Origin of the sequence: Bradyrhizobium genosp. SA-3 (genome assembly GCF_004212635.1) — a bacterium.
Classification (GTDB): domain Bacteria; phylum Pseudomonadota; class Alphaproteobacteria; order Rhizobiales; family Xanthobacteraceae; genus Bradyrhizobium.
On record NZ_PSRT01000064.1, the window covers coordinates 1 to 48,412 of the forward strand.

The following is a 48,412-nucleotide window of genomic DNA, read 5'->3' on the forward strand; positions in this document are numbered from 1 at the left end:
CGTCACGCTCAACATGCTCGGTCGCGCCAAGAAGGTGATGATCGACAAGGAGAACACCACGATCGTCAACGGCGCCGGCAAGAAGGCCGACATCGAGGCGCGCGTGGCCCAGATCAAGGCGCAGATCGAGGAGACCACCTCGGACTACGACCGTGAGAAGCTCCAGGAGCGTCTGGCCAAGCTCGCCGGCGGCGTCGCGGTGATCCGCGTCGGCGGCGCGACCGAGGTCGAGGTGAGGGAGCGCAAGGATCGCGTTGATGACGCGATGCACGCGACCCGCGCGGCTGTCGAGGAAGGCATCGTCCCGGGCGGCGGCGTCGCCCTGCTCCGTGCCGCCGACGCGCTCAAGGGCCTGCGCACCAAGAACGACGACCAGAAGACCGGCGTCGAGATCGTACGCAAGGCGTTGTCCTGGCCGGCCCGTCAGATCGCGCTCAACGCCGGTGAAGACGGCTCGGTCGTGGTCGGCAAAGTCTTGGAGAAGGATCAGTACTCTTACGGCTTCGATGCGCAGACAGGCGAATACAGCAACCTGGTCTCCAAGGGCATCATCGACCCGACCAAGGTCGTGCGCACCGCAGTCCAGAACGCCTCCTCGGTGGCGGCGCTGCTGATCACAACGGAAGCGATGGTTGCCGAGCTGCCGAAGAAGAACGCCGGCGGCCCTGCGATGCCTCCTGGCGGCGGCATGGGCGGCATGGGTGGCATGGACTTCTGATCCAGCCGCATCACGCGGACCACCAAACGCGAGAACCCCGGCAGCAATGCCGGGGTTTTTGTTTGCTCTTGCAATCTTTCTACCACGTTATTCTGGGCTCGCATTACGCGCGGCCCCGGCACCCCGGATCGTTGATAGGCCTATCTAGTTGCCAAGTATCGAATGGATCCATTGGCGTCAGATGCCGGACGGGCCCCCGCGCAGTGCTTCGGTCTTAAGGTCTACAATTCACCACCAGCAGCCAGATTTCATTGGTGGGCGAGCCGACGTTCCGCAGCAGCCACTACGAGAGGCCGCGTGGCCTGAGAACGGCTCCGCTAGGCACGGCACCGAACAACAGACTTACGCCACCGTCACCCGCAAGTATTTTTACTCCGCTTTGCTTAGCAAATCTGCTCCCGACTACGCGCCTGATCGCCAGGAATGCCCTCACGCGCGCTGCGACACTTGAAGAATTTCATTTTCATTCGATGCCGCGGAAGTCAGGATGAGGGAAGCGCTGCGAGCAATCACTGCGGCTTGGCTGTGGCGCAGCGCGGAAATTTACGTTAGCTTCTGCTGGCGAGTTTGCAAATGCGTACCCGCATCCGATCGCTCCGAGAACAACGGGCGATCATTCGAGCGCTTGACCCCTCCCATCCTCAGAGCTGGGATAATCCCGACAATGAGGAAATCTGGTTTGAGCTGGCGCGCGCCATCGGACGCCAGATCGCACGGGATGAAAATGACGGCTCGGCAGCAGCCGATAGAGGACCGGCATGACGACAAGGTCATCCAAGAAAACGGCCGTACTATACGCCCGCTATTCCAGCGACATGCAAAAGGCGACCTCGATTGACGGTCAGCTATTGCTCTGCCGGAAGGTCGCATTGCGCAACAGCCTCGATATTATCGGGGAGTTTGTGGATGCCGCAAAATCTGGCCTTACCGAAGGTGCACGGGACGGCTATCAGCGCTTGCTCAACGGTGTGCGAAAACATGACTTTGACGTGGTCGTCGTAGAGCACTTTGACCGCTTGTCGCGCGATCCCGCAACTATCCAGCGTCTCAAGCAGGTTTTCGAGTTCAATGGCGTTGAGTTAATGGATCAGAAAGGCGTCTATGCGACAGCCACGGACATCAGCATCGCAAGTCTCTACAATACGATTTACAAGCCGCAGCTCGCCGAGAAGGTTCGGCGCGGCCATGACAACGCTGTTACTAACGGAAGAATTCCTGGCTCATACGCCTATGGGTATCGGCCGAAACCAGGCGCGCCCGGCGAGCGGACGATCGATGAGGACGAAGCGAAGGTTGTGCTCCGCATCTTCACCGAATATGCGGCTGGCCGCTCGACTCGAAGTATCGCCGCTGATCTCACCCGCGAAGGCGTGCCCTCACCAGGGGCAATTCGTCACAAGAACAAGGCGGGACGCACCACCTGGAATCATCAGTGCATCACGGGCGGTCGGCATGGTCGCGGCATTATCGGTAACGATCTATACATCGGCGAGATACATTGGAACGTTCGCTCGACGATTATCAACCCGGAAACGCAGAAGAAGCAGAAGCGCCGCAATCCAGAGGAACGGCACATCATAGTCAAAAAGCCCGAGCTGCGGATCGTTCCGCAAGTGCTCTGGGATCGAGCGCAGAAGGTTCGTAGCGTGCGCGCCGTGCACATGTTCGGGCCGACAGGCAAGCCGCGGCGTCGCATCGTGATCCCGCGTAATAACGAGCACCCGCTTGCCGGGGTGCTCCGGTGCGGGGTCTGCAATGGCCATATGCGAATCGCTCAATCCTCCCGTAACGGCGCACCTCGCGCTGCATGCGCGAACGCGCATCAGCGGGGCACCTGCGAGCATACCCGCAGCTTTGACATGGACGTTTTGCTCGAAGATGCCTCCGCCAAGATCGAAGTGAAATTGCTTTCGCCAAGAGCCATTGAAGAGGCAATGCATGCTTGGAAGGTGGAGCGCAAAAACGATCGGAACAAGAGCAGCGGATACGCCAAGCTAGATCGTCGGCGCCGCGTGTTGACTACCGAGATCGAACGTCTGTCATATGCCATCGCAAATAGCCGTCGGAAGCCGGATGAGTTGCTCAAGCGGATCGATGAGTGTGACTTGGAACGGGAAAGCGTAGAAGAGCGCATGCGGCTGCTGGGCGGTGGCGGCGAAAATGTCATCCCCTTCGACCACCCGAAATTCGGTGACCGATACCGTTTGGAGGTTAGAAGGCTTGTCACAGCGCTCAAAACCAATCCTAAGGCGATCGAAACTCGTGTCGCCTTCCGCAACTTGATTGACTGCATCGTGGTGCATCCGGTTCGCAAGCGAATGCCCTACGAATATACGCCCTACCTCAACAGCGTTGCCCTTTACGGCAAGAAGCTTTTCCCAGAAGGCCGCCGCACGGCGGAAGAAAGCAGTTCGTTTGCCTACTACGATAATGGCAAGTCAGAGAAATCCGTGTCCTCGTAATAGACACGGACCTGCATGTGGTGGCGGCCGTCGCGGATCTCGCCGTCGAGATGAGCTGTCACGTCGCGAGCCTCTTCGCTTGTCGGTAACCGGCCCGTTTTGCGCAAAAACAGGCGGTCGCGCAAGAGAGCTACGATACAACCGGCCGCCTCGTCCCACCCAGCGTCACCTCGACGATCTCGGGCGGCACGCCGACGCGGAGCGGCATGATGCTGCAACCGAGGCCGCCGGAAATGATGACGTCGCATTTCAGCCTGATATGGCCATAGGCGAGCCGGATGCCGTGCTGCGGAGGAACCGCCGGCGACCAGCCGAGCAGGCGGACCTGGCCGCCATGGGTGTGGCCGGACAGTTGCAGCGCGACGCGCGGGGGCACGCGCGGCGCGATGTTGGGCTCATGCGCGAGCAGGATGATCGGCGCGTCGTCTGTGACCTTGGCGAGCGTCGCGTTGAGGTCGTCGGCACCGAAATGCACCATGCTGCGGAAGCGTCGCGCCGGCAGGAAGGCGAGCTGATCGCCGAGACCGGCGAGCCAGAACGGTCGGCCGTCCTTGGTCAGGCGCACGACATCGTTCTCGTAGACGGGGATGCCGGCTGCTTCCAGTGCGCGATGCGCGATAGTCGGGCCAAGTCCGGCCCGCTGCACGGTCTTGTCATCCCAATAATCGTGGTTGCCCATGACGGCATGAACGCCGAGTGGCGCCTTGAGGCCGGCCAGCACTCTGGCCCATTCGCTCGACGGGATGATGCGCGTGACCTGGTGCAAGCCGGCGACATAGTCGCCGAGCAGCACGATGAGGTCGGCGTTCAGCGCGTTGGTGCGGTCGACGATGGCCTCGATCCGGTCCAGCGGCATCCACGGATCGCAGGCATGGATGTCGGCGATGACAGCGATCTTCAGCGGAAGATCCGCCGGCCACTGCCGCGGGGTCGGATGATAGCGGGTGACGCGGAGCCGCAGCATCGGCTCGACGCCGACACCATAGGCCGCAGTCGAGCCGCCGAGGGCGGACAGGGCGCCAATGGAACGGATGAGATGACGGCGAGTGATCATGGACGCTCGATGGTGATGCTGCTTCTCGATGCGACCCGATTGAAGCGGAATTGGGGTGCGTTCGTGCAGACCGTCTGCATCCTGGTGCAGACGCCTGCACAGAAATTACCAGCGGCTCTCGCCAATCAGCGCATCCAGCCGCGTCCTCACGTCGTCGGGCGCGCGGTAGTACCAGACGCCGCCGAGCAGATCGCGAAAACGTTCATTGACACGCGCCTCACGCTCGATGCGGTCGATCGTCGCGGCGCTGATCACGACTTCGAGGGGGCCCGCGGCCAGCAGAGACAGCAGCACCGGATTGGCTTCGATCTTCAAGATCTCCAGGATGAGGTCGATCATCTTGTCCGGATCGTCCTCGCGCAGGTCGCGCTCGAAATCCATGATCGCGAACAGATTGTCGTCCTGGTCGCGTTCGGATTTGGAATATTGCTCGACCCAGGCGCGGGCGAGTTCGACAACCGGCATGTTGGCGCAATCGAGCGGCTCGCGCGGCGTGCGCTGGGCCAGATGGTCGGCTTGCCAGGCCTCCCTATCGCCAAGTCTTGCAATACGCGCCATCAAGGGATCGTCGGGATCGACGTGCACGCCGCCGAGCAGCCAACGCAGCCGGTCGTTGTGTTCGGCCTCGTGCTCGATGCGCGCGATCACCTCGGGACCGTGCGCATAGAGCAGCGCGAGCAGGAATTTGTCATTGATCTGCATCACCGTCGGCTTGTCGGCCTCGGCCTTGAGCACCTCCAGCACGAGGTCGAGCGCTGCTTGCGGCCGGCGGTGCGGCAGATGATCGAAATAGAGTTTTAAGGCCCAGATGCTGCCGACCTGATCGCGCCGGCTGACGCGTTGAAGCGCGCACCACATCGACGCCAGCTCGTCGAGCGGCATCGGATCGAGGAACGTCTCGGTCTCGTCAGGCGTGAGCAGCTGCGGCGCGGCCGCGATGACCTCGAGCAATCCGGTGACGTTCGTCGGCCCCATTTCTTCCCACTCCAATCCGTGTGCGTGAGCGGCGATATCGTTCGCCGCGCGTTCGGATTAGTGATGGGATTGAACCCGTGGGTTCACCGTATGCGGCAGTCAGTCGTCTTCGGACTGGTCGGTGCCGAACAAGCCGAACTGGGCAGCGTCGCGCGTGGGCTCGGCGAGACCGAGATGGCGAAAGGCGTGCGAGGTGAGCAGGCGGCCGCGCGGGGTGCGCTGGAGATAGCCGCACTGGATCAGATAGGGCTCGATGATGTCCTCGATCGCATCGCGCGGCTCGGACAAAGCGGCAGCCATAGTCTCGACGCCGACCGGGCCGCCGCCATAGTTCATCGCGATGGTCGTGAGGTAGCGGCGATCCATCGCATCGAGGCCCGCGGCGTCGACTTCGAGCGCGCTGAGGGCGTGGTCGGCGATCTTGCGGTCGATCTTGTCGGCGTCGGCGGCCGAAGCAAAATCGCGCACGCGGCGGAGCAGACGGCCCGCGATACGCGGCGTGCCGCGGGCGCGGCGCGCGATCTCGTTGGCGCCGTCCGCGCTCATGCCGACATTGAGCACGCGCGCGCCGCGGCTCACGATGCTTTCCAATTCCTCGATCGTGTAGAAATTGAGCCGGACCGGAATGCCGAAGCGGTCGCGCAAGGGATTGGTGAGAAGGCCGGCGCGCGTGGTGGCGCCGACGAGGGTGAATTTCGACAGCTCGATCTTCACCGAGCGCGCCGCCGGACCTTCGCCGATGATGAGGTCGAGCTGAAAGTCCTCCATCGCGGGATAGAGCACCTCTTCCACCGCCGGACTGAGGCGATGGATTTCGTCGATGAAGAGCACGTCGCGCTCTTCGAGATTGGTGAGCAGCGCAGCGAGATCGCCGGCTTTGGCGATCACCGGCCCCGATGTGGCGCGAAAGCCGACGCCGAGCTCCTTGGCCACGATCTGCGCCAGCGTGGTCTTGCCGAGGCCGGGCGGGCCGACGAACAGCACATGATCCAGCGCCTCGCCGCGCTTGCGGGCGGCTTCGATGAAGATCGAGAGATTCTTGCGGGCCTGCTGCTGGCCGACGAAATCGGACAGCGACTGCGGGCGCAGCGCGGTGTCGCCGACATCATCGCTGCGGCGCTCGGGCGAGACCATGCGGCTGGCCTTGGGATCGCTCACTCAGCGAACTCCATCAGATCGTAGGGTGGGCAAAGGCGCCCTTCGCGCCGTGCCCACCATGTTTCCAATCGCTCCAAAGGTGGTGGGCACGCTGCGCTTTGCCCACCCTACGAGACTGACCATTGACGCGCTCACTTCGCCAGTTCCTTCAGGCCGAGGCGTATGAGCTGCGCCGTCTCGGCATTCTCACCCGCGCTACGCGAGGCCGACGCAATCGCCGCAGCCGCCTGCGGCTGGCCGTAGCCGAGATTGACCAGTGCCGAGATCGCATCCGCCACGGGGCGCGGCGCGCGCTGGTCGTCGACGGCGCCGGCGAGATGCACCACGGCCGGATCGACATTGGCAAAGGCCGGCGCTTTGTCCTTCAACTCGGTGACGATGCGCTCGGCGACCTTGGGGCCGACGCCCGGCGTGCGGGATACGGCGGCCTTGTCGCGCAGCGCGATGGCATTGGCGAGATCGGCCGGCGACAACGTGCCGAGCACCGCGAGCGCGACCTTGGCGCCGACACCCTGCACGGTCTGGAGCAGGCGAAACCATTCGCGCTCCTGGTCGGTGCGGAAGCCGAACAGTTTGATTTGGTCCTCCCGGACATAGGTCTCGATCGACAGCACGGCCGCTTCGCCCGGCGACGGCAGATGCTGCAATGTGCGCGACGAGCAGTGCACCTGATAGCCAACGCCGCCGACGTCGAGGATGACGAAATCCTCGCCGTAGGAATCGATCAGGCCCTTGAGCTTGCCGATCATATCGATCCCTCGGACGCGGCAGGCACTTCTCTCTCGTCATGGCCGGGCTTGTCCCGGCCATCCACGCCTTCGCCACCAGAAAAGAACGTGGATGCCCGGGACAAGCCCGGGCATGACGAGCGTGATGTGTGTTGGCCGATCATATGCCCACCACCTTCAGCCTGAGCGCGGTGCTCTGGCGGTGATGGGCGTGGGTGATGGCGATGGCGAGCGCGTCGGCGGCGTCCGCCGACGGCGGCTCGGCCTTGGGCAGCAAAATCTTGAGCATCATCGCGATCTGTTGCTTGTCGGCGTGACCGGCGCCGACCACTGTCTTCTTGACCTGGTTCGGCGCATATTCGGCGACGCTGATGCCGAACATCGCCGGCGCCAGCATGGCAACGCCGCGGGCCTGGCCGAGTTTTAGCGTCGCGACGCCGTCCTTGTTCACAAAAGTCTGCTCGACCGCGGCTTCCATCGGCTTGTGATCGGACAGAATGGCCGCAAGCCCTTCGTGAATTGCGAGCAGCCGGCTCGACAGCGGCAAATCGTCCGGCGGTTCCACCGAGCCGCAGGCGACATAGATCAAACGATTGCCCTCCGCCTCGATCACGCCCCAGCCGGTGCGGCGCAGGCCGGGGTCGATGCCGATGATGCGAACGGGGCCACGAATCGGGAGCGCAGTCATGCGCCAGTGATAGCGGCTGGCCGCGGGATGCGAAACAGAAACAGAACGGAAGTAACAGGGGAAGTGTGGTGCTGCTCTTCGCCTCTCCCCGCTTGCGGGGAGAGGCCGGAATGCGCGCGAAGCGCGGATTCCGGGGGACTCTCCGCGAGTCCAACTGCCACCGAATTCGTGGAGAGAGCCCCTCACCCCAACCCTCTCCCCGCAAGAGCGGGGCGAGGGAGCGCACCGCCCGAGCCGCTCCTACCCACCCATCTTCGCCATCAGCGCGTCGGACACCTCGAAATTGGCGTAGACGTTCTGGACGTCGTCGTGCTCGTTCAGCAGGTCCATCAGTTTCAAGAGCTTCTCGCCGGTCTCGTCGTCGACCGACACCGTGTTCTGCGGCTTCCAGATCAGTGCGGCCTTGCGCGGCTCGCCGAACTTGGCTTCCAGCGCCTTGGCGACATCGCGATAGCCTTCGGTCGAGGCGTAGATCTCGTGGCCGCTCTCGCTCGAGATCACGTCGTCTGCGCCCGCTTCGATTGCGGCGTCAAGCACGGCGTCGTCGGAGGCGACGCTGCGGTCGTATTCGATGATGCCGGTGCGGTCGAACATGAACGAGACCGAGCCGGTTTCGCCGAGATTGCCGCCGGACTTGGTGAAGAAGGAGCGGATGTCAGAAGCGGCGCGGTTGCGGTTGTCGGTCAGCGCTTCGACGATGACGGCGACGCCACCGGGGCCGTAGCCCTCGTAGCGGATTTCGTCATAGTTCTCGCCGTCGCTGCCGAGCGCCTTCTTGATGGCGCGCTCGATATTGTCCTTCGGCATGTTCTCCTGGCGCGCGGCGATCACGGCGGCGCGCAGGCGCGGGTTCATGGCGGGGTCAGGGGTGCCGAGCTTGGCCGCGACGGTGATTTCCCGCGCCAGCTTGCCGAACAGCTTCGACTTCTGGGCATCCTGCCGCCCCTTGCGGTGCATGATGTTCTTGAATTGGGAATGTCCGGCCATGCGTGGTCTCTTGAATGGTCTTAGGAATCGTTCGCCGATGGGGGTGGGAAGCGCGGCCTTATAGGCCGCCAACCCACCGGAATCAAAGGGCTCTGGTGCTTTAAGGTAGCACTGTAGAGGTAGCCACCGTAATGGTCCGTGCCTAGAGGTCGGGCATCGTTAACCCTGATTTCATTTCGGCCTGCGAAAATAGCGTCCGCCCGTTCCCCGACAAGAGAGACGTGATGGCGTTCGGACTATTTCGGAAGCGTCTGCCGGAAATGGCTGCGCCCGCGGCAGCTCCGCAGGCTGCGCAGCCGGTGGCCAATTCCGAGCCCGCCCCCGCCACTGAGGGCGATTCCGCCAGGGAGATCCTGGAATTGCTGGAACTCGAGCTGGGCGCCATGATCCGCCAGCTCGAGCGCGCCGCCAATTCGGTGGCCGGGGGCGCCGAGGCGACCGCCGCAACCCTTGCCGCCATTCGCGACCGCACCGACGCCCTGACCGGCCGGACCAACGCGGCGCAATCGACCGCCTCCACCTTCGCCCATGCCGCCGACAAGTTCACGCAGTCCGCGCTGGGAATCGGGGCGCAGGTCCGCGAGGCCGGCAAGCTCGCCGACGAGGCCAGCGCCGCGGCGCAGGAAGCGCGCGCCAACGTCGATCGCTTGCGCGAATCCTCCGCCGCCATCGGCAATGTCGTGAACCTGATCGCGCAGATCGCGCGGCAGACGACGCTGCTCGCGCTCAACTCGACCATCGAAGCCGCCCGTGCCGGCGCTGCGGGAAAAGGCTTCGCGGTCGTCGCCACCGAGGTCAAGGCCCTCGCGGTGCAGACCCAGAGCGCGACCGAAGAGATCACCCGGAAGATCGACGCGCTCCAGCGCGACGCCGCCGGCTCCGCGGATGCGGTGCATCGCATCTCGCAGGCGATCGAGGCGATCCGCCCGGTGTTCGCGACCGTCAACGGCGCGGTCGCCGAGCAGAACGCCACCACCAGCGAAGTCTCCGGCAATGCGACAAGCGCGTCGGAATTCATCGTCTCGGTCGGCGAGAGCGCGGCTGAGATCGATGCGGCGACCAAGGCGGCCGAGACCCATGGCGAGAACGTCGCCAGCGCCGGCCGCGCCGTCACCACCTTCGCGCAGAAGCTGAAATCGCGCTGCGCCGTGCTGCTCCGCCAGAGCGAGCACGACGACCGCCGCAAGACCGAGCGCTTGCCCTGCCATCTCAAGTTCGAGACCGCGCGCGGCGTGATGCCGGTCTATGAAATCGCGATGGAGGGTGTGCTGATCGGCGGCGCAGACGCAGGCCGGCTTGCGCCGCAAGCGCTGATCGAAGGCATCCTCGAACACGTCGGCGCCTGCCGCCTGCGCGTGGTCGAGCAATCCAAGGCCGGCGCCCGCGCGCAATTCGTCAATGTCAATGCCGAGCTCAAGGAGAAGATCGAAGACAGGCTCTGGTCGATCCATGAGGAGAACACGGAGTTCGTTACCCGCGCCATGGAAGCGGGCAACGCGCTGACCAGAATTTTCGAGCAGGCGGTCGCTCGCGGTGAGGTCAGGATCGACGACCTCTTCGACACCCATTATGTGGAAATTGCCGCGACCAATCCGCAGCAATATCGCACGAAGTATCTAGATTGGGCCGACCGCGCACTGCCGCCGTTCCAGGAAGCCTTTCTGGCGAAGGAGCCGCGCATGGCGTTCTGCGCCATGGTCGACCGCAACGGCTTCCTGCCGGTACACAACAAGATCTATTCGCATCCGCAGCGGCCGGGCGATGTCGCCTGGAACACCGCCAACAGCCGCAACCGGCGGATATTCAACGATCCGGCCGGATTGGCCGCGGCACGCAACCTGCGCTCGTACCTGGTCCAGAGCTATGCACGCGACATGGGCAACGGGAACACGATCATGATGCGGGAGATCGATGTCCCGATCCGCGTGCAAGATCGGCACTGGGGCGGATTCCGCACCGCTTACAAGCTCTAGGGCATGATCGGAAAAGTTGTGCAGCGGTCTTTCTACAAGACCATGCTCCAATCAAAGAATTAAAGCGAACTGGCCCTCGTGCACGCTCAGGCAAGACGGCGGCGGCGAATCATCCTTAAAGCCGAAATTGGAATGGGAATGCCGCCGTGAGCCGGCGAACGGCTCTGACTGGAGGATTCATCGAACATGTCCGTCGCACAAGTTGCAGTCATGGACACTGGCTCCAACCGGACACTGGCCGAACGACTGATCGACCAGCTCGCCGATCGCATTGGCGGCCTCGGCGTGGAGCTCGCCGACATCGCCGGCAACGTCCAGGAAGTCGCAAACCGCGTCGCGAACCAGTCGGAACGGTTCCACCACCTCCAGAAGACGGCCGAGACGATGGTCTCGGCCAATCACGACATCGCCAATGCATCACAGGCAGTGCAAACGACCACGTCTGCCGCAGTCGGCGAGATCGTGCAGTCGCGCAGCGCCGTCGACGCCGCGGTCAGCCACATCTCCGAGCTCGTCGCCGCGGTGGAGCGCATCGAGGCACGCTTGAGCGCGGTCGGCTCGGCGCTGGCGCAGGTCGCAAAGGTATCAGGCTCGATCGAGGCGATCGCGAAGCAGACCAATCTGCTCGCGCTGAACGCCACGATCGAAGCGGCGCGTGCCGGCAATGCCGGCCGCGGCTTCGCCGTGGTCGCGAGCGAAGTGAAGAACCTCGCGGAAGCCACCCGCCAAGCCACGCACCAGATCTCCGACACCGTGCGCGACCTCGACGGCCAGATCGAGGGCCTGATCGGCGAGAGCAGCGACGCCTCGCAGCGCGCGAAGACCGCAGGCGAAGGTGCCCAGCAGATTTCCGGCATCATCTCACGCGTGCAGCAGGGCTTTGCCTCCGTGGAAGCGGAGATCGACAACGTCACACGCGCGGCGACCTCCAATCTCGGACATTGCGACACCGTCATCAGCGAGCTCAACGAGCTCGCCAGGGGCGTCGATCTGTCCTCGCGCGATCTCAAGAACGCCGACGAGCGGGTCGCAAAGCTGCTCGACACTTCCGAAGGCCTGATCGCGCTGATCGCCGACAGCGGGGTGGAGACGTCGGACGCGCCGCTGATCCGCGTCGTCGTCGAGACCGCCAAGCGAATCTCCGCCGAGTTCGAAGCCGCGATCGATCGCGGCGATATCACGCTCGACCAGCTCATGGACGAGACGTACCGCGAAATTCCCGGCACCGATCCGAAACAATACCTCACCAAATACGTCGAGTTCAACGATCGCGTGCTGCCCGCGATCCAGGACCCGATTCAGAAATCCGATCCCCGCATCGTGTTCTGCGTCGCCTGGGCCAAGGGGGGCTATCTACCGACCCATAATCCGAACTACCGTCTGCCGCAGGGCAAGGACCCGGTCTGGAATAACGCCAATTGCCGCAATCGCCGCCTGTTCACCGATCGCGCGGTGAAGAAGGTCGCGGCCAACACCAAGCCGTTCCTGCTCCAGACCTACCGCCGCGACATGGGCGGCGGGCAGTTCGTGCTGATGAAGGATCTGTCCTCGCCGATCATCGTTCGCGGCAAGCACTGGGGCGCCTTCCGGATGGGTTTTCGCCAGAGCTGACGGCCCGAGAGGCGCCTTGCACGACGGCGCTCCGGTGCCCTCAAATCAAAGCTGAAAAACAACCCCATGCACAGTAGCCGGGACCAGCGAAATCAAAGGCTTACGCGGGCACGCCCGAAGAAGCCGCGACGCGGTTGACGCGTCGGGCAAAACAGGGGCATAATGCGATTATTCCGAAATGGCTGCTTGCTCAAGCGCAGTTCGGCTGCGAGTGAGTTGCGATCTCGCACGTCATTCTTAAGTGTCGTCCCGGCGAAGGCCGGGACCCATACCGCGTGATCTATCGATCGTGGACGCTGTCAGTCCCGAAACGACCAGTCTTCGCCAAGCTTCTCCCTGTGGTTATGGGTCCCGGCCTTCGCCGGGACGACACCGAATTTGAGACGCCGCCGTTCAACTCAACCAGAACTTCGGCGTGGTCGACTCGAGCCGGCCGCCGACACGCACCGGCGCGATCCGCAGCGCGAGGCCCGTCGCGTCATCCGTCTCCACCGCGACGGCGCTCAGCGTCGCCGTCCCCGCGGCCGGCTCGAAGCGACCCGACGGAATCCCCGAGGTGAACCGGCGCAGCGGTTCTTCCTTCTGCATGCCGATGATGGAATCGTAATCGCCGGTCATGCCGGCATCGGTCATGTAGGCGGTGCCGCCTGACAGGATCTGGTGGTCGGCGGTGGGCACGTGGGTGTGTGTGCCGACGACGAGGCTGGCGCGGCCGTCGCAGAAGAAGCCGATGCCCTGTTTCTCGCTGCTCGCCTCGCAATGGAAGTCGACGACGATGGCATCGGCCGCGACGCCGAGCGGGCAGGCGCCGAGTTCGCGCTCGAGCGCCGCGAACGGATCGTCGAACGGGGTCATGAAGACGCGCCCCAAAGCGTTGACGACGAGCGCATGCTTGCCATTCTTGGTCTCGATCAGCGCGGCGCCGCGGCCCGGCGTGCCGCGCGGATAGTTCGCCGGCCGCACCAGGCGTTCGGCCCGCTCGATGAAAACCAAGGCTTCACGTTGGTCCCAGGAATGATTGCCGAGTGTTACCGCATCGGCGCCGGCGTCGAGAAACTCCTGATAGATCGCTTCCGTGATGCCGAAGCCGCCGGCGGCATTCTCGCCGTTGACGACGACCAAATCGAGCGACCAGTCCTTGACCATGCCAGGCAGATGGTCCGCAATCGCCGTGCGTCCGGCACGGCCGACGACGTCACCCACGAAGAGAATGCGCAACTTCAGAACTCCGGAAATCGAACACGTCCGATTCCGTTAGCACATAATCCAGCGCGACGTCGTGCGATAGTGCCGGAACCGCCTCGATCTCCTGCGCTGCAAAGGCAAGCCCGATCCCGACGATGTGCTTGGTTTTGCGCAAATGCGCGAAGGTGAAATCGTAATGCCCAGCACCATAGCCGATGCGGTGGCCGAGACGGTCGAAGGCGGCGAGCGGCGTCAGCATGATGTCGGGGATGACTTCGCTTGCTGCCGGCGACGGCTCGGGAATACCGAGCGGGCCGAGCATCAGGCGATCGTTCGGTTGAAACAGACGGAAGATCAACGACTGGCCGCGCGCGGTGACGCAAGGCAGCGCCAGCTTTGCGCCTTCCTCGGCGAGCTTTCTCATCAGTGGCAGCGGATCGATCTCGCTGCGGATCGGCGAATAGCCGGAGACGATGCTGCCTGGCAGGAGCTTGAACGGCAGCCCGCGCTTGGCGAGCTTTGCAGCGGCGGTGCTGCGCTTCTTCTCGCTCAGCGCGTCGCGCGCCGCCAGCGCTTTGGCACGGAGTTCGGCTTTGGAGTTGGACATGCGCGTTTCCCCCCGAAGGCGAAGTCTTGCTCCGCCGTCATCGCCCGCGAAGGCGGGCGATCCAGTATTCCAGAGACGCTAATGCTTGAACCTCAACGCTGCGGCGTACTGGATGCCCCGCCTGCGCGGGGCATGACAATGAGAGTGAATTGACCGCCGGTTTGTCGGGGACGCAATTCGACAGACACGAACCAGAAGCAAATAGTGCGAAGCCGCGTACGCCGTTGAAGCACTCGATCCCGGAGTTCCCTACGAAAGTAGGTGGGCACCATATGTCCGGGCCCACGGGCCCGGCCAGGGACAGTTCCCTAAAGGATCGATAAGGCCCCGGGGATATATGGCTCCTGACGCACGTCGCAGCCTCGCTCGTGCAATCTAACAACGATACTGACGAATCGCCAGCCCGCCGAGAATGCCGAGCTTCGGCGTAATGAGGCGCCCCTGCGAGTCACGGCGGAGGTGCGCTCCCTCCCCCGCCTGCGGGGGAGGGCTGGGGAGAGGGTTTCTCCGCAACGGGACAATCCCCTAGAGGAGAGAGCCCTCACCCGGCGCTTTCGCGCCGACCTCTCCCGCAAGCGGGAGAGGTTGAGTCCGCGGCCCCATCGAGCACATCAATCGATCGAGTCCTTCGCGGCCCCTACCCGATCGCGATGCCGTTGCCGACGGTCCGGTTCAGGACCTGGGTCGACTTCTCGATGCGTTCGGCGGCGGCGTTCAGCGCGTTCACCACCGCCGTCTGCGTCATCCGGGCGCGCTCGACGGCGGCGTTGCGGAAATCCCTGAGCTCGGTCAACTCCTGCTCCAGGCTACGAACGCGGTTGCCGATGTCGACCAGCTCGTCGCACACGGTCAGCGCCGCCATCACGGTGAGGCGCGCATCGCCGATCTCGCCGAATTTTCCGCGCAGCGACTGGATGCGCGTCTCCAGGGTTTCGGCGAGCTTCAGCAGCCGCACCTCCTGGCCCTCCTCGCAGGCCATGCGGTATTGCCGGCCGTTGATGGTGACGTTGATGTGGCTCATCCGTCCTCTCCGGTATCGAGCACCGAACGTATCGTGACGATTGCGGAATCCAGCCGGTCGGAGATCTCGCGATTGGTGCGCTCGAGCTTGCGCGCCTTCACCAGCGCGCCGTCGAGCTCATCGGCAAGGCGCGAGCGATCCGCGCCGAGCGCCTGGATGCGCGCTGCAAGCTCGTTCTCGTCGCGATCGGCATCACGCCGTCGCTCCACCGCACTTTCGAGCGCGTCGAGCGCCGACATGAGCCTGCGGGTCGCAATCTCGATCTCGACGGCGGATGATTCCGTCATGGCAGAGCTGTTGGACACGCGATCGTTCATGCAGTCAGCGGCGGAACCTATGGCCTTTGCCCAGTGGCCTTATTCCTGGGGCTCGCCGTCCGGCAAAAGACTCGGTTCGGCAAGCGGTTAGAAGCAGAAATTTACGTGGCAAGCTAGCCCAGCGCAACGTCGCCGCGAAACTATGCACCGATAGATCGGGAGCAGGTCGTGCTGATCCGCCGGTTCCTTCCGGGCACGATCCCGACGGTAAGCCGCTCTCCACACAGGCAACTTTTACGGTCAAACCGGCGTTTGATTGCCTTGGACTCCCGAAACCGAGATGCTATCCAGCCCCAGCTCCCGTGGCCGCCAGGCTCGACCCCGCGCGGCGTGCACGGCCATCAAGCACCTCATTTCAGACGGATTTTCATCATGATGCAGTTCGATGCCACCCGTATGGCGAATACGCAGGTCGACCACACCCGTATGGCCAACGCGATCCGCGGGCTCTCGATGGACGCCGTCGAGAAGGCCAAATCGGGCCATCCGGGCCTGCCGATGGGTGCGGCCGACATCGCCACGGTGCTGTTCACGCAGTTCCTGAAATTCGACGCCGCCGCGCCCGCCTGGCCCGATCGCGACCGCTTCGTGCTCTCGGCCGGCCACGGCTCGATGCTGCTCTATTCGCTGCTGTACCTGACCGGCAATTCCGAGATGACGCTGGATCAGATCAAGCAGTTCCGCCAGGTCGACTCGCTCACCCCGGGACACCCCGAGAATTTCCGCACCAAGTGCATCGAGACCACCACCGGCCCGCTCGGCCAGGGCATCTCCACCGCGGTCGGCATGGCGCTTGCCGAGAAGATGCTGGCCGCCGAATTCGGCAAGAAGATCGTCGACCACCACACCTATGTGCTCGCCTCCGACGGCGACCTCATGGAGGGCGTGTCGCAGGAAGCGATCGCGATGGCCGGGCACTGGAAGCTCAACAAGTTGATCGTGCTCTACGACGACAACGGCATCTCGATCGACGGCCCGACCTCGCTCGCCGATTCTGTCGACCAGGTGAAACGCTTCAAGTCCGCGGGCTGGGCCGCCGAGAAGATCGACGGCCAAGACAAGGTTGCAATTGCTGATGCCATCACGCGCGCGAAGAAATCGAACAAGCCGACGCTGATCGCCTGCCGCACCACCATCGGTTTCGGCGCGCCGCATAAGGCCGGCACGTCGAAGGTGCACGGCGAGGCGCTCGGCGCCGACGAGCTCAAGGCCGCCAAGGAAAATCTCGGCATCTCGCTGGAGCCGTTCGCAGTCGCCGAGGACGCGCTGAAGGCGTGGCGCGCGGCCGGCCGCCGCGGCGCAGCGGCACGCCAGGAATGGGAAACACGGCTTGGCGAACTCGGCAGCCGCAAGCGCTCCGAGTTCGAGCGCCGCCTGCGTCATGAGCGTCCGGCATCGCTCGCGAAGGCGCTGCGTGCGCACAAGAAGGAACTGCTCGAGAAGCCGCTGACGGCCGCGACCCGCAAATCGTCGGAAGCGGCGATCGAGGCGATTGCAGCCGCGATGCCGATGGAATTCCTGGCTGGCTCCGCCGACCTCACCGGCTCCAACAACAACAAGGCGAAATCGGCGACCGCCTTCTCGGCCAAGACGCCGAAGGGCCGCTTCATCCATTACGGCATCCGCGAGCACGGCATGGCCGCCGCGATGAACGGCATCTTCCTGCACGGCGGCTTCGCGCCGAACGGCGCGACCTTCCTGGTGTTCACCGACTACGCCCGGCCCGCGATGCGCCTTGCCGCGCTGATGGGCGCCGGTGTCGTCTATGTGATGACGCACGATTCCATCGGTCTCGGCGAAGACGGTCCGACCCATCAGCCGGTCGAGCATCTCGCCGCACTTCGCGCCATTCCCAACATGCGCGTGTTCCGTCCCTGCGATGCCATCGAGGTCGCCGAGTGCTGGGAGCTCGCGCTCAACCGCATCGACGGCCCGACCGTGCTGGCGCTGACGCGCCAGAACCTGCCGCAGCTCCGCACCACCGCGCCGAATGACAATCCCTGCGCGGCCGGCGCCTATGAGCTGGTCGCAGCCCAGGGCGAAGCCAAGGTGACGCTGTTCGCCTCCGGCTCCGAGGTCGAGATCGCGGTCGCCGCCCAGAAGCAGCTCGCCGAGCGCGGCATCGCGTCACGGGTGGTCTCTGTTCCTTCGCTCGAGCTGTTGTTAGCGCAACCAGAGGCGAAACGCGCCGCAATCATCGGTAACGCACCGGTGAAGATTGCGATCGAGGCCGCCGTGCGTTGGGGCTGGGATGCCGTGATCGGCCAGGACGGCGAATTCATCGGCATGCATTCCTTCGGCGAAAGCGGTCCTGCCAAGGAGCTTTACAAGCATTTCGGCATTACTACCGAGGCCACGGTTAACGCTGTGCTGAAGCGCGTTTCCTGAGAGTTGAGCTTGCCGCAAAAAAGGACTACGTAATCTCTCATATGATCACGCACCGCCCGGCCGAACCGGGCGCCCGCCCCTAAAAAACCCTCGCAGGCGCGCAAAGCGCGTTGTGCGGGATGACAACGGTCATTGAAGGAGACGAAACATGGCAGTCCGCGTCGGAATTAACGGTTTTGGTCGCATTGGCCGCAACGTGCTGCGGGCTATCGCCGAGTCAGGCCGCAAGGACATCGTGGTCGTCGGCATCAACGACCTCGGCCCGGTCGAGACCAACGCCCATCTGCTCCGTTTCGATAGCGTCCATGGCCGTTTCCCCGGCACGGTCACCGTCGATGGTGACTCGATCAGCGTCGGCAACGGCAAGATCAAGGTGACCGCCGAGCGCGATCCCTCGAAGCTGCCGTGGAAGGATCTCGGCGTCGACGTCGCGCTGGAATGCACCGGCATCTTCACCTCGAAGGACAAGGCCTCCGCGCATCTGACCGCCGGCGCCAAGCGCGTGCTGGTCTCCGCGCCCGCCGACGGCGCCGATGCCACCATCGTCTACGGCGTCAACCACGACACGCTGACCAAGGACCATTTGGTCATCTCCAACGGCTCCTGCACCACCAACTGCCTCGCGCCGGTCGCCAAGGTGCTGAACGATCTCGTCGGCATCGAGACCGGCTTCATGACCACGATCCATGCCTATACCGGCGACCAGCCGACGCTGGACACGCTGCACAAGGATCTCTACCGCGGCCGTGCGGCTGCGATGTCGATGATCCCGACCTCGACCGGCGCCGCCAAGGCGATCGGTCTCGTGCTGCCCGAACTGAAGGGCAAGCTCGACGGCGTCGCGATCCGCGTGCCGACGCCGAACGTCTCGGTCGTCGACCTCAAGATCGTCGCCAAGCGCGCCACCGACGCCAAGGAAGTCAACGCGGCGATGAAGCGCGCCTCCGAGCAGCAGCTCAAGGGCATTCTCGGCTACACCACCGCGCCGAACGTCTCGATCGATTTCAACCACGACCCGCACTCCTCGACCTTCCACGAGGACCAGACCAAGGTGCAGAACGGCACGCTGGTGCGCGTGATGTCCTGGTACGACAACGAGTGGGGCTTCTCGAACCGCATGGCGGACACCGCCGTCGCGATCGCGAAGGTGATCTAAGGGGAGCGCAATGCTTCCTGCCTGAATTGGCATCCCTGGCGCCATATTGCTGATCGCGTTGATCGCGTACGGTATGCGCCAGGGAGGCAAGATAACGACCAGGCAGGAAGGCGATCCACCCGAGCGCGATGCGCCGTAGCGTCGCCAGCTAACGAGTGATTCAGGACATGGCCAAATTCCGCACCCTCGACGACGTCGACGTGAAGGGCAAACGCGTATTGCTGCGTGTCGACCTCAACGTACCCATGGAGAATGGGCGCGTCAGCGACGCAACGCGGCTTGAGCGCGTCGCACCGACCATCAGCGAGATCTCCGAGAAGGGCGGCAAGGTCATCCTGCTCGCGCATTTCGGCCGGCCGAAGGGCCGCGACGCCAAGGAATCGCTCAAGCCCGTCGCCGAAGCGCTGTCCAAGGTCGTGAAGAAGCCCGTTGCCTTCGCCGACGATTGCATCGGTGAGCCTGCGGCCACGGCCGTCGCCGGCTTGAAGGATGGCGACATCCTCTGCCTGGAGAACACCCGCTTCCACAAGGAAGAGGAAAAGAACGATCCGGCCTTCGTCGCGGAGCTGGCAAAGCTCGGCGACATCTGGGTCAATGACGCCTTCTCGGCCGCGCACCGCGCCCACGCTTCGACCGAAGGTCTCGGCCACAAGTTGCCGGCCTATGCCGGCCGCACCATGCAGGCCGAGCTCGACGCGCTGGAGAAGGCGCTGGGCTCGCCGACCAAACCGGTCATCGCGATCATCGGCGGCGCAAAAGTCTCGACCAAGATCGATCTGCTCGAAAACCTCGTGAACAAGGTCGACGCGCTCGTGATCGGCGGCGGCATGGCCAACACCTTCCTGCACGCCCAGGGCGTCGCGGTCGGCAAGTCGCTGGCCGAAAAGGATCTCGCCGCCACCGCGCTGCGCATCATGGAGAAGGCGAGCGCCGCCAATTGCGCGATCATCCTCCCCGTCGACGCCACCGTCGCCTACCATTTCGCCGCCAATGCGCCGTCGCATGCCTATGGGCTCGACGCGATCCCCGCCGACGGCATGATCCTCGACGTCGGCCCGCAATCGGTCGCGCGCGTCCACGCCGCGATCGACGACGCCGCGACGCTGGTCTGGAACGGACCGCTGGGCGCCTTCGAGATGCAGCCGTTCGACCGCGGCACGGTCGCGGCCGCCAGGCACGCCGCCGAGCGCACCAAGGACAAGAAGCTGATCTCGATCGCCGGTGGCGGCGACACCGTCGCCGCGCTCAACCAGGCCGGCGTCGCCGGCAGTTTCACCTATGTCTCGACCGCCGGTGGCGCGTTCCTTGAATGGATGGAAGGCAAGCCCTTGCCCGGCGTCGAGGTGCTGCGCGTCAGTTAAGCTTAAGTCGGCAAACATTGAGCGGCCTTGCAGGCCCAAACGGGAGAAAAAGACAGATGGCTCGGATCACGTTACGTCAATTGCTCGACCACGCGGCGGAGAACGATTACGGCGTACCGGCCTTCAACATCAATAACATGGAGCAGGCGCTGGCGATCATGGACGCGGCCAACCAGGTCGACGCGCCCGTCATCATCCAGGCCTCGCGCGGTGCGCGCTCCTACGCCAACGACGTCATGCTCAAGCACATGATGGATGCGGTGACCGAGATCTATCCGCACATTCCGGTCTGCGTGCATCTCGACCACGGCAACGAGCCGGCGACCTGCATGACCGCGATCCAGTCCGGCTTCACCTCGGTGATGATGGACGGCTCGCTCAAGGCCGACGGCAAGACCCCCGGCGACTGGGGCTACAATGTCGGCGTCACCAAGACCGTGACCGACATGGCCCATCTCGGCGGCATCTCGGTGGAAGGCGAACTCGGCGTGCTCGGCTCGCTCGAGACCGGCATGGGCGACAAGGAAGACGGCCACGGTGCCGAAGGCAAGCTCAGCCACGACCAGCTGCTGACCAATCCGGACGAGGCCGTGAAGTTCGTGCAAGAGACCAAGGTCGACGCGCTCGCGATCGCGATGGGGACTTCTCACGGTGCTTACAAATTTACCCGCAAGCCCGACGGCGACATCCTCGCCATGAACGTGATCGAGGAGATCCACCGCAAGCTGCCGAACACGCATCTCGTGATGCATGGTTCGTCCTCGGTGCCGCAGGACCTCCAGGACATCATCAATAGCTATGGCGGCAAGATGAAGCCGACCTGGGGCGTGCCGGTCGCCGAGATCCAGCGCGGCATCAAGAACGGCGTGCGCAAGATCAACATCGACACCGACAACCGCATGGCGATGACCGGCCAGATCCGGAAAGTGCTCAAGGACAATCCGGAAGAGTTCGATCCGCGCAAGTACCTGAAGCCGGCGATGGAGGCGATGACCAAGCTGTGCAAGCAGCGGCTCCAGGAGTTCAATACCGCCGGCCAGGCCTCGAAGATCAAGAAAGTCCTGACCACCGCCGAGATGGCCAAGCGCTATGCCAAGGGCGAGCTCGACCCCCGCGTCGCATAGCGATCCCCGCGTCGCGTAAGCGATCGCGCGGTGGCGTAAGGACCGCCGCAGGCACCTTCTCCCGTCATTCCGGGGCGCGCGGAGCGCGAGCCCGGAATCCATGGTGCCACCATCGGCGCGGATCAATGGAATCCGGGCTCGCGCCAAGGGGCGCGCCCCGGAATGACCGGTCCCCCCCTTTACCCTGCGACGAACGTTAACTCGGCAATTGCCCGAGAACGGTCTATTTTCACAGGCAAGGGCAGAATCGTTTTGGGAGGACCTCTCGATGAATCTGACTGAGCTCAACAGGGTCGCGACCGCCATGGTCGCAACCGGCAAGGGCATCCTTGCCGCCGACGAATCCTCCGGCACCATCAAGAAGCGTTTCGACGCGATCGGTGTCGAATCGACCGAAGCGAACCGCCGCGATTATCGCGAGATGCTGTTCCGCTCCAAGGAGGCCATGAGCCAGTACATCTCCGGGGTAATCCTCTACGACGAGACGATCTGGCAGGATGCCAAGGACGGCACGCCGCTGATCAGGCTGATCGAGGAGACCGGCGCCATTCCCGGCATCAAGGTCGACGAAGGCACCCAAGCCCTGCCGATGTGCCCGGGCGAGCTTGTGACCGTCGGGCTCGATAAGCTCGCCGAGCGCCTGAAGAAATATTACGAGCGCGGCGCGCGCTTCGCCAAATGGCGCGCGGTGATCGACATCGGTAGCGGCATCCCCTCGATGACGGCGATCAACGTCAACGCGCATGCGCTGGCGCGCTACGCGGCGCTGTGCCAGGCGGCACAGATCGTGCCGATCGTCGAGCCCGAGGTGCTGATGGATGGTGATCACGACATCGAGCGCTGCTATGAGGTGACGCAGCGCGTGCTCAACAAGACGTTCCAGGAATTGCGCGTGCAGCGCGTCGCGTTCGAAGGCATGGTGCTGAAGCCGAACATGGCGATCTCAGGCAAGAAGTGCGCGAAGCAGGCTTCCGTCGAGGAAGTCGCGGAGAAGACAATCCGGCTGCTGAAGGCCTGCGTGCCGGCGGCGGTGCCGGGCATCGCCTTCCTCTCCGGCGGCCAGTCCGACGAGGAGGCGACCGCGCATCTCAACGCCATGCACAAGCTCGGCCCGCTGCCCTGGGGCCTGACCTTCTCCTACGGCCGCGCGCTGCAGGCCGCGCCGCAGAAGGCCTGGTCCGGCAAGGCCGAGAACGTCGCGGCCGGGCAGCGTGCCTTCAGCCACCGCGCGCGGATGAACGGCCTCGCGTCCAAGGGCGAATGGCAAAGCAGCCTGGAAAAGAAGGCGGCCTAGATCTTGTCGAACAAATCGCCTCCGCCGCGCCCGGCGCCGCGTCTCTATCTCGCGACGCCTGTTGTCGATGATCCAGCATCGCTCGTCGCCGAGCTGCCTGCCCTGCTCGCCTCTGCCGATGTCGCGGCCGTGCTGCTGCGGCTGAAGGAGACCGACCAGCGCACGATGATCTCGCGCATCAAGGCCTTCGCGCCGCCGGTGCAGAAGGCGGGCGCCGCGCTGCTGATCGACGGCCATGCCGAACTGGTGGCGCGCGGCGGCGCCGATGGTGCGCATCTCACGGGCCTTGCCGCGCTGGAAGAGGCGGCGCCCTCACTCAAGCCGGATCGCATCGCCGGCGTCGGCGGGCTCGCCACGCGCCACGATTCCATGAGCGCGGGCGAGATGGGCGCCGACTACGTGCTGTTCGGCGAGCCCGACGCCAACGGCCAGCGGCCATCGTCGCAGGCGATCGCCGAGCGGCTGGACTGGTGGGCCGAGCTGTTCGAGCCGCCCTGCGTCGGCTTTGCCACCTCGTTGGAAGAGGCCTACGATTTCGCCGCCAGCGGCGCTGATTTCGTGCTGGCCGGCGAGTTCATCTGGGCCGATCCGCGCGGGCCCAAGGCCGCGCTGGTCGAGGCCGATGCTGCAATCAAGAAGGCCCATGCGACGGCGCCGGCTGGCCAGGAGCACGGCTAGCGCCCGACATGAAGCTCCCGCGCATCACCATTTTGGCCACGCTGCTGCTGACGGTGCCCGCGGCCGCGCAGCTCCAGATCACCCCGCCGGCCACGACGCCGAGCGCGGCACCTGAGAAACCGAAGCCGAAGCCGCACGCGCTCACCAACAAGAAGGAGGCCGCACCGGCACCGAAGCCTTCGGCCTCGCCCAAGCCGGCCCCCTCCTCCAAGCCGGCCCCGGCCGCGACCGTGATCCCCGCGCCGCCGACCGACAATTCCAACGTCGATCTGGTGTTCGGCGCCTATCAGCGCGGGCAGTACAAGACGGCGTTCGAGCTCGCCACCGCCCGCGCGCAAGGAGGCGATCCCAAGGCGATGACCATGCTCGGCGAGCTCTATTCCAATGCCATGGGCATTCGCCGCGACTACGCCAAGGCGCAGGAATGGTACAAGCGCGCCGCGGATGCCGGCGACCGCGAGGCGATGTTCGCGCTCGCCATGCTGCGTATGTCCGGCCGCGGCGGCCCGGTCGACAAGGGCGAAGCGGTGAAGCTGATGGCCTCTGCCGCCAAGCTCGGCGAGCCCAAGGCGGCCTATAACCTCGCTTTGCTGAATCTCGACGGCCAGACCCTGCCGCAGGACGTCAAGCGTTCCGCCGAGCTGTTGCGCCAGGCCGCCGATGCCGGCCTGCCCGAGGCGCAATACGCGCTTGCGACCTTCTACAAGGAGGGCACCGGCGTGCCAAAGGATCCCGAGCGATCGGTGCGGCTGCTCCAGGCCGCCACGCTGGCCGACAATGTCGATGCCGAGGTCGAATACGCCATCGCGCTGTTCAACGGCACCGGCACGCCGAAGAACCAGCCGGCGGCTGTCGCGTTGCTCCGCAAGGCATCGCGTCAGGGCAGCGCGATCGCGCAGAATCGGCTGGCCTGGGTGCTGATCAACGGCATGGGCACGGCCGTGGACAAGGTCGAGGGCTTCAAATGGCACCTGGTGGCCAAGACCGCCGGCAAGGGCGACCCGGAGCTCGACAAGCAATTGTCCGATCTGCCGGCCGAGGACCGGGCCAAGGCGGAAGCCGCCGCAAAGAAATGGCTCGGGACCAAATGACTTGACCTTGACGCCCTCGCAGGGCACCCCATCCCTCAAACAGGCGCGATTTCGCGCCATTTCCCCCGATCAAGACCAGAGCTCATGCTGTACTCCGCAACTATCAATGTCATGGTCAAGGCCGCGCGCCGCGCCGGCCGCAGCCTCAAGCGCGATCTCGGCGAGATCGAGCATCTCCAGGTCTCGCTAAAGGGCCCGGCGAATTTCGTCTCGCTCGCCGACAAGCGCGCTGAAGAGATCCTCTACCAGGACCTCGCCAAGGCCCGGCCCGGCTACGGTTTCATCGGCGAAGAGGGCGGCACCCGCGAAGGCAGCGACAAGAGCCACACCTGGATCGTCGATCCCTTGGACGGCACCACCAACTTCCTGCACGGCATCCCGCAATTCGCGATCTCGATCGGCCTTGCGCGTGAGGGCACCGTCATCGCGGGCGTGATCTACAATCCCGCCAATGACGAACTCTACATCGCCGAGCGCGGCAAGGGCGCTTTCCTCAACGACCAGCGGCTGCGCGTGGCCGGCCGCCGCCAGCTCAACGAATGCGTGGTGGCCTGCGGCCTGCCCCATATCGGCCGCGGCGACCACGACGAATTCCGCCGCGAGATGACCGCGATCCAGGACCGCGTCGCCGGCCTGCGCCGCTTCGGCGCCGCCTCGCTCGACCTCGCCTTCGTCGCCGCCGGCCGTCTCGACGGCTATTGGGAACGGAATCTGTCACCCTGGGACATCGCGCCGGCCAGATCATGGTGAAGGAAGCCGGCGGCACCGTGAGCGACATCAACACGCCCGGCGATGCGCTGACGACGGGGCACGTGGTGTGCGGCAACGAGTTCGTGCACGGAGAGCTGGTGAAGATTCTGCGGAAGGCGGCGTAAGGCGGAAGCTCGCGCTTCACACTCGCCGTCATTCCGGGACGCGCCTCTTGGCGCGGGCCCGGAATCCATTCATCGACTGTGATTGCGGTCCGATGGATTCTCAGATGCGCAATTGCGCATCATAGCTCGCGCTACGCGCGCCCCGGAATGACGGAAAAGTGCATCAGTGGCCCGTGTGTGCCGGCGCCGGCGGCCCGTAGGCCTCGCCTTCCTTCGCCACCTTCGGCTCCCGATCCCTGCCCAGCACGCGCTGTACCGAGACGAAGAACACCGGCACCATCAAGAGCGCCAGGACCACCACCGCGATCATGCCGCCCATCACGACGCTGCCGAGCGCTTGCTGGCTGGCGCCGCCGGCGCCGTGGGCGATCGCCATCGGCAGCACGCCGCAGATGAAGGCAAGGCCAGTCATCAGGATCGGGCGGAAGCGCAGCCGGCAGGCCTCGATGGTGGCTTCCACCAGCGGCTTGCCCTCCTTGCGCAGATCTTTCGCGAACTCGATGATCAGGATCGCGTCCTTTGCCGCGAGGCCGATGATGGTGATCAGGCCGACGGTGAAATAGACGTCGTTGGGCAGGCCCCGCAGCATCGCCGCGCTCACTGCCCCGACGATGCCGAGCGGCACGGTCAGCAGCACCGCGAGCGGAATGGTCCAGCTTTCATAGAGTGCGGCAAGGCACAGGAACACCACGAACACCGACAGCGCCAGCAGGAACGGCGCCTGCGAGCCCGAGAGCTTCTCCTGGAGCGACTGCCCCGTCCATTCATAGCCGAAGCCGCGCGGCAATCGGCCGGCGAGCCGCTCCATCTCGGCGATCGCGTCGCCCGAGGTGAAGCCGGGTTTGGCTTCACCGGAGATGCGCACCGCCGGATAGTAGTTGAAGCCGGCGATCTGCGTCGGCCCGCGCGCCCATTCCACCGTGGCGAAGGAGGAGAACGGCACCAGCTGACCGCGGCTGTTCTTGACGTTGTAGTTGAGGATATCCTCGGTCCGCATGCGGTCGCGGCTATCTGCCTGCACCACGACGCGCTGCATGCGGCCGCGGTTCGGGAAGTCGTTGATGTAGTTCGAGCCGAGATTGGTCGAGATCGTGTTGTTGATGTCCTCGAAGGTGACGCCGAAGGCGCCGGCCTTCTCGCGGTCGATCACAAGATTGACCACGCCGGCCTCGGGCAGGCCTTCGATATAGACCTTCTGCAGCACCGGGCTCGCATTGGCCTCCGCGATCAGCTGGTCAGCGGCGCGCATGAGCGCCGGATATCCCTTCTGGCCGCGGTCCTGGAGGCGGAACGAGAAGCCCGAGGAATTGCCGAGATTGTCGATCGGCGGCGGCTGGAGCGCGGAGATCTTGGCATCGCGGATCGACGACGACAGATCGCGGTTGATGTCGTTGACGATCGCCGCGGCGGAATCCTTCGGCCCGCGCTCGGACCAGTCCTTCAAGGTGATGAAGGCCTGCGCGGTGTTCATGCCCTGGCCGGAGAAGCTGAAGCCGGTGAGGAAAGTGACGTTGTCGACACCGGGCCGCTGCGCCAGGTATTTTTCCACCTTCTCGATCACCGCCTCGGTGCGGGCATAGGACGAATCCGACGGCGTCTGTACGTCGGTGGTGACGAAGCCCTGGTCGTCGACGGGCAGGAAGCCGCCAGGCAGATTGACGAAGGCCCAGGACAGACCGGCCAGCAGCGCGACATAGACCAGCATCAGGCGGCCGGTGCGCTTCAGCGAGAAGCCGACGGTTCGGGAATAGCCCTCCTTGCCGCCTTCGAGCACGCGGTTGAACCAGCCGAACACGCCTCTCTTCGCGTGACCGTGGCCGGCCGCGACGGGCTTGAGCAGGGTCGCGCACAGCGCGGGCGTCAGCGACAGCGCCAGGAAGGCGGAGAAGCCGATCGCCGCGACCATGGTCACGGAGAACTGGCGGTAGATGATGCCGACCGAGCCCGGGAAGAACGCCATCGGCACGAACACCGCCATCAGCACCAAGGTGATGCCGATGATGGCGCCGGTGATCTGCGACATCGCCTTGCGCGTCGCCTCCTTCGGCGGCAGGCCTTCCTCGGCCATGATGCGCTCGACGTTCTCGACCACGACGATGGCGTCGTCGACGAGGATGCCGACCGCAAGCACCATGCCGAACATCGAGAGCATGTTGATGGAGTAGCCGGCGAGCAGCAGCGTGGAACAGGCCCCTAACAGCGCCACCGGCACCACGATGGTCGGAATGATGGTGTAGCGGATGTTCTGGAGGAACAAGAACATCACCACGAACACCAGCACCACGGCCTCGACCAGCGTCGACAGCACCTTCTTGATCGAAGCCTCGACCACGGGAGTGATGTTGTAGGGAATCTCGTAGGTGATGTTGGCCGGGAAGAAGCGCGACAGCTCCTTCATCTTCTCTTCGACGGCACTCGCGGTCGCCAGCGCATTGCCGGTCGGCGACATCAGCACGGACAGACCGGCGGTCGGCTTGCCGTCGAGGCGCGTGTTGAACTGGTAGCTGAGGCCGCCGACCTCGATGCGCGCGACGTCGCGCAGGCGCACGGTCGAACCGTCGGCGTTGGCGCGCAAGATGATGGCGCCGAACTCGTCCGGGGACGAGAGCTGGCCCTTGACCAGCACCAGCGAGGAGGTGCGTTGGCTCGACGTCGACGGCTCGGCGCCGATGCTGCCCGAGGCGACCTGCGCGTTCTGCGCGGCGATGGCCTTGTTGACGTCGTCGGCGGTCAGCCCATAGCCGACCAGCTTGGCCGGATCGACCCAGACGCGCAAGCTGCGCTCGGTCGAGTAGAGCGTGGCGCGGCCGACACCGGGAATGCGGCGGATCTCGCCCAGCACGTTGCGGATCATGAAGTCGCCGAGGCCGACCTCGTCGAGGCTGCCGTCGGTCGAGTTCAGCGTGATGATCTGAAGCACCGCGCTGGAGGCTTCCTCGATCAGGATGCCCTGCTGCATCACCGCGCGCGGCAGGCGCGCCTCGACGCGCTTGATGCGGTTCTGCACCTCGACCGAGGCGGCGCTGGTATCGGTGCCCGGCTGGAAGTTGGCGATGATCTCGACCTGGCCGAGCGAATCGCTGGTCGATTCGAAATTGAGGATGCCGGAGGCGCCGTTGAGCTCCTCCTCGATCAGTCGCGTGACGCTGTTGTAGAGGTTCTCCGGCGAGGCGCCGGGATAGCTGGTCGAGACCGAGATCGAGGGCGGCGCGATGATCGGATATTGCGCGATCGGCAGCAGCGGAACCGCAATCGCACCGATCAAGCAGATGAATAGCGCGACCACCCAGGCGAAGATCGGCCTGTCGATGAAGAAACTCGGCATGGCGCGTTACCGCGTGAGCTTCTGGGCGTGCCGGTTGTCCGCGGTCGCGTCCGCCTCCGACCAGGATTGCGGTTTAACCTTGTCGCCGGCCGCAAATTTCTGGAAGCCTTCGACCACGACCTTGTCACCGGCCTTCAGGCCTTCGGTGATGAACCAGAATCCGTCCTGCACCGAGCCGGTGCGCACCGCCTGCACCGCGATGTGGTTGTCGTCCTTGACGACGAAGACCTCGCTGCCGCCGCCGCCATTGCGCTGGATCGCCTGCTGCGGCACCGCGATCGCGTCGGCGTCCAGACCCTGGTCGATGCGGACGCGGACATACATGCCCGGCAGGAGCTCGCGCTTGGGATTGCGGAATTCGCCGCGCAGTGTCACCTGGCCGGTGTGGGCATCGACCTTGGCGTCGGAGAACAGCAGCTTGCCGTCGAGCGAATAGGTGGCGTTGTCATCGAGCACGAGTCGCACCTTGGCGGCATCGGGCGCGATACGCTCGAGATCGCCGGTTTCGAAGGCGCGGCGGAGCTGGTTGAGCTCGGTCACCGATTGGGTGAAGTCTGCATAGATCGGATCGAGCTGCTGGATGCTGGCGAGATTGGTCTCGTTCTGCACGACGAGCGCGCCCTCGCTGACCAGCGCCGCACCGACGACGCCGTCGATCGGCGCGCGCACGGTGGCGTAGTCGAGATTGAGTTTTGCGCGCGCGAGGTCCGCCTTGCGTCCCTCGACCTCGGCCTGGGCCTGCCGCTCGGCGGCGATTGCCTTTTCGTTCTCGGCCTCTGGCGCGGCGCGATCCTTGGTGAGCGTAGCGATGCGGCGTGCCTGCTGATGCGCCTGCATCGCAGCAGCCTCGGCCTTGGCGACCGCAGCCTCGTTGGCCATCACCTCGACCTCGAACGGACGAGGATCGATGCGGTAGAGCGGATCGCCCGCCTTCACCTCGCTACCCTGGCGGAACAGGCGCTCGACCACGATGCCGGAGACGCGCGGCCGCACGTCCGAGACGCGCGTCGGCGCGATGCGGCCCGGCAGCTCCCGCACCACGGCGCGCGGCTGCGGCTTGATGACGACGATGCTGACGTCAGGGTCGGACGGCGGAGCGGCGGATACGGCGGAGCTGGACTCCTCGCAGCCCACCAGCAGCGGCGCTAGGGCCGCGAGCATCATTGCAACGCATGCCGATCGCGCACGAAGTCCTGACATGAAGTGAGTCGCCCCGATTTTGTTGAAACTGATCACGCTCCGCGCGGGCCCGTTCTGGGCTCTTTGCACGCGGCCGATGCCGCCAAAATAGAATGCGCCTGCTGCGATGCAACGCATGGCGCGGGCGGCTCATTGTCACACGGCGTATCGTGTTGAATCTTGATGGTTTTTGTGGACTCACTTGATTGTGAGTCGGGCTCCATCGCCGCGTGCTGCGACGGAACACCGCAATCAGGCGGCGGCTTTCATCCGGTAATGGCTGACGCCCCATTCGGTTCCGTCGGCGTAGCCGAACAGGCCCGACGTCGCCAGCAGGAACCAGCGCCAGCGCCGCATCCAAAGTGCGGTCTCCTCGCCATAGGCCTTGCGCAACGAGGCCTCGATGGCGGCGCCATGCGCATCGAAATTGGCGAGCCAGGCGTTCGCGGTGTGCCGGTAATGCGTGCCGCTCCAGCACCATTCCTTCTCGATTGCGAAGATGTCGTCGAATTGCCTGACGAGGTGATGGCTTGGCATCATCCCGCCCGGGAAGGCGTGCTGCGCGATCCAGTCCTCGCGATTGGCCGGGTCGAACAGATGGGACCCGGAGCGATGGGAGACCACATGCATGAAGAAGCGCCCGTCGGGCGCGAGCCACGCGCGCAGGCGCGTCATCAGCTTGCGCCAGTTCACCATGTGCTCGAACGTCTCGACCGAGACGATGCGGTCGAACTGCCCCTCGGGCGCGAACACGTTCATGTCGGCGGTGACGACCCGCAGGTTCAACAGCCCGCGCCGCCGCGCCTCCTCCTCGACATAAGCGCGCTGCGTCTGCGAGGCCGACACGGCCGCCACCTTCGCGTGCGGAAACTGCCGCGCGATCCACAGCGACAGCGAGCCCCAGCCGCAGCCGAGCTCGAGGATGGTCTGCCCGTCGGCAAGACCGGCATGCTCGACGGTCTGGCGCAGCGCCTCCTCCTCCGCCTCCTGCAAGTTGGTCGCATCGGTCTTGTAGAAACAGCACGAATATTTCCGGTTGGGGCCGAGCACCTGCGCTAAGAAGGAAGCGGGCACCTCGTCATGCCGGCCGCGGGCGGCATCCGCGTCCTCGGCGATCGGCCGCAGCATCATCCGCCCGGCGAAGGCGGCATCGTCGGCCGCCCCCAGCTTGGACAGGCGTGTCGCCGTGCGCGAGCACAGGCGCTGGATCGCGGCACGCATCACCACGTCCGGCAACGGCACACGTTCGGCAGTCCCGATGATCGCGGAAACGACGCTCATGCGGCCCCCGAATCGCGAGCTCCTGCAGACACCTGCCTCTCAAAGCGTGGCTTCCGGTCCGAGTTCCCCAAGCTGTCCCCGAAATCGGCGCATCCGGCGCTTTTTTTGGGCTGGCGCTGTGCCATAGTGCGCCCGCAAGCAAGCTTCGTAATGGATGATACCGGCATGCGGTCTGGCACTTCCCGCTCCACCATGGATATCGAGTACACCAAACTGTCCTCGCCCAGCGTCTTTCTGGTGCGGATGCTGGTCTTCCTGGTGCTGTGTGCGCTGGTGGGCGTGGTGCTCTACAAGCAGATCATCCAGGCCTTCTTCGCCAATCCCGGGCTCAACGCCCTGATCGGGGCGGTGCTGTTCATCGGCATCGTGCTGGCTTTCCGCCAGGTCATCCGGCTCTACCCTGAGGTGTCCTGGGTCAATAATTTCCGCATCGCCGATCCCGGCCTGGCGCCGGCCCGGCACCCGAAGCTGCTGGCGCCGATGGCGGCGATCCTCGGCGGCGAACGCTCGGGACGGATGTCTATCACCCAGACCACGATGCGGCATCTGCTCGATTCGATCGCGACCCGCCTGGACGAGGCGCGTGACATCTCCCGCTACATGACCGGCCTGCTCGTCTTCCTCGGCCTGCTCGGCACCTTCTGGGGCCTGATCGAGACGGTCGGCTCGGTCGGCAAGGTGATCGACGGGCTCAAGGTCGGCAGTGATTCCGGCGCCCTGTTCGACACGCTGAAAGAGGGGCTCGCCGCCCCGCTCGGCGGCATGGGCATCTCGTTCTCGAGCTCGCTGTTCGGCCTCGCCGGCTCGCTGATCCTCGGCTTTCTCGATTTGCAATCGAGCCAGGCGCAGAACCGCTTCTACACTGACCTCGAAGACTGGCTCGCCACCACCGTGCGCGAATATGGCAGCGGCGAAGTGGCGGTCGCTTCCGGCGGCGGTGGCGTGGCCAGCGGCGAACTCCAGGCCGCGGTCGAGCGGCTGCGCTCCGTGCTCGAGGAAGGCAGCGCCAACCGCGGCACCACCGCGGCGATGGCGAGCCTCGCCGAAGCGATCCAGGCGCTGGTCTCGCACATGCGCACCGAGCAGCAGATGATCCGCGAATGGGCCGACGGCCAGGGCGAGCAGAACCGCGAGATCCGGCGCCTGTTGGAGCGGATCGCGCGCCAGCCCGAGAAGAGTTGAGGACAGGACGAAAGGTCTCGTGCCCCGGACGCGATTAGCACGAAGTGATGCGTCGCCGAGCCGGGGCCCATTCGACGAGTGATTCTGGGTCCCGGCTCTGCGCAGCAGCGTTGCACGCTGCAGCGCGTCCGGGACACGAGTGAAACGGAGACGATCATGGCTCTTGCCCGCGGCCGCCGCAGTGAAGGCGCCTTCAACTACTGGCCCGGCTTCGTCGACGCGCTGTCGACGCTGGTGCTGTCGATCGTGTTCCTGCTGTCGGTGTTCCTGGTCGTGCAGTTCTTCCTGTCGCAGGAGGTCACCGGCAAGGACAAGGCGCTGGAGCAGCTCAACGCCAAGATCGCGCAGCTCAACGAGCTCTTGTCGCTGGAGAAGCTCGGCAAGCTCTCGCTCGACGACCAGGTGTCGCAACTGAGGGCCGGCCTTGCCTCGGCCGAATCCGAGCGCGACCGCATGAAGGGCCTCTATGAAGGTCTCGCCAATGCCGGCAGCGATGCGCAAGGCAAGACCGCCGAGCTCGGCAAGGCGCTGGACTCCGAGAAAGCGGTCTCGGCGCGGGCGCTGGCGCAGATCGAGGTGCTGAACCAGCAGATCAGCGCGCTCAGGCGGCAGTTGGCGGCGTTGGAAGAGGCGCTGGATGCCTCCGAGAAGCGCGACAAGGAATCGCAGAACCGGATCGCCGATCTCGGCTCGCGCCTGAACGTGGCGCTGGCGCAGCGCGTGCAGGAATTGTCGCGCTACCGCTCGGAGTTCTTCGGCCGCCTGCGCGCCATCCTCGGCAACCGCCCCGACATCCGTATCGTCGGCGACCGCTTCGTGTTCCAGTCCGAAGTGTTCTTCGACACCGGACAGGCGACCTTGCTGCCCGAGGGCCGCGCCGAGCTCGACACCTTGGCGACCGCGCTGATCGACCTCGACAAGAAGATCCCGAGCGAGATTCCCTGGGTGCTGCGCGTCGACGGCCATACCGACGTGCGCCCGGTCAACGGCCCGAACTTCAAGTCGAACTGGGACTTGTCTGCGGCCCGCTCCATCTCGGTGGTGCAGTACCTGATCTCGCTCGGCGTGCCCGCCCAGCGCCTCGTCGCCGCCGGTTTTGGTGAATTCCAGCCACTCGATACCGGCAACACGGAAGAGGCCTACAAGCGCAACCGCCGCATCGAGCTGAAGCTGACGGAGCGGTAGTGAGCGCCCTCCGCCTCCGCCCCTACCGTCCTGAGGACGAAGCGGCGGCGATCGACCTCTGGCATCGCACCTGGCAGCAGGCCTACCCGCAGATCGACTTCGCTGCCCGCCTCGATTGGTGGCGCGAGCGGTGGCGCAAGGATCTTGTGCCGAAGGCGTCCATCGTCGTCGCCGAACAGGACGACGCACTCATCGGCTTCGTCACCATCGATGGCGACGGCTATCTCGACCAGCTCGTGGTCGATCCCGCCCAGTGGGGCTCGGACGCAGCAAGGCTGCTGGTAGACGAGGCCAAGCGGCTGTCGCCCTCAGGCGTCACGCTGCTCGTCAACAAGGACAACGCCCGCGCCATCCGCTTCTACGAGCGCAACGGCTTTGCCCATGCCGGCGACGATGTGAACCCGACCTCGGGGCGGCCGGTGCTGAAGATGGCATGGCGGGCGTGAGGCCTGTCACGCCTGGATCCTGCGACGTCTGTTAGTCGTTGTAGCCAGAGCAGCGATGACAAGCGGATGGAGACGATCGATGAAGCCGCGCGATCTGGCCAAGGGTTCCTCGGTCTTTCTGGGCGTCATCGTCGCCGGATATCTATCGACGACCTATGTCGACCAGCGCTTTGCGACGCAGGTCAACACCACGGGTTCTCCCGCTCCGACGAGCAGCCCTGCGCCATCGGCCTGCGTCGGCGAGGACGGCAGCTGGAAGAACTGGCCGTGGCCGAATGTGCCAACGCTCTCGCCGAAGTGCCGGTAATGTCTGCTGGGATGCTCTCCCAGTTGTGGCGCGAAGCTCTCTCCAGACGTCATTGCGAGGAGCTCTTGCGACGAAGCAATCCAGAGTCTTTCCGCGGAGACAGCCTGGATTGCTTCGCTTCGCTCGCAATGACGAGATTGTAGGACGCGCTCGCATTACCCTCACGAACGCCTCCGCCTCACGCCCCCTCGAACTGCAACCTCGCCAGCCGCGCATAGAGGCCGTTCGCGGCGACCAGCTCGGCATGCGTGCCCTGCTCGACGATCCTGCCCTGATCCATCACCAGGATGCGGTCGCAGGAGAGCACGGTAGCGAGGCGATGTGCGATCACCAGCGTGGTGCGGTGGCGCATCAGCTCTTCCAGCGCGGTCTGTACCAGCGTCTCGCTTTCGGCATCGAGCGCGGAGGTGGCTTCATCGAGCAGCAAGAGCGGCGCATCGCGCAAAATGGCGCGGGCGATGGCGATGCGCTGGCGCTGGCCGCCGGAGAGCGTCACACCGCGCTCGCCGAGCGCCGTCTCGAAGCCTTCGGGCAGGCGGCGGATGAATTCGGCGGCATGCGCGAGCTCGGCGGCGCGCTCGACCTCGGCATCGGTGGCATCGGGCCGACCGAACCGGATGTTCTCGCGGGCGCTTGCCGCGAACACTACGGATTCCTGCGGCACCAGCGCGATGCGAGTGCGGACATCGCGCGGGTCGGCGGACCTGACCGGCACGCCGTCGAGCGCGATCGCGCCGCTACGCGGATCGTAGAAGCGCAGCAGCAGATGAAAGATGGTGCTCTTGCCGGCACCGGAGGGGCCGACGATCGCGACCTTCTCGCCGGGGCGCACGGTGAACGACACCGCGTCGAGCACCTTGACCTCGGGCCGCACCGGATAGGCGAAGCTGACCCGATCGAAGCCGACCTCGCCGCGCGCCGGCACCGGCAGTGCGCGCGGCGACGCAGGCGCGGTGATCTCAGGACTCACATGCAAGATCTCGAACAGGCGCTCGGCCGCGCCCGAGGCCGCCGAAACCTCGCCCCAGACCTCGCTGAGCTGGCCGAGGCCCGCCGCGGCGAACACCGCATAAAGCACGAACTGACCGAGCCGGCCCGGCGTGATCGCACCGGTGAGCACGTCATGCGAGCCGATCCAGAGGATCGCGACCACGCTTGCGAATACGATGAAGATGATGATGGCGGTGAGCACAGCGCGGGCCTGGGTCGAGGTGCGCGCCGCCTCATAGGCCTGCTCGACGTTGCCGCCGAAGCGCTTTTCGGCGAACTGCTCGCTGGTATAGGCCTGCACGGTGCGGATCGCGCCGACCAGCTCGCCCGCATAGGCGGAGGCGTCGGCGAGCGTGTCCTGCGCATTGCGCGACAGCCGCCGCACCCAGCGTCCGAACGCCACCAGCGGCAGCACGATCAAGGGTATCGCCAGCAGCACGAAGCCCGACAATTTCGGGCTGGTGATCACCATCATCGCGGCGGCGCCGAGGAACATCATGAGATTGCGCAGCGCGATCGACACCGAGGCGCCGACCGCGGATTTGATCTGGGTGGTGTCGGCGGTGAGACGCGAGATCAGCTCGCCGCTGCGCGCGGAGTCGAAGAAGGTCGGCGAGAGCGACAGGAGGTGGCCAAAGACGTCGCGCCTGAGGTCGGCGACGATGCGCTCGCCGATCGTCATCACGAGATAGTAGCGCGCGGCGCTCGCCGCCGCGAGCACGGCGACCACCGCGAGCATTACCGAGAAGTAGCTGTTGATCAGCGCGATGCCCTCGGGCGTCAGGCCGAAATCGATCATCCTGCGCACCGCGACCGGCACCAACAGCGTGGTCAGTGCGGCGATCGTCAGCGCGACGAAGGCCAGTGCGGCGCGGCCGCGATAGCGGCTCACATAAGGCGCGAGCGCGAGCAGCGGCCGGAGTTTGGCGCGGCCCTTGGCGGGCTGCTCGATCAGATCGGCCTCGATCGACGGTGTGTCGGCGGAATTCACTTGGGAATTCATTTCGGGCTGAACATACTGTTCATCAAGCCGTTCCACTGCGCTCATGAGATCCGACCCATTGCATTCGTTCGCTCCCAATAGGCTGGTGCAAGGGGAGTGGCAAATCCGGGATGTCCCTTAGGGGCAAGCCCGGTTCACCAGCCGGCATATGGCTTGTTTTGCGGGGGTTCGTGAGGTATAGAGCCGGCCAAATCCGTCATTCGCTAGCCACCCAAGAGGCGCCCGGGCGCCGAGGAATTGCCATGAAAGCCGAAATTCACCCGAACTATCATACGATTAAGGTCGTCATGACCGACGGAACCGAGTACCTGACCCGCTCGACCTGGGGCAAGGAAGGCGACACGCTGAACCTCGACATCGACCCGAAGTCGCACCCGGCCTGGACCGGCGGCAACGCCCAGATCATGGACCGCGGCGGCCGCGTCTCGCGCTTCCAGAAGAAGTTTTCGGGCTTCCTCAAAAAGGATTGATCCGGCCGCAAGGCTGCGACGAAAAACGCCCCTGGGAGACCGGGGGCGTTTTTGTTTTGGGGTATGCGCTCTCGACAAAGGCGGAGGTCTTGTAGGCGGAGGTCTTGTGGGTGGGCAAAGCGAAGCGTGCCCGCCACTTTCTTGTCACCATCCCGAAAGACTGATGGTGGGCACGGCCCTGCGCGCCTTGGCCCACGCTACGGCAACTGTAACCCTACCGCTCGAACGCGGCCTTCAGCGCGTTGAGGTGCGGCACCAGCGGGTTGCCGATCGGGACGTGCTCGGCCGGCGGGGTGTGGATGGTGGTGTCGAGACGGCGGACGCGGGTCTGGAGGCTCATCGAGCGATGGATCAGGTCCTGGAGCTGCGAGGGCAGCTTCTCGATGGTGTCCGCGGGGCCGGGATCGGCGGCGGTGAGCTTGACCTTGGTCTTCTCGCGGTTGGCCTGGCTCAGCGTCATCTCGCCTTCTTTCACCGCGCGGTGCAGCAGCAGCCACGAGGCGAGCTGCATCAGGCGGGTGGTGAGACGCATGCTCTCGGTCGCATAGGTCAGGCTGACGGCACGGTCGAGCGCCTTGGCCTCCGTGCGGCCGGCGCCGTCGAGATAGGCGGCGGTCTCCTCGACGAGGTCCATGCCCTCGCGGAACAGGACGCTGAACGCCGCAGAATTGGTGAACCGCTCGCTGAGTTGAACGAGAGCGCCGTCGGCCTGCAAACGTTCCATGGTTAACGCCCCTTACGCAACTGTCTGACTCTCCGGCTTGGCGCCGGCTTATGATGAACAAATCATTGCGCGCTGGAAGCGCGGAGTCCAGCGACAAGCGCGGATATGGTTTCCGCGGGTCATTCGCAGGAATTCAGCCACAAGGAGACGCAAAAAAGCGGGAGTGGACGCAAAAAAAAGAGCCGCCGGAGACCGGCGGCTTTGAAAGTTGATAACAGGGAGGCGTCAAACAGAGTGGACAGGAGCCACTCGGTGTCCAAACGAGGACGGTTCCAGTCATAAACCCGAAAGCTTAATCGACCGTAAACGAGCTAATTTTTTGAGAGTTCGTTAGCCATCTCGGCCAGTGGCCGAGTGGGGTACGGAACAAATTCTCCACGTCGTCCCAGCGAAGGCCGGGACCCATAACCACAGGGAGTGGTTTGACGAAGACCGGTCGTTCGGTGCTTCTGTCGATCCCTACAGATAGATCACGCGGTATGGGTCCCGGCCTTCGCCGGGACGACAGCTGTTGGTGTGGCGGCGGCTACGACTTGAAAAAACTGTTCGCCGCATCGCGCGAGGCGCGCTTCTTGGTGGCGGCTTCTTCCAGTCTTTCGATCTCGGTTTTCAGAAGCGTCACGCGCTCGGTCAGTTCCTCCACCGACAATAGTGAGAGATCCTGTCCGATCTCATGGCTGATCTTCTTGCGCGGGCGGTCGTCGTCTTCCGTCGGCATCGTCGTTCCTCCTGCGTTCGCGCGATCTAGCAGGCCGAGGTTGCCAGCTTGGAGCGCGCTGGCTAAGCAATGGCCTCATTCCCATTCCGCACCTTTGCTCAAGGACACATCATGGACAAGCTGCCCGCGCAAATGACCGTGGTCGCCATCTCCCGGCACGGCGGACCGGAGGTGCTGGTACCGGAGCAACGCACCGTGCCGCAGCCCGGTCCCGACGAGATCCTGGTCAAGGTCGAGGCCGCCGGCGTCAACCGGCCCGACGTCGCGCAGCGCTCCGGCGCCTATCCGCCGCCGCCCGGCGCCAGCGACCTGCCGGGCCTGGAGATTGCCGGCGAAGTGGTGGCCGTCGGCAGCAATGCCAAGCGGCACAAGATCGGCGATAAGGTGATGTCGCTCGTCGCCGGCGGCGGCTATGCGCAGTACTGCATCGCCCAGGACGCCCAGGCCATGAGCGTGCCGCCGGCGCTGTCGATCAAGGAAGCCGGCGCGCTGCCGGAAACCCTGATGACGGTCTGGCACAACGTGTTCGAGCGCGGCGGCCTCAAGGCCGGCGAGACTCTGCTGATCCATGGCGGCTCCTCGGGCATCGGCACCATGGCGATCCAGCTTGCCAAAGCGTTCGGCGCCAAGGTGTTCGTCACCGTGGGATCTCAGGACAAGATCGATGCCTGTCTCAAGCTGGGTGCCGACCGCGCCATCAACTACAAGACCGAAGATTTCGTCGCCGTGGTCAAGGCGGAGACCAACAATGCCGGCGTCAACCTGATCCTCGACATGGTCGCCGGCGACTATGTCGACCGCAACTATGACGCCGCGACGGTCGACGGCCGCATCGTGCAGATCGCGACGCTCAACGGCCCCAAGGTCAACGTCAACATCGCCAAGGTGATGGTGAAGCGCCTGACCCATACCGGCTCGACGCTGCGCCCCCGTAGTAATGCGGACAAGGCGGCGATGGTGGCCGCGATTGAGGCGAAAGTGATGCCGCTTTTGCGTGAAGGCCTCATCAAGCCGCTGATGGACAGCACTTTCCCGCTGGAAAAGGCAGCCGACGCCCACCGGCGCATGGAAACGAGCGCACATATTGGCAAAATTGTGTTGGAGGTGTAGGCCGCCGGCCCACAGGGGCAGGGCGGAAACCCTTTGATTTTCCTCGCTTTCGTGGCATCTATCGCGACGCACCGAACCCATTCTGTCCGGTCTGAAATCGCCTTGCACTCGAAGTTTGCGTCGAACGCGGAGAACTGACCTTGCGTCTGCTCAGGTGCCTCGCGCCCATCGCGCTGGGCCTCATGATGCTCGTTGCCGCGTCCCCTGCACGCGCGCTCGACGCTGTCAGCGTTCGCAGTGACGCGCCCGCGATCGACCTCACCGGCGTGCTCGAGCATCAGCGCAGCGACGCCGATCGCATCCAGGTCTCGACCGCGCCCGGCACCGACGGCATCGTCCGCCGCATCGAGGTGCGCGCCCGCGAAGGTGGCCAGAACTGGGTGGTGTTCGCGCTCGCCAACAACACCGACGACCAGCTCGACCGCCTGATCGTCGCCCCGCATTACCGCATCGTCTCCTCAGGGCTGCTGTGGCCCGACCTCGGCCTGTCGCGTATCGCCACCATCACGCCTTCGATCGGCGACCGGCCCGAACGTCAGGAAAGCGCAACCGCGGACGTGTTCCGCATCACGCTCGATCCGGGAGCTGTTGTCACCTTCGTCGCGGAGCTGCGCACCGACAAGCTGCCGCAGCTCTATCTGTGGGAGCCGGAAGCCTACAAGGACAAGGTCAACTCCTTCACGCTGTACCAGGGCATCGTGATCGGCATCTCGGGCTTGCTCGCACTGGTGCTGACCATCCTGTTCGTGGTGAAGGGCAGCATCATGTTCCCGGCCGCCGCGGCGCTGGCCTGGGCGGTGCTGGTCTATATCGGCGTCGATTTCGGTTTCTGGGGCAAGGTGCTCGACATGTCGAACAACGCCGAGCGCATCTGGCGCGCGGCGGGCGAAGCGATTTTGGCGGCGACGCTTTTGGTGTTCCTGTTTGCCTACCTGAACTTGAGCCGCTGGCATGTGCGCTATTCGCACATCACGGTCGGCTGGCTGGCCTTCCTTGGCTCGCTCGTCGCGCTGGCGCTGTTCGATCCCGCGGTGGCCTCCGGCATCGCGCGCATCTCGCTGGTGCTGATCGCCTTCGCCGGCTTTGCGCTGATCGTCTATCTCTCCACCCACGGCTTCGACCGCGCGGTGCTGCTGATCCCGACCTGGTTCCTCCTGGTGGTCTGGGTGGTGGCGGCCGGCATGACGGTCGCCGGCTCCGTCACCAACGACATCGTCGGCCCGGCCCTGCTCGGCGGCCTCGTGCTGATCGTGATGCTGATCGGCTTCACGGTGATGCAGCACGCCTTCGCCGGCGGCGGCGCCTCGACCGGCGTCGTCTCCGACATCGAGCGCCGCGCGCTGGCGCTGGCCGGCTCCGGCGATCTGATCTGGGACTGGGACGTCTCCGCCGACAAGGTCTTCACCAGCCCGGAGACCGAGGCCCTGCTCGGCCTCAAGCGCGGCACGCTGGAGGGGCCGGCGGCGTCCTGGCTCGAAGTGCTGCATCCGCTCGACCAGGACCGTTTCCGTGCCGCGCTCGACAGCGTGCTCGACCAGCGCCGCGGCCGCCTGGTGCAGGATTTCCGCCTGCGCACCCCGGACGGCCACTTCATGTGGTTCGCGCTCAAGGCGCGCCCGGTGGTCGGCTCCGACGGCGAGGTCTCGCGCGTGGTCGGCACCCTCACCGATGTCACCGAGCTGCGCAACGCGGAAGAACGTCTGCTGCACGATTCCGTGCATGACAACCTCACCGGCCTGCCCAACCGCAAACTGTTCATGGACCGGCTGGGTGCGGTCGCGCATTTCGCCAAGAGCATGCCGACGCTGCGGCCGACGCTGATGGTGATCGACCTCGACCGCTTCAAGCAGGTCAACGATTCCGTCGGCATCGCGGTCGGCGATTCCATCCTGCTGACGCTGGCCCGCCGCCTCACCCGCATCCTGAAGCCGCAGGACACGCTGGCGCGGATGGCCGGCGACCAGTTCGGGCTGATCCTCCTGTCGGAGCAGGACCCCGCCCGCATCACCGCCTTCGCCGAGACCATCCGCAAGACCATCCGCGCGCCGATCGCCTTCAACGACCGCGAGATCTTCCTCACGGCTTCGATCGGCCTCGCCCTGTCTGATCCGCAGACCCAATTGACGGATGAGATCATCAAGGACGCCGAGCTTGCGATGTATCACTCCAAGCGCATCGGCGGCGACCGCATCGACGTCTACAAGCCGGCGATGCGTGCGCGGAAGACCGACCGGCTGACGCTGGAGAGCGAATTGCGCCGCGCCATCGAGCGGAAGGAGATCACGATCCTGTATCAGCCGATCGTGCGGCTGGAGGATCGTTCGATCGCGGGCTTCGAGGCCTTGGCGCGCTGGGACCATCCGAAGCTCGGGCGCATGGCGCCGTCGGAATTCATCACAATCGCGGAAGAGACCGGGCTGATCGTCGACCTCGGCATGTTCGTGCTCGACCAGACCGCAAAACAGCTCGCGGTGTGGCAGCGCGCGATGCGCTCGCGCGAGCCGATCTTCGCCTCCGTCAACGTGTCGTCGCGGCAATTGCTGCGCCACGATCTGATCCACGACATCCGCACCGTGCTGTCGCGCTCCTCGGTAGCGCGCGGCACGCTCAAACTGGAACTGACGGAATCCCTGGTGATGGAGAATCCGGAGCACGCAGCGCAGATGCTGACGCGGATCCGCGAGCTCGGCACCGGGCTCTCGCTCGACGATTTCGGCACCGGCCATTCCTCGCTGGCCTATCTGCAGCGCTTCCCATTCGACACCATCAAGATCGACCAGTCGTTCGTGCGCACCACCAACCGCGGCACCCGCCCGGTGATCCTGAAGTCGATCATCGCGCTCGCGCACGATCTCGGCATGGACGTGGTGGCCGAGGGCGCCGAGACCGATTCCGACGCGGTCGAGCTCTACCAGATGGGCTGCGAATACGCCCAAGGCTTCGCCTTCGGCGAGCCGATGGACGCCGACGCCGCGATGCGGCTGCTCACGGAAGTGCGGCTGGAGGCGGCGAGCTGATCGCTCCGCGAGTCCGGAATCGTAGGGTGGGCAAAGGCGCACTTGCGCCGTGCCCACCATGCTTACAACACAGCAACAGAAGTGGTGGGCACGCTTCGCTTTGCCCACCCTACGATACTATCGCCGCCGGTCGCTCTTCTGCTTCCTGAACCGCACGCTCTGGCCATCCGGCATGCGCGTCGCCACGAAGCCGGCGGCGAGGCAGGCTTCGCGTTGCGGCATCTGGATGTCGGGGCTGCGCAGGCTGTCCCACCAGGAGGCACGATGCGCCGCGCGCGGCAGGGCCGCGCCGATGATCTCCTCGATCTGCTCGAAGCTCAGCACCAACTCGTCCTGCTTCTGCCGCATCAGATAGTCGCGCAACGCCTGGTAGTCGTTCACAATCGTCCTCTCGTCCCGCTCACATGAGGCTGCCTAAAACCGTGCGCCGCATAAACCGATTCTTAACTCATCGCGGCGGCGCCGTCCTGCCTTAAACACTACTCAAGCTTTCGGGCGCATCCACTAGGATCGGGAGCACGCGATGCTGTCTGGATGGCGCGAAGTCACGGCCCGTCGGCCGTGGCGGATTTCGGCGAAGCTGCTGATCATCTCGTCGGTGGTGACGGTGATCGGCTTTTCCGCCATTTGCGTCAACGTGATGCTGGACATGCGCCGCGGCGAGGAGGCGCTCGCCCGCCAGACGCTGGAGAATTTGGCGACGACCATCGAGTCCGACGTCAACCGCAACATCGAGATCTACGACCTGTCACTGAAGGCGGTCGCCAGCAGCATGTTGCTGCCGGAGCTCGCAACGGTCTCGAAGCCGATCCGTCATCTGATCCTGTTCGACCATGCGATAACCGCCAAGCATTTCGGCGCCATCCAGGTGTTCGATACCGAGGGCCGGCTGACCATCGACGCCTCCACGCTCGATCCGCTGCCGGAGCTCAGGAGCGAGGAGGACTATTTCAGGGTTCATCGCGACAATCCCGACATCGGGCTCTTCATCAGCCGTCCGATGCTGTTTCGCGGCGCCTATTCCATCGTGCTGAGCCGGCGCATCAGCGATACCGACGGCGGCTTCATGGGCGTCGTCGCCGGCTCGATCCGGTTCAGCTATTTCCACGAATTGTTCGAGCGGCTGAACCTCGACCGCGACGACACCATCACCGTGCTGAAGCGCGACCGCACCATCATGATGCGGCGGCCGTTCGATCTCGAAATCATCGGCAGGAATTTGAACGAGCGCCAGAACTGGAAGGCCGACAATCTCAAGGCCGGCGGATCCTACGCCGGCCAGGGTCCGGTGGACCCGACCCCGCGCCTCTACGTGCGCAGCACCGGCACGGGTGCGATGTTCGTGGTGGCAGGCAAGCCGCTGACCGCGGTGTTCGAGCTCTGGCAGAGGGAAGCCTATCGCATCGGCGCCGTGGTGCTGGCGCTGATCCTGTTCATGCTGGCCTCGACGCTGGTGCTGGCGCGCGAGATCGGCCGGCGCGCCGAGGCCGAGGGCAAGCTCGAGGAGATGGCCACGACGGATGCGCTCACCGGCCTGAAGAACCGCCGCAAGTTCGATTCCGTCATCGACGTCGAATGGCGCCGCGCCATGCGCCAGAAGACGCCGGTCGCACTGTTGATGATCGATGCCGATCACTTCAAGGCCTACAACGACACGTTCGGCCATCAGGCCGGCGACCAGGTGCTGGTCGGCATCGCCATCTGCATCTCCGACTCGGTGAGCCGCGCCGGCGACTGCGCCGCGCGCTATGGTGGCGAGGAATTCGCCGTGCTGCTGCCGAACATTTCGGTCACTGATGCCTTCAAGGTCGCCGAGACGATCCGCCTCAAGGTGCAGGGCTGGTCCGACGATCAGGCGAGCACAACGGTCTCCTGCGGCATCGCCAGCCTCGTCCCCACCGCCGGCATGGACTCGTCGATCCTGGTCGCCGCCGCCGACAAGGCGCTCTATGCCGCGAAAGCCGGCGGGCGCAACCAGTCGGTGGTCGCGAGCCTGCCGCAGCTGTCGCTGGTGGCGTGAGATTCGATGTCGTCCCGGCCTAGTGCGCAATTGCGCACGGGGGCCGGGACCCATACCGCGTGATCTATCGGTCGCATTCGGCAGTCGTACCGAACGATCAATCTTCGCCAAACTTCTTACTGTGGTTATGGGTCCCGGCCTTCGCCGGGACGACACCGAGGGTTTAGCAGCTACTGCCCCAGATACTTCTTCATCTCGGCGATCAGCCCGTCGCGCAGCTCCGGGCGCTTCATGCCGTAGGCGATGTTGGCGCGGAGGAAGCCGGGCTTGGAGCCGCAATCGTGGCGCTCGCCCTCGAACTCGACGCCGTAGAATTTTTGCGACCTGGCGAGGCCGATCATGGCGTCGGTGAGCTGGATTTCGCCGCCGGCGCCGCGCTCCTGGGTTTCCAGGATCTTGAAGATCTCCGGCTGGAGGATGTAGCGGCCGGTGATCGAGAGGTTGGAGGGCGCGGTGCCCTTGGCCGGCTTCTCGACCATGCCGTCGACCTCGAACATCTTGCCGGTGCGTTTGCCGACGCCGCAGATGCCGTATTGATGGGTGAGATGGTCGGGCACCGCCTCGACCGCGACCAAATTGGATTTCTCGCCGAGCGAAGCCGCCATCTCGATCATCTGCTTCAGGCAGCCGGGCGTGTTGAGCACGAGCTCGTCCGGCAGCACGACCGCGAACGGCTCGTTGCCGACGATGTCGCGCGCGCACCAGACCGCGTGACCGAGGCCGAGCGGCGCCTGCTGGCGGGTGAAGCTGACGGCGCCGGCGTCCGGCTGGTTCTGCGCCAGGATCTCCTGCTCGCCCTTCTTGCCGCGCGCAGCCAGCGTCGCGTCGAGCTCGAACATCCGGTCGAAATGATCCTCGATGACATTCTTGTTGCGGCCGGTGACGAAGATGAAGTGCTCGATGCCGGCCTCCCTCGCCTCGTCATAGACGTACTGGATCAGCGGCTTGTCGACGATGGTCAGCATTTCCTTCGGCATCGCCTTGGTGGCGGGCAGGACGCGGGTGCCGAGGCCGGCGACGGGAAATACGGCTTTGCGAATTTTCATGGGATCGATCGAATACCTGAGGACGTGAACGGAGCAATGGTCATCTTGCTAGCCTGTTTGCAGCCGCCAACAAAGGCGGATGTGGGGCCTCGCCCCGTCAGAGTTAAGAAAAACGCCGTCACCAAAATTTCACCTTTGTTAAGCTATTGGCAACGCCTACCAGGCCTCCTGATGGCGGAATTTCAGGCCGACGGGTGGGACATGATGCAATCAGTGGCACGACTGGCAGGACGGGTTGGCTCCGTGACCGCCGCGACGATGATTGCAGCGGCTTTGCTGCTGCCGGCCTGCGCGCACGCCCAGGCGCAGAACGGCCTTTCCAATCTGTTCGGCGGCATCTTCTCCGGCCCCAATCCCGCCCCCTCGCAAGCCCCGCCCGGCAATGGCGGTGCGCAACCTTGGAGCGGCGAGGACGGCGCCTCCGGCCATCCGCTGATGACGGCCGCGGCGATCCGCGAGGCTGCCGGCAATTTCAACAATTGCGTCGCCGCGATGTGGCCCGATGCCGCACGCCGCAGCATCACGCAGGAGAATTTCCAGCGCTTCACCGCAGGTCTCAGCCCCGATTTGCGCATCATGGACCTCATGGATTCGCAGCCGGAGTTCACCAAGTCGGTCTGGGACTATCTCGACATTCTCGTGAACGACAACCGCCTCGCCAGGGGCCGCGAGATCCTCGCCACATACAAGGCGCAGTTCGACGCCACCGAAAGGGCCACCGGCGTCGACCGCTACATCATCGCCTCGATCTGGGGCATCGAGTCCAACTACTCGACGCAGATGGGCGACCGCAGCGTGCTGCAATCGACCGCGACGCTCGCCTGCATCGGACGTCGCCAGGCCTATTTCAAGGATGAATTCCTCTCCGCGCTGGAGATCCTCAACCGCGGCGATCTCAGGCCCGAGCAGATGCGCGGCTCCTGGGCCGGCGCCTTCGGCCCGACCCAGTTCATGCCGACCGCGTTCAAGCGCTTTGCCGTCGACGGCGACGGCGACGGACGGCGCGACGTCGTCGACAATCCGACCGACCTGATCGCATCCACCGCCAACAATCTGAAGAAGGACGGCTGGCAGGCCGGCCAGACCTGGGGCTTTGAAGTCGTTGTGCCGGAGGGATTCAACTACATGCTGGCCGATCGCGCCAAGGCGATGACGATCGCGCAGTGGGAGAAGCTCGGGCTCAAGCGTGCGAACAATCAGCCCTTCCCGCATCCGGCGGAGAAGGCCTATCTGCTCGCGCCGGCCGGCGCGCAGGGGCCGGGCTTCCTGATGCTGCAGAATTACCGCGTCATCATGAAGTACAACCCGGCCGAGGCCTATGCGCTCGCGATCGGCCATTTCGCCGACCGCCTGCGCGGCGGGGCGCCTTTCGTGCAGCCCTGGCCGCGCCAGGAGCGGGAGCTGTCGCGCACCGAGCGGCTGGAACTGCAGCAGCTGCTGGCCCAGCGCGGCTTCTACAAGGGCACCCCGGACGGCCAGTTCGGCGGCCAGACCCGGGAGGCCCTGCGCAACTTCCAGGCCTCGATCGGGGTGCCCGCCGACGGATTTGCGTCGTCCGACGTGCTGGACCGGCTGCGCGAGCGGTAAAACCGCGCCGAAAGTAACCGTGAACAGGGATTTTGGCAGGCGGCCTTGACCTGGGCGGCTGTTCCCCGGTGTATGGCCGGAAGAATCTACGAGAGAATCTGCCCGTTTGGCGCCTGATTCCGTTATTATATCCGAGCCACTTCCAAGTCCCTTGCGCGTGTCCGAGATCGCATGTCGAAGAAGTCCCTGTTCAAGGCGCTGACCGAGACCGGCCCGCTGATCGCGCTGGGGACGGCGCTTGCGATTCTGGTGTCGGTCGCCGGCCCGGCCTCGGCGCAGTTCTTCAACTTCCCGGGCTTCGGCGGCCCGCCGCAGCGCGCGGCCCCGCCGCCACAACGGGGCGGCGGTGGAGGTGGCTGGTTCGGCGGCGACTTCTTCGCACCATTCCAGCAGCAACAGCCGCAGGCACCGCGCCAGGATTTTTCGCGCGCGCCGGCGCCGGCCAAGCGCGACACCATCCCCGACAAGAACGTGCTGGTGATCGGCGACGCCATGGCCGACTGGCTCGCCTATGGCCTTGAGGACGCCTACACCGAGCAGCCCGACATGGGCGTGATCCGCAAGCACAAGACCACCTCGGGCCTGATCAAGTACCAGCCGAAGGGTGAGCCCTCGGACTGGGCGGCTGCGGCGAAGGGCATCCTCGAGACCGAAAAGCCCGAAATCATCGTCGTGATGCTCGGCCTCAACGACCGCATCGCGATCCGCGAGCCTGCGGCCGACAAGTCGGACAAGGCCTCTGACAAGGACAAGAAGAACGACAAGGGCGCGCGCAGCAAGCCACCGGGCAAGCCCGGCGACGCCAAGCCCGACACCGCTGCCAAGCCTGAGGACAAACCCGCAGCGGATACTGACCTGCCCCAGGATGATGCCGACAACGCCGATACGCCGGCGGCCGCCGCGCCGGAGAAGACGGCGCGCAATCCGAATGGTCTCTACGAATTCCGCGACGAGCGCTGGATCGAGCTCTACGGCAAGAAGATCGAGGAGCTGGCCAACGTCCTCAAGGCCAAGGGCGTTCCGGTGCTCTGGGTCGGGCTACCCGCCATCCGCGGGCAGAAGGGCACGGCGGACATGCTGTTCCTGGATTCGCTGTATCGTGAAGGCGCGGCCAAGGCCGGCATCACTTATGTCGATGTCTGGGACGGTTTTGTCGACGAGGCCGGCCGCTTCCTTCAGAAGGGTCCTGACTTCGAAGGCCAGATCCGCCAGCTCCGCAGCTCTGACGGCGTCTATTTCACAAAACCCGGCGCGCGCAAGCTCGCGCACTATGTCGAACGCGAGATCACGCGCCTGCTCGCGGGCCGCTCCGGCCCGATTGCGCTGCCGAGCGAGCCGGCGACGCCCGACACCAGCGCCGAGCCCGGCAAG

The 48,412-nt window shown here is 64.9% G+C and carries 40 protein-coding genes, 1 other RNA gene and 2 pseudogenes; 23 read left to right on the forward strand and 20 right to left on the reverse strand.

Annotated elements, in window-relative coordinates:
• From CWO91_RS22480 to CWO91_RS22490, 3 genes are all read left to right on the forward strand, one after another.
• The coding region (locus CWO91_RS22480) for a TCP-1/cpn60 chaperonin family protein (RefSeq protein WP_283810989.1) at positions 1-718 on the forward strand (718 nt) is incomplete at its 5' end.
• Positions 719-1,291: 573 nt separating this feature from the next.
• Positions 1,292-1,480, forward strand: a complete 189-nt coding sequence (locus CWO91_RS22485; protein ID WP_130216364.1) for a hypothetical protein — start codon at positions 1,292-1,294, stop codon at positions 1,478-1,480.
• Positions 1,477-3,180, forward strand: a complete 1,704-nt coding sequence (locus CWO91_RS22490; RefSeq protein ID WP_130216366.1) for a recombinase family protein — start codon at positions 1,477-1,479, stop codon at positions 3,178-3,180. Before CWO91_RS22485 ends, CWO91_RS22490 begins: the two co-directional genes overlap by 4 nt.
• Here CWO91_RS22490 and CWO91_RS44400 read toward each other — a convergent pair.
• The 7 genes and pseudogenes from CWO91_RS44400 to CWO91_RS22530 all read right to left on the reverse strand — a co-directional run.
• Positions 3,153-3,242 (reverse strand): annotated as a pseudogene (locus CWO91_RS44400) (acyl-CoA thioester hydrolase); the annotation flags it as partial. The gene CWO91_RS22490 and the pseudogene CWO91_RS44400 overlap by 28 nt on opposite strands.
• Before the next feature lie 68 nt (positions 3,243-3,310).
• The gene (locus CWO91_RS22500) at positions 3,311-4,234 is read right to left on the reverse strand and encodes a metallophosphoesterase (RefSeq protein WP_130216368.1); all 924 of its coding nucleotides are present in this window, start codon (positions 4,232-4,234) and stop codon (positions 3,311-3,313) included.
• Between the two features lie 105 nt (positions 4,235-4,339).
• Positions 4,340-5,209 (reverse strand): DUF6869 domain-containing protein, encoded by an 870-nt coding sequence (locus CWO91_RS22505; protein WP_130216370.1) that lies wholly within the window; start codon positions 5,207-5,209, stop codon positions 4,340-4,342.
• Between the two features lie 99 nt (positions 5,210-5,308).
• The gene (ruvB, locus tag CWO91_RS22510) at positions 5,309-6,343 is read right to left on the reverse strand and encodes a Holliday junction branch migration DNA helicase RuvB (RefSeq protein WP_208753060.1); all 1,035 of its coding nucleotides are present in this window, start codon (positions 6,341-6,343) and stop codon (positions 5,309-5,311) included.
• 155 nt (positions 6,344-6,498) lie between these two features.
• Positions 6,499-7,116, reverse strand: coding sequence for a Holliday junction branch migration protein RuvA (ruvA, locus tag CWO91_RS22515; RefSeq protein WP_130216374.1), 618 nt, complete (start codon positions 7,114-7,116; stop codon positions 6,499-6,501).
• 139 nt (positions 7,117-7,255) lie between these two features.
• Positions 7,256-7,783: a crossover junction endodeoxyribonuclease RuvC gene (ruvC, locus tag CWO91_RS22525; RefSeq protein WP_130216378.1), complete on the reverse strand. Its 528-nt coding sequence runs from the start codon at positions 7,781-7,783 to the stop codon at positions 7,256-7,258.
• A 240-nt stretch (positions 7,784-8,023) separates the two neighbouring features.
• Positions 8,024-8,770, reverse strand: coding sequence for a YebC/PmpR family DNA-binding transcriptional regulator (locus CWO91_RS22530; protein WP_130216380.1), 747 nt, complete (start codon positions 8,768-8,770; stop codon positions 8,024-8,026).
• 224 nt (positions 8,771-8,994) lie between these two features.
• Here CWO91_RS22530 and CWO91_RS22535 point away from each other — a divergent pair, with 224 nt between their 5' ends.
• Both CWO91_RS22535 and CWO91_RS22540 read left to right on the forward strand, forming a co-directional pair.
• Positions 8,995-10,743 carry a methyl-accepting chemotaxis protein gene (locus tag CWO91_RS22535; protein ID WP_165405634.1) on the forward strand — a complete coding sequence of 583 codons (1,749 nt, stop codon included), beginning with the start codon at positions 8,995-8,997 and terminating at the stop codon, positions 10,741-10,743.
• A 186-nt stretch (positions 10,744-10,929) separates the two neighbouring features.
• Entirely contained in the window at positions 10,930-12,354 is a 1,425-nt protein-coding gene (locus CWO91_RS22540; protein ID WP_130216384.1) for a methyl-accepting chemotaxis protein, read from the forward strand.
• Positions 12,355-12,747: 393 nt separating this feature from the next.
• Here CWO91_RS22540 and CWO91_RS22545 read toward each other — a convergent pair whose 3' ends face one another.
• The 5 genes from CWO91_RS22545 to CWO91_RS22565 form a co-directional block, all read right to left on the reverse strand.
• On the reverse strand, positions 12,748-13,572 hold the full coding sequence (locus CWO91_RS22545) for a TIGR00282 family metallophosphoesterase (protein WP_165405635.1): 825 nt from the start codon (positions 13,570-13,572) through the stop codon (positions 12,748-12,750).
• Positions 13,550-14,146 carry a 5-formyltetrahydrofolate cyclo-ligase gene (locus CWO91_RS22550; RefSeq protein WP_130216386.1) on the reverse strand — a complete coding sequence of 199 codons (597 nt, stop codon included), beginning with the start codon at positions 14,144-14,146 and terminating at the stop codon, positions 13,550-13,552. Before CWO91_RS22550 ends, CWO91_RS22545 begins: the two co-directional genes overlap by 23 nt.
• Positions 14,147-14,351: 205 nt before the next feature.
• Positions 14,352-14,512, reverse strand: a non-coding RNA gene (gene ssrS, locus CWO91_RS22555) — 6S RNA.
• Between the two features lie 271 nt (positions 14,513-14,783).
• On the reverse strand, positions 14,784-15,167 hold the full coding sequence (locus CWO91_RS22560) for a cell division protein ZapA (RefSeq protein ID WP_130216388.1): 384 nt from the start codon (positions 15,165-15,167) through the stop codon (positions 14,784-14,786).
• Positions 15,164-15,484, reverse strand: coding sequence for a DUF4164 domain-containing protein (locus CWO91_RS22565; protein WP_028142025.1), 321 nt, complete (start codon positions 15,482-15,484; stop codon positions 15,164-15,166). The genes CWO91_RS22560 and CWO91_RS22565 overlap by 4 nt, the downstream gene beginning before the upstream one ends.
• 372 nt (positions 15,485-15,856) lie before the next feature.
• Between CWO91_RS22565 and tkt the strand changes: the two genes are divergently transcribed.
• The 8 genes and pseudogenes from tkt (at position 15,857) to CWO91_RS22605 (ending at position 25,451) form a co-directional block, all read left to right on the forward strand.
• Positions 15,857-17,872: a transketolase gene (tkt, locus tag CWO91_RS22570; protein ID WP_130216390.1), complete on the forward strand. Its 2,016-nt coding sequence runs from the start codon at positions 15,857-15,859 to the stop codon at positions 17,870-17,872.
• A gap of 148 nt (positions 17,873-18,020) precedes the next feature.
• Positions 18,021-19,028: a type I glyceraldehyde-3-phosphate dehydrogenase gene (gene gap, locus CWO91_RS22575; protein WP_130216392.1), complete on the forward strand. Its 1,008-nt coding sequence runs from the start codon at positions 18,021-18,023 to the stop codon at positions 19,026-19,028.
• Between the two features lie 167 nt (positions 19,029-19,195).
• The gene (locus CWO91_RS22580; protein ID WP_130216394.1) at positions 19,196-20,389 is read left to right on the forward strand and encodes a phosphoglycerate kinase; all 1,194 of its coding nucleotides are present in this window, start codon (positions 19,196-19,198) and stop codon (positions 20,387-20,389) included.
• Positions 20,390-20,445: 56 nt separating this feature from the next.
• Entirely contained in the window at positions 20,446-21,513 is a 1,068-nt protein-coding gene (fba, locus tag CWO91_RS22585) for a class II fructose-bisphosphate aldolase (RefSeq protein ID WP_130216396.1), read from the forward strand.
• Between the two features lie 268 nt (positions 21,514-21,781).
• Positions 21,782-22,807, forward strand: coding sequence for a class I fructose-bisphosphate aldolase (locus CWO91_RS22590; protein ID WP_130216398.1), 1,026 nt, complete (start codon positions 21,782-21,784; stop codon positions 22,805-22,807).
• Between the two features lie 3 nt (positions 22,808-22,810).
• Positions 22,811-23,485, forward strand: a complete 675-nt coding sequence (locus CWO91_RS22595; RefSeq protein WP_130216400.1) for a thiamine phosphate synthase — start codon at positions 22,811-22,813, stop codon at positions 23,483-23,485.
• 8 nt (positions 23,486-23,493) lie between these two features.
• Positions 23,494-24,576: a tetratricopeptide repeat protein gene (locus tag CWO91_RS22600; protein WP_130216402.1), complete on the forward strand. Its 1,083-nt coding sequence runs from the start codon at positions 23,494-23,496 to the stop codon at positions 24,574-24,576.
• 84 nt (positions 24,577-24,660) lie between these two features.
• Positions 24,661-25,451, forward strand: a pseudogene (locus CWO91_RS22605) (inositol monophosphatase family protein).
• Between the two features lie 163 nt (positions 25,452-25,614).
• Here the strand turns inward: CWO91_RS22605 and CWO91_RS22610 are convergent.
• The 3 genes from CWO91_RS22610 to CWO91_RS22620 all read right to left on the reverse strand — a co-directional run bounded on the left by CWO91_RS22610 (position 25,615) and on the right by CWO91_RS22620 (position 31,236).
• Positions 25,615-28,776, reverse strand: a complete 3,162-nt coding sequence (locus CWO91_RS22610; protein WP_130216404.1) for a multidrug efflux RND transporter permease subunit — start codon at positions 28,774-28,776, stop codon at positions 25,615-25,617.
• Between the two features lie 6 nt (positions 28,777-28,782).
• A complete protein-coding gene (locus CWO91_RS22615) occupies positions 28,783-29,976 on the reverse strand; it encodes an efflux RND transporter periplasmic adaptor subunit (RefSeq protein ID WP_130216406.1) in 1,194 nt (397 codons plus the stop codon).
• 231 nt (positions 29,977-30,207) lie between these two features.
• On the reverse strand, positions 30,208-31,236 hold the full coding sequence (locus tag CWO91_RS22620) for an SAM-dependent methyltransferase (protein ID WP_130216408.1): 1,029 nt from the start codon (positions 31,234-31,236) through the stop codon (positions 30,208-30,210).
• 165 nt (positions 31,237-31,401) lie between these two features.
• Here CWO91_RS22620 and CWO91_RS22625 point away from each other — a divergent pair, with 165 nt between their 5' ends.
• From CWO91_RS22625 to CWO91_RS22640, 4 genes are all read left to right on the forward strand, one after another.
• Positions 31,402-32,418: a flagellar motor protein MotA gene (locus CWO91_RS22625; protein WP_130216410.1), complete on the forward strand. Its 1,017-nt coding sequence runs from the start codon at positions 31,402-31,404 to the stop codon at positions 32,416-32,418.
• A gap of 156 nt (positions 32,419-32,574) precedes the next feature.
• The gene (locus CWO91_RS22630; RefSeq protein ID WP_130216412.1) at positions 32,575-33,603 is read left to right on the forward strand and encodes a peptidoglycan -binding protein; all 1,029 of its coding nucleotides are present in this window, start codon (positions 32,575-32,577) and stop codon (positions 33,601-33,603) included.
• The gene (locus CWO91_RS22635) at positions 33,603-34,049 is read left to right on the forward strand and encodes a GNAT family N-acetyltransferase (RefSeq protein ID WP_130216414.1); all 447 of its coding nucleotides are present in this window, start codon (positions 33,603-33,605) and stop codon (positions 34,047-34,049) included. The genes CWO91_RS22630 and CWO91_RS22635 overlap by 1 nt, the downstream gene beginning before the upstream one ends.
• A 79-nt stretch (positions 34,050-34,128) precedes the next feature.
• Complete coding sequence (locus tag CWO91_RS22640) at positions 34,129-34,356, forward strand: hypothetical protein (protein ID WP_130216416.1); 228 nt, start codon at positions 34,129-34,131, stop codon at positions 34,354-34,356.
• A 178-nt stretch (positions 34,357-34,534) separates the two neighbouring features.
• Here CWO91_RS22640 and CWO91_RS22645 read toward each other — a convergent pair whose 3' ends face one another.
• Positions 34,535-36,394 carry an ABC transporter ATP-binding protein/permease gene (locus CWO91_RS22645; protein ID WP_130216418.1) on the reverse strand — a complete coding sequence of 620 codons (1,860 nt, stop codon included), beginning with the start codon at positions 36,392-36,394 and terminating at the stop codon, positions 34,535-34,537.
• 197 nt (positions 36,395-36,591) lie between these two features.
• Here CWO91_RS22645 and rpmE point away from each other — a divergent pair, with 197 nt between their 5' ends.
• Positions 36,592-36,819, forward strand: coding sequence for a 50S ribosomal protein L31 (gene rpmE, locus CWO91_RS22650; RefSeq protein WP_025034016.1), 228 nt, complete (start codon positions 36,592-36,594; stop codon positions 36,817-36,819).
• Positions 36,820-37,033: 214 nt separating this feature from the next.
• On the opposite strand, the gene CWO91_RS22655 is transcribed toward rpmE, so the two are convergent.
• Together CWO91_RS22655 and CWO91_RS22670 are read right to left on the reverse strand one after the other, a co-directional pair.
• Complete coding sequence (locus tag CWO91_RS22655; RefSeq protein ID WP_128936588.1) at positions 37,034-37,543, reverse strand: DUF1465 family protein; 510 nt, start codon at positions 37,541-37,543, stop codon at positions 37,034-37,036.
• Positions 37,544-38,069: 526 nt separating this feature from the next.
• Entirely contained in the window at positions 38,070-38,261 is a 192-nt protein-coding gene (locus tag CWO91_RS22670) for a DUF1192 domain-containing protein (RefSeq protein ID WP_130216420.1), read from the reverse strand.
• A gap of 111 nt (positions 38,262-38,372) precedes the next feature.
• Here CWO91_RS22670 and CWO91_RS22675 point away from each other — a divergent pair, with 111 nt between their 5' ends.
• Both CWO91_RS22675 and CWO91_RS22680 read left to right on the forward strand, forming a co-directional pair.
• Positions 38,373-39,371, forward strand: coding sequence for an NAD(P)H-quinone oxidoreductase (locus CWO91_RS22675; RefSeq protein WP_130216422.1), 999 nt, complete (start codon positions 38,373-38,375; stop codon positions 39,369-39,371).
• 140 nt (positions 39,372-39,511) lie between these two features.
• Positions 39,512-42,388: an EAL domain-containing protein gene (locus CWO91_RS22680; protein ID WP_165405638.1), complete on the forward strand. Its 2,877-nt coding sequence runs from the start codon at positions 39,512-39,514 to the stop codon at positions 42,386-42,388.
• Positions 42,389-42,505: 117 nt separating this feature from the next.
• On the opposite strand, the gene CWO91_RS22685 is transcribed toward CWO91_RS22680, so the two are convergent.
• Positions 42,506-42,769, reverse strand: a complete 264-nt coding sequence (locus CWO91_RS22685) for a DUF7662 domain-containing protein (RefSeq protein ID WP_165405639.1) — start codon at positions 42,767-42,769, stop codon at positions 42,506-42,508.
• A gap of 142 nt (positions 42,770-42,911) precedes the next feature.
• On the opposite strand from CWO91_RS22685, the gene CWO91_RS22690 reads away from it, so the two are divergent.
• Positions 42,912-44,408 (forward strand): sensor domain-containing diguanylate cyclase, encoded by a 1,497-nt coding sequence (locus CWO91_RS22690; protein ID WP_130216426.1) that lies wholly within the window; start codon positions 42,912-42,914, stop codon positions 44,406-44,408.
• 170 nt (positions 44,409-44,578) lie between these two features.
• Here the strand turns inward: CWO91_RS22690 and CWO91_RS22700 are convergent, their stop codons facing one another.
• On the reverse strand, positions 44,579-45,454 hold the full coding sequence (locus CWO91_RS22700; RefSeq protein ID WP_128936592.1) for a UTP--glucose-1-phosphate uridylyltransferase: 876 nt from the start codon (positions 45,452-45,454) through the stop codon (positions 44,579-44,581).
• 201 nt (positions 45,455-45,655) lie between these two features.
• Between CWO91_RS22700 and CWO91_RS22705 the strand changes: the two genes are divergently transcribed.
• Both CWO91_RS22705 and CWO91_RS22710 read left to right on the forward strand, forming a co-directional pair.
• Positions 45,656-47,041: a lytic murein transglycosylase gene (locus CWO91_RS22705; RefSeq protein ID WP_433995572.1), complete on the forward strand. Its 1,386-nt coding sequence runs from the start codon at positions 45,656-45,658 to the stop codon at positions 47,039-47,041.
• A gap of 171 nt (positions 47,042-47,212) precedes the next feature.
• A partial coding sequence (locus CWO91_RS22710) for an SGNH/GDSL hydrolase family protein (RefSeq protein WP_130216430.1) occupies positions 47,213-48,412 on the forward strand: 1,200 nt, incomplete at its 3' end.

Excerpts from the sequence above, each read along its gene's own strand:
- CWO91_RS22485 (WP_130216364.1), top strand. The coding sequence starts at position 1,292 with ATGCGTACCCGCATCCGATCGCTCCGAGAACAACGGGCGATCATTCGA.
- CWO91_RS22490 (WP_130216366.1), top strand. The coding sequence starts at position 1,477 with ATGACGACAAGGTCATCCAAGAAAACGGCCGTACTATACGCCCGCTAT.
- CWO91_RS22500 (WP_130216368.1), bottom strand. The coding sequence starts at position 4,234 with ATGATCACTCGCCGTCATCTCATCCGTTCCATTGGCGCCCTGTCCGCC.
- CWO91_RS22505 (WP_130216370.1), bottom strand. The coding sequence starts at position 5,209 with ATGGGGCCGACGAACGTCACCGGATTGCTCGAGGTCATCGCGGCCGCG.
- ruvB (WP_208753060.1), bottom strand. The coding sequence starts at position 6,343 with ATGGTCTCGCCCGAGCGCCGCAGCGATGATGTCGGCGACACCGCGCTG.
- ruvA (WP_130216374.1), bottom strand. The coding sequence starts at position 7,116 with ATGATCGGCAAGCTCAAGGGCCTGATCGATTCCTACGGCGAGGATTTC.
- ruvC (WP_130216378.1), bottom strand. The coding sequence starts at position 7,783 with ATGACTGCGCTCCCGATTCGTGGCCCCGTTCGCATCATCGGCATCGAC.
- CWO91_RS22530 (WP_130216380.1), bottom strand. The coding sequence starts at position 8,770 with ATGGCCGGACATTCCCAATTCAAGAACATCATGCACCGCAAGGGGCGG.
- CWO91_RS22535 (WP_165405634.1), top strand. The coding sequence starts at position 8,995 with ATGGCGTTCGGACTATTTCGGAAGCGTCTGCCGGAAATGGCTGCGCCC.
- CWO91_RS22540 (WP_130216384.1), top strand. The coding sequence starts at position 10,930 with ATGTCCGTCGCACAAGTTGCAGTCATGGACACTGGCTCCAACCGGACA.
- CWO91_RS22550 (WP_130216386.1), bottom strand. The coding sequence starts at position 14,146 with ATGTCCAACTCCAAAGCCGAACTCCGTGCCAAAGCGCTGGCGGCGCGC.
- CWO91_RS22560 (WP_130216388.1), bottom strand. The coding sequence starts at position 15,167 with ATGAGCCACATCAACGTCACCATCAACGGCCGGCAATACCGCATGGCC.
- CWO91_RS22565 (WP_028142025.1), bottom strand. The coding sequence starts at position 15,484 with ATGAACGATCGCGTGTCCAACAGCTCTGCCATGACGGAATCATCCGCC.
- tkt (WP_130216390.1), top strand. The coding sequence starts at position 15,857 with ATGATGCAGTTCGATGCCACCCGTATGGCGAATACGCAGGTCGACCAC.
- gap (WP_130216392.1), top strand. The coding sequence starts at position 18,021 with ATGGCAGTCCGCGTCGGAATTAACGGTTTTGGTCGCATTGGCCGCAAC.
- CWO91_RS22580 (WP_130216394.1), top strand. The coding sequence starts at position 19,196 with ATGGCCAAATTCCGCACCCTCGACGACGTCGACGTGAAGGGCAAACGC.
- fba (WP_130216396.1), top strand. The coding sequence starts at position 20,446 with ATGGCTCGGATCACGTTACGTCAATTGCTCGACCACGCGGCGGAGAAC.
- CWO91_RS22590 (WP_130216398.1), top strand. The coding sequence starts at position 21,782 with ATGAATCTGACTGAGCTCAACAGGGTCGCGACCGCCATGGTCGCAACC.
- CWO91_RS22600 (WP_130216402.1), top strand. The coding sequence starts at position 23,494 with ATGAAGCTCCCGCGCATCACCATTTTGGCCACGCTGCTGCTGACGGTG.
- CWO91_RS22610 (WP_130216404.1), bottom strand. The coding sequence starts at position 28,776 with ATGCCGAGTTTCTTCATCGACAGGCCGATCTTCGCCTGGGTGGTCGCG.
- CWO91_RS22615 (WP_130216406.1), bottom strand. The coding sequence starts at position 29,976 with ATGTCAGGACTTCGTGCGCGATCGGCATGCGTTGCAATGATGCTCGCG.
- CWO91_RS22620 (WP_130216408.1), bottom strand. The coding sequence starts at position 31,236 with ATGAGCGTCGTTTCCGCGATCATCGGGACTGCCGAACGTGTGCCGTTG.
- CWO91_RS22625 (WP_130216410.1), top strand. The coding sequence starts at position 31,402 with ATGCGGTCTGGCACTTCCCGCTCCACCATGGATATCGAGTACACCAAA.
- CWO91_RS22630 (WP_130216412.1), top strand. The coding sequence starts at position 32,575 with ATGGCTCTTGCCCGCGGCCGCCGCAGTGAAGGCGCCTTCAACTACTGG.
- CWO91_RS22640 (WP_130216416.1), top strand. The coding sequence starts at position 34,129 with ATGAAGCCGCGCGATCTGGCCAAGGGTTCCTCGGTCTTTCTGGGCGTC.
- CWO91_RS22645 (WP_130216418.1), bottom strand. The coding sequence starts at position 36,394 with ATGAGCGCAGTGGAACGGCTTGATGAACAGTATGTTCAGCCCGAAATG.
- rpmE (WP_025034016.1), top strand. The coding sequence starts at position 36,592 with ATGAAAGCCGAAATTCACCCGAACTATCATACGATTAAGGTCGTCATG.
- CWO91_RS22655 (WP_128936588.1), bottom strand. The coding sequence starts at position 37,543 with ATGGAACGTTTGCAGGCCGACGGCGCTCTCGTTCAACTCAGCGAGCGG.
- CWO91_RS22670 (WP_130216420.1), bottom strand. The coding sequence starts at position 38,261 with ATGCCGACGGAAGACGACGACCGCCCGCGCAAGAAGATCAGCCATGAG.
- CWO91_RS22675 (WP_130216422.1), top strand. The coding sequence starts at position 38,373 with ATGGACAAGCTGCCCGCGCAAATGACCGTGGTCGCCATCTCCCGGCAC.
- CWO91_RS22690 (WP_130216426.1), top strand. The coding sequence starts at position 42,912 with ATGCTGTCTGGATGGCGCGAAGTCACGGCCCGTCGGCCGTGGCGGATT.
- CWO91_RS22700 (WP_128936592.1), bottom strand. The coding sequence starts at position 45,454 with ATGAAAATTCGCAAAGCCGTATTTCCCGTCGCCGGCCTCGGCACCCGC.
- CWO91_RS22705 (WP_433995572.1), top strand. The coding sequence starts at position 45,656 with ATGATGCAATCAGTGGCACGACTGGCAGGACGGGTTGGCTCCGTGACC.